50 protein-coding genes, 3 tRNA genes and 1 pseudogene (2 of these 54 cut by a window edge) are annotated in these 56,915 nt (G+C 71.4%); 21 read left to right on the forward strand and 33 right to left on the reverse strand.

Annotated elements, in window-relative coordinates:
• The 3 genes from K318_RS0102650 to K318_RS0102660 form a co-directional block, all read right to left on the reverse strand.
• A protein-coding gene (locus K318_RS0102650) for a hypothetical protein (protein ID WP_029088325.1) crosses the window boundary here: on the reverse strand, nucleotides 1-317 show its start. It extends 514 nt beyond the left edge of the window; 317 of the gene's 831 nt are visible here — the first part of the coding sequence; it begins with the start codon at nucleotides 315-317; its stop codon lies beyond the left edge, outside the window.
• A 277-nt stretch (nucleotides 318-594) separates the two neighbouring features.
• Nucleotides 595-1,497: a helix-turn-helix domain-containing protein gene (locus K318_RS0102655; RefSeq protein ID WP_156913743.1), complete on the reverse strand. Its 903-nt coding sequence runs from the start codon at nucleotides 1,495-1,497 to the stop codon at nucleotides 595-597.
• A gap of 11 nt (nucleotides 1,498-1,508) precedes the next feature.
• Entirely contained in the window at nucleotides 1,509-1,958 is a 450-nt protein-coding gene (locus K318_RS0102660) for an HD domain-containing protein (RefSeq protein WP_029088327.1), read from the reverse strand.
• Nucleotides 1,959-2,367: 409 nt separating this feature from the next.
• Between K318_RS0102660 and K318_RS0102665 the strand changes: the two genes are divergently transcribed.
• The 3 genes from K318_RS0102665 to K318_RS0102675 all read left to right on the forward strand — a co-directional run bounded on the left by K318_RS0102665 (nucleotide 2,368) and on the right by K318_RS0102675 (nucleotide 5,182).
• Nucleotides 2,368-3,063, forward strand: a complete 696-nt coding sequence (locus K318_RS0102665; RefSeq protein WP_035280203.1) for a LysE family translocator — start codon at nucleotides 2,368-2,370, stop codon at nucleotides 3,061-3,063.
• Between the two features lie 194 nt (nucleotides 3,064-3,257).
• Nucleotides 3,258-3,833: a hypothetical protein gene (locus K318_RS0102670; RefSeq protein ID WP_156913744.1), complete on the forward strand. Its 576-nt coding sequence runs from the start codon at nucleotides 3,258-3,260 to the stop codon at nucleotides 3,831-3,833.
• A 179-nt stretch (nucleotides 3,834-4,012) separates the two neighbouring features.
• A complete protein-coding gene (locus tag K318_RS0102675; RefSeq protein ID WP_029088330.1) occupies nucleotides 4,013-5,182 on the forward strand; it encodes an alcohol dehydrogenase catalytic domain-containing protein in 1,170 nt (389 codons plus the stop codon).
• 53 nt (nucleotides 5,183-5,235) lie between these two features.
• On the opposite strand, the gene K318_RS25400 is transcribed toward K318_RS0102675, so the two are convergent.
• On the reverse strand, nucleotides 5,236-6,162 hold the full coding sequence (locus K318_RS25400; protein WP_245579737.1) for a lysophospholipid acyltransferase family protein: 927 nt from the start codon (nucleotides 6,160-6,162) through the stop codon (nucleotides 5,236-5,238).
• Nucleotides 6,163-6,372: 210 nt separating this feature from the next.
• On the opposite strand from K318_RS25400, the gene K318_RS0102685 reads away from it, so the two are divergent.
• The 4 genes from K318_RS0102685 to K318_RS0102700 all read left to right on the forward strand — a co-directional run bounded on the left by K318_RS0102685 (nucleotide 6,373) and on the right by K318_RS0102700 (nucleotide 13,177).
• Complete coding sequence (locus K318_RS0102685; RefSeq protein ID WP_029088331.1) at nucleotides 6,373-7,560, forward strand: MFS transporter; 1,188 nt, start codon at nucleotides 6,373-6,375, stop codon at nucleotides 7,558-7,560.
• 240 nt (nucleotides 7,561-7,800) lie between these two features.
• The gene (locus K318_RS18895) at nucleotides 7,801-9,195 is read left to right on the forward strand and encodes an MFS transporter (protein WP_084499529.1); all 1,395 of its coding nucleotides are present in this window, start codon (nucleotides 7,801-7,803) and stop codon (nucleotides 9,193-9,195) included.
• 389 nt (nucleotides 9,196-9,584) lie between these two features.
• Nucleotides 9,585-11,393, forward strand: coding sequence for a thiamine pyrophosphate-dependent enzyme (locus tag K318_RS0102695; protein ID WP_029088332.1), 1,809 nt, complete (start codon nucleotides 9,585-9,587; stop codon nucleotides 11,391-11,393).
• 152 nt (nucleotides 11,394-11,545) lie between these two features.
• A complete protein-coding gene (locus K318_RS0102700; protein WP_029088333.1) occupies nucleotides 11,546-13,177 on the forward strand; it encodes an amidohydrolase in 1,632 nt (543 codons plus the stop codon).
• Between the two features lie 37 nt (nucleotides 13,178-13,214).
• On the opposite strand, the gene K318_RS0102705 is transcribed toward K318_RS0102700, so the two are convergent.
• From K318_RS0102705 to K318_RS0102715, 3 genes are all read right to left on the reverse strand, one after another.
• Nucleotides 13,215-14,036 carry a GOLPH3/VPS74 family protein gene (locus K318_RS0102705; RefSeq protein ID WP_029088334.1) on the reverse strand — a complete coding sequence of 274 codons (822 nt, stop codon included), beginning with the start codon at nucleotides 14,034-14,036 and terminating at the stop codon, nucleotides 13,215-13,217.
• 217 nt (nucleotides 14,037-14,253) lie between these two features.
• Nucleotides 14,254-15,483, reverse strand: coding sequence for a cation:proton antiporter (locus K318_RS0102710; protein ID WP_029088335.1), 1,230 nt, complete (start codon nucleotides 15,481-15,483; stop codon nucleotides 14,254-14,256).
• Between the two features lie 50 nt (nucleotides 15,484-15,533).
• Nucleotides 15,534-16,883: an aspartate aminotransferase family protein gene (locus K318_RS0102715; protein ID WP_029088336.1), complete on the reverse strand. Its 1,350-nt coding sequence runs from the start codon at nucleotides 16,881-16,883 to the stop codon at nucleotides 15,534-15,536.
• Nucleotides 16,884-17,094: 211 nt separating this feature from the next.
• On the opposite strand from K318_RS0102715, the gene K318_RS0102720 reads away from it, so the two are divergent.
• Nucleotides 17,095-17,724, forward strand: coding sequence for an IMPACT family protein (locus tag K318_RS0102720; protein WP_029088337.1), 630 nt, complete (start codon nucleotides 17,095-17,097; stop codon nucleotides 17,722-17,724).
• Nucleotides 17,725-17,744: 20 nt separating this feature from the next.
• On the opposite strand, the gene ybaK is transcribed toward K318_RS0102720, so the two are convergent.
• Entirely contained in the window at nucleotides 17,745-18,242 is a 498-nt protein-coding gene (gene ybaK, locus K318_RS0102725) for a Cys-tRNA(Pro) deacylase (RefSeq protein ID WP_029088338.1), read from the reverse strand.
• Between the two features lie 255 nt (nucleotides 18,243-18,497).
• A complete protein-coding gene (locus K318_RS0102730; RefSeq protein ID WP_029088339.1) occupies nucleotides 18,498-18,857 on the reverse strand; it encodes a metallopeptidase family protein in 360 nt (119 codons plus the stop codon).
• Nucleotides 18,858-18,981: 124 nt separating this feature from the next.
• On the opposite strand from K318_RS0102730, the gene K318_RS0102735 reads away from it, so the two are divergent.
• From K318_RS0102735 to mgtE, 5 genes are all read left to right on the forward strand, one after another.
• Nucleotides 18,982-19,054, forward strand: a tRNA-Glu gene (locus tag K318_RS0102735).
• A gap of 43 nt (nucleotides 19,055-19,097) precedes the next feature.
• Nucleotides 19,098-19,171, forward strand: a tRNA-Asp gene (locus tag K318_RS0102740).
• A gap of 86 nt (nucleotides 19,172-19,257) precedes the next feature.
• Nucleotides 19,258-19,330 (forward strand) — tRNA-Phe (locus tag K318_RS0102745).
• 404 nt (nucleotides 19,331-19,734) lie between these two features.
• Nucleotides 19,735-21,138 carry a hypothetical protein gene (locus tag K318_RS0102755; RefSeq protein WP_029088340.1) on the forward strand — a complete coding sequence of 468 codons (1,404 nt, stop codon included), beginning with the start codon at nucleotides 19,735-19,737 and terminating at the stop codon, nucleotides 21,136-21,138.
• A gap of 701 nt (nucleotides 21,139-21,839) precedes the next feature.
• Nucleotides 21,840-23,198 carry a magnesium transporter gene (gene mgtE / locus K318_RS0102760; protein WP_029088341.1) on the forward strand — a complete coding sequence of 453 codons (1,359 nt, stop codon included), beginning with the start codon at nucleotides 21,840-21,842 and terminating at the stop codon, nucleotides 23,196-23,198.
• A 6-nt stretch (nucleotides 23,199-23,204) separates the two neighbouring features.
• Here mgtE and K318_RS0102765 read toward each other — a convergent pair whose 3' ends face one another.
• The gene (locus tag K318_RS0102765) at nucleotides 23,205-24,023 is read right to left on the reverse strand and encodes a DUF8083 family protein (RefSeq protein ID WP_029088342.1); all 819 of its coding nucleotides are present in this window, start codon (nucleotides 24,021-24,023) and stop codon (nucleotides 23,205-23,207) included.
• A gap of 216 nt (nucleotides 24,024-24,239) precedes the next feature.
• Between K318_RS0102765 and K318_RS0102770 the strand changes: the two genes are divergently transcribed.
• Entirely contained in the window at nucleotides 24,240-24,458 is a 219-nt protein-coding gene (locus tag K318_RS0102770) for a DUF3073 domain-containing protein (protein ID WP_029088343.1), read from the forward strand.
• A 132-nt stretch (nucleotides 24,459-24,590) separates the two neighbouring features.
• On the opposite strand, the gene purM is transcribed toward K318_RS0102770, so the two are convergent.
• From purM to K318_RS0102850, 16 genes and pseudogenes are all read right to left on the reverse strand, one after another.
• Entirely contained in the window at nucleotides 24,591-25,712 is a 1,122-nt protein-coding gene (gene purM, locus K318_RS0102775; RefSeq protein ID WP_029088344.1) for a phosphoribosylformylglycinamidine cyclo-ligase, read from the reverse strand.
• A 2-nt stretch (nucleotides 25,713-25,714) separates the two neighbouring features.
• Nucleotides 25,715-27,250 (reverse strand): amidophosphoribosyltransferase, encoded by a 1,536-nt coding sequence (gene purF / locus K318_RS18900; protein ID WP_035280478.1) that lies wholly within the window; start codon nucleotides 27,248-27,250, stop codon nucleotides 25,715-25,717.
• Nucleotides 27,251-27,263: 13 nt separating this feature from the next.
• Nucleotides 27,264-27,794 carry an MFS transporter gene (locus K318_RS25405; protein WP_051297377.1) on the reverse strand — a complete coding sequence of 177 codons (531 nt, stop codon included), beginning with the start codon at nucleotides 27,792-27,794 and terminating at the stop codon, nucleotides 27,264-27,266.
• Between the two features lie 279 nt (nucleotides 27,795-28,073).
• Nucleotides 28,074-28,409: pseudogene (locus K318_RS25790) on the reverse strand (helix-turn-helix domain-containing protein); the annotation flags it as partial.
• A 49-nt stretch (nucleotides 28,410-28,458) separates the two neighbouring features.
• Nucleotides 28,459-29,901, reverse strand: coding sequence for an aldehyde dehydrogenase family protein (locus tag K318_RS0102795; protein WP_029088346.1), 1,443 nt, complete (start codon nucleotides 29,899-29,901; stop codon nucleotides 28,459-28,461).
• 91 nt (nucleotides 29,902-29,992) lie between these two features.
• Nucleotides 29,993-30,391, reverse strand: a complete 399-nt coding sequence (locus tag K318_RS0102800; RefSeq protein WP_029088347.1) for a sterol carrier family protein — start codon at nucleotides 30,389-30,391, stop codon at nucleotides 29,993-29,995.
• Between the two features lie 76 nt (nucleotides 30,392-30,467).
• Entirely contained in the window at nucleotides 30,468-31,652 is a 1,185-nt protein-coding gene (locus tag K318_RS18910) for an asparaginase (RefSeq protein WP_245579739.1), read from the reverse strand.
• Nucleotides 31,649-32,113: a DUF3151 domain-containing protein gene (locus K318_RS0102810; protein ID WP_029088348.1), complete on the reverse strand. Its 465-nt coding sequence runs from the start codon at nucleotides 32,111-32,113 to the stop codon at nucleotides 31,649-31,651. The genes K318_RS18910 and K318_RS0102810 overlap by 4 nt, the downstream gene beginning before the upstream one ends.
• A 133-nt stretch (nucleotides 32,114-32,246) precedes the next feature.
• A complete protein-coding gene (locus tag K318_RS0102815) occupies nucleotides 32,247-33,356 on the reverse strand; it encodes a hypothetical protein (RefSeq protein ID WP_029088349.1) in 1,110 nt (369 codons plus the stop codon).
• Between the two features lie 230 nt (nucleotides 33,357-33,586).
• Nucleotides 33,587-34,672, reverse strand: a complete 1,086-nt coding sequence (locus tag K318_RS0102820; protein WP_035280206.1) for a glycosyltransferase family 2 protein — start codon at nucleotides 34,670-34,672, stop codon at nucleotides 33,587-33,589.
• A complete protein-coding gene (locus tag K318_RS0102825; protein ID WP_029088351.1) occupies nucleotides 34,669-35,454 on the reverse strand; it encodes an ABC transporter ATP-binding protein in 786 nt (261 codons plus the stop codon). Before K318_RS0102825 ends, K318_RS0102820 begins: the two co-directional genes overlap by 4 nt.
• Complete coding sequence (locus K318_RS0102830; RefSeq protein WP_245579740.1) at nucleotides 35,438-36,292, reverse strand: ABC transporter permease; 855 nt, start codon at nucleotides 36,290-36,292, stop codon at nucleotides 35,438-35,440. The genes K318_RS0102825 and K318_RS0102830 overlap by 17 nt, the downstream gene beginning before the upstream one ends.
• 136 nt (nucleotides 36,293-36,428) lie before the next feature.
• Nucleotides 36,429-37,763, reverse strand: coding sequence for a hypothetical protein (locus K318_RS0102835; RefSeq protein WP_029088353.1), 1,335 nt, complete (start codon nucleotides 37,761-37,763; stop codon nucleotides 36,429-36,431).
• Nucleotides 37,764-37,863: 100 nt separating this feature from the next.
• Nucleotides 37,864-39,192: a protein kinase domain-containing protein gene (locus tag K318_RS0102840; protein WP_029088354.1), complete on the reverse strand. Its 1,329-nt coding sequence runs from the start codon at nucleotides 39,190-39,192 to the stop codon at nucleotides 37,864-37,866.
• Nucleotides 39,189-39,914: an RNA polymerase sigma factor gene (locus K318_RS23360; protein ID WP_084499531.1), complete on the reverse strand. Its 726-nt coding sequence runs from the start codon at nucleotides 39,912-39,914 to the stop codon at nucleotides 39,189-39,191. The genes K318_RS0102840 and K318_RS23360 overlap by 4 nt, the downstream gene beginning before the upstream one ends.
• A gap of 244 nt (nucleotides 39,915-40,158) precedes the next feature.
• Nucleotides 40,159-40,812: a hypothetical protein gene (locus K318_RS0102850; RefSeq protein ID WP_029088355.1), complete on the reverse strand. Its 654-nt coding sequence runs from the start codon at nucleotides 40,810-40,812 to the stop codon at nucleotides 40,159-40,161.
• Nucleotides 40,813-41,062: 250 nt separating this feature from the next.
• Here K318_RS0102850 and purD point away from each other — a divergent pair, with 250 nt between their 5' ends.
• Nucleotides 41,063-43,291, forward strand: a complete 2,229-nt coding sequence (gene purD / locus K318_RS23365; protein ID WP_029088356.1) for a phosphoribosylamine--glycine ligase — start codon at nucleotides 41,063-41,065, stop codon at nucleotides 43,289-43,291.
• A 340-nt stretch (nucleotides 43,292-43,631) separates the two neighbouring features.
• Here the strand turns inward: purD and K318_RS0102860 are convergent, their stop codons facing one another.
• The 4 genes from K318_RS0102860 to K318_RS0102875 form a co-directional block, all read right to left on the reverse strand.
• The gene (locus tag K318_RS0102860; RefSeq protein WP_029088357.1) at nucleotides 43,632-44,036 is read right to left on the reverse strand and encodes a type II toxin-antitoxin system VapC family toxin; all 405 of its coding nucleotides are present in this window, start codon (nucleotides 44,034-44,036) and stop codon (nucleotides 43,632-43,634) included.
• Nucleotides 44,033-44,314 carry a type II toxin-antitoxin system VapB family antitoxin gene (locus tag K318_RS18930; RefSeq protein WP_035280208.1) on the reverse strand — a complete coding sequence of 94 codons (282 nt, stop codon included), beginning with the start codon at nucleotides 44,312-44,314 and terminating at the stop codon, nucleotides 44,033-44,035. Before K318_RS18930 ends, K318_RS0102860 begins: the two co-directional genes overlap by 4 nt.
• Before the next feature lie 198 nt (nucleotides 44,315-44,512).
• The gene (locus K318_RS23370; RefSeq protein WP_156913745.1) at nucleotides 44,513-45,571 is read right to left on the reverse strand and encodes an aspartate/glutamate racemase family protein; all 1,059 of its coding nucleotides are present in this window, start codon (nucleotides 45,569-45,571) and stop codon (nucleotides 44,513-44,515) included.
• A gap of 136 nt (nucleotides 45,572-45,707) precedes the next feature.
• The gene (locus tag K318_RS0102875) at nucleotides 45,708-47,174 is read right to left on the reverse strand and encodes a TRAP transporter large permease subunit (protein WP_029088359.1); all 1,467 of its coding nucleotides are present in this window, start codon (nucleotides 47,172-47,174) and stop codon (nucleotides 45,708-45,710) included.
• A 269-nt stretch (nucleotides 47,175-47,443) separates the two neighbouring features.
• Here K318_RS0102875 and purS point away from each other — a divergent pair, with 269 nt between their 5' ends.
• The 4 genes from purS (at nucleotide 47,444) to K318_RS18945 (ending at nucleotide 50,636) form a co-directional block, all read left to right on the forward strand.
• Complete coding sequence (purS, locus tag K318_RS0102880) at nucleotides 47,444-47,710, forward strand: phosphoribosylformylglycinamidine synthase subunit PurS (RefSeq protein ID WP_029088360.1); 267 nt, start codon at nucleotides 47,444-47,446, stop codon at nucleotides 47,708-47,710.
• A 35-nt stretch (nucleotides 47,711-47,745) separates the two neighbouring features.
• The gene (gene purQ, locus K318_RS0102885) at nucleotides 47,746-48,486 is read left to right on the forward strand and encodes a phosphoribosylformylglycinamidine synthase subunit PurQ (protein ID WP_051297531.1); all 741 of its coding nucleotides are present in this window, start codon (nucleotides 47,746-47,748) and stop codon (nucleotides 48,484-48,486) included.
• A gap of 314 nt (nucleotides 48,487-48,800) precedes the next feature.
• A complete protein-coding gene (locus tag K318_RS24930) occupies nucleotides 48,801-49,346 on the forward strand; it encodes a VanZ family protein (protein WP_051297381.1) in 546 nt (181 codons plus the stop codon).
• 84 nt (nucleotides 49,347-49,430) lie between these two features.
• Nucleotides 49,431-50,636 (forward strand): DUF6882 domain-containing protein, encoded by a 1,206-nt coding sequence (locus K318_RS18945; RefSeq protein WP_035280210.1) that lies wholly within the window; start codon nucleotides 49,431-49,433, stop codon nucleotides 50,634-50,636.
• 115 nt (nucleotides 50,637-50,751) lie between these two features.
• Here K318_RS18945 and K318_RS0102900 read toward each other — a convergent pair whose 3' ends face one another.
• Nucleotides 50,752-51,387: a phosphatase PAP2 family protein gene (locus K318_RS0102900; protein ID WP_035280212.1), complete on the reverse strand. Its 636-nt coding sequence runs from the start codon at nucleotides 51,385-51,387 to the stop codon at nucleotides 50,752-50,754.
• A gap of 95 nt (nucleotides 51,388-51,482) precedes the next feature.
• Nucleotides 51,483-52,436 carry an oxygen-dependent tRNA uridine(34) hydroxylase TrhO gene (gene trhO / locus K318_RS18950; protein WP_084499537.1) on the reverse strand — a complete coding sequence of 318 codons (954 nt, stop codon included), beginning with the start codon at nucleotides 52,434-52,436 and terminating at the stop codon, nucleotides 51,483-51,485.
• A 136-nt stretch (nucleotides 52,437-52,572) separates the two neighbouring features.
• Between trhO and purL the strand changes: the two genes are divergently transcribed.
• A complete protein-coding gene (gene purL / locus K318_RS18955; RefSeq protein WP_051297382.1) occupies nucleotides 52,573-54,954 on the forward strand; it encodes a phosphoribosylformylglycinamidine synthase subunit PurL in 2,382 nt (793 codons plus the stop codon).
• A gap of 107 nt (nucleotides 54,955-55,061) precedes the next feature.
• Here purL and K318_RS0102915 read toward each other — a convergent pair whose 3' ends face one another.
• Nucleotides 55,062-56,330, reverse strand: a complete 1,269-nt coding sequence (locus K318_RS0102915; protein ID WP_035280214.1) for an MFS transporter — start codon at nucleotides 56,328-56,330, stop codon at nucleotides 55,062-55,064.
• A 307-nt stretch (nucleotides 56,331-56,637) separates the two neighbouring features.
• Here K318_RS0102915 and K318_RS0102920 point away from each other — a divergent pair, with 307 nt between their 5' ends.
• A protein-coding gene (locus K318_RS0102920) for a UDP-glucose dehydrogenase family protein (RefSeq protein ID WP_029088364.1) crosses the window boundary here: on the forward strand, nucleotides 56,638-56,915 show its 5' portion. 1,033 nt of this gene lie beyond the right edge of the window; 278 of the gene's 1,311 nt are visible here — the first part of the coding sequence; it begins with the start codon at nucleotides 56,638-56,640; the stop codon falls past the right edge of the window.

Below are 56,915 nucleotides of genomic sequence, written 5' to 3' on the forward strand. Positions count from 1 at the left end.
AACTCGTCGAAGCCCAGGCCGGAGAGCAGGGTCGTGGTCGTGTCGACGAGGGTGTTGGTGATCGGGGTGAGGAGCGGCTGCAGGAGGGCTCCGCCCGGCAGCGAGCCGACGATGTCGCTGAGGCCCTGGCGCAGCTGCGCCAGGTCGTAGTTGCCCGCGCAGTCGGCAGAGACGGCGACGTCGAATGCGTCGCCCGGGTCCACGGAGGCGGAGGCCATCGGCACGGACACGGCGGCGGCGAGGACCGGGACGGACCAGGCAGCGCCCTTGGCGACGCTGCGGCGGGACAGACCGGTGGTGGTGAGCTCGTCAGACATAGGTCTCCTCAATCGGCGATGGTGAGTCGTACAGCGTGTGGAGAATCTCCCCAGCTTTCTGCCAGGAGTTCTCCAACCGCCGTCGAATCTATGCTCACCTTCCGCCGCACGGGAGCTGTGCACCCAAACTCTTCGTTCATCGAGCCAAGCCTGCGCGGATTGTGCGTTATTGCGGCTCGCCGATGTCACATTCTCGATGCGCGAGACGGCTCCGCGCCCGCGCCCCGGTTCTCGCGCACCCCCGGCGCCGCCCTCATGCCCACGCGGTGCTGCGAGCTCAGCTCCCCCGCTCCTTCCGGAGCCGGCGCGGTCCCGTCCCGTAGACATCGCTCAGCGCGCGGCGCATGCTCATGGTGGTGCCGAAGCCCGAGCGCTCCGCGATCGCCTCGATGCTCAGCACATCGAAGCGGCTGTCCACGAGCAGGTTCCTGGCCGCCCGGGCCCGCTGCCGGCGGATCTCGCTCGCGACCGTCGTGCCCGCCTCGGAGAACACCGCCTGCACCTGGCGGAGCGAGGACTGCACCTGCTCGGCCACGAGCGCAGGCGTCAGCTGCCGGTCGGTGCACTGCTGGGCGATGATCGCCATCGCCCTGTCCCGCAGCACTGCCTGCGGAGACCCGGCCGCGCGGAAGCTCCCGAGGCGGTTGAGCAGTATCGCCCCTCCCATCTCCACGAGGAGCTGACCAATCGCATAGCTCTCGATGGCGGTGGGCGAGACCTCCACGGCGAGGACCGAGGCTGCGAACGACTCCGCGGACTCCTCCAACAGGGCGGCACTCGCGTGCAGCTCCGCGCGCTGCGGCAGCTCCGGCACGAAGGACTCCATGACGTCCCGGGGCAGGCCCAGCACCAGCAGCTCCCAGCTGCCCAGCAGATGCACCGGGCCCTCCGCGCCCGGCGGCACCACGAGCAGCCGCGCCTCGACGGGAGAGCCCTCGCGATATCCGGCATGGCTGATGAGGCCGCCCGACATGAATGCGAGCTCGAACATCCTGTCCGTCTGCGGGTTCGGCCGGCCCACGAGCTCCACGGCGCTCCCGCGCGCACCCATCACGCTGATCTCGCCGAAGCGGCGCTCCCGGTACACGAGGCCCGCTCTGCCCCGCTGCCGGCGCACACCCTCGGTGAGCAGGCCCAGACCGCAGCCGGAGACCTCGTCCCGCACCTCGTCTCTTCGCACCGCGGGCCGCCTCAGTCCTCGCCGAGGATGAGCTGCCAGGAGCGCGCGTACTTCCGACGCAGCCGCTCACGGGTGGCCTCGTCGAGCAGCGCCGCACGCTCCGGCGAGGTGTTGTCGATGAGGTCCGCGACCTTGACGATCCGCGCGATGTCGCTGTCCCGCAGGCGCGCGAAATAGGCCTCGAGGGCGACGCCGGGACGATGGCTCAGCCGGTCCACAGCATCGACGACGTGCTCGGGGAAGCCCGCCTCGCGCAGCGCGCCCAGCGTGGCGCCCGTGTCCTCGACCGTGTCGTGCAGCCAGGCGGCGGCCACCGCCTCCTCGCGGATGGCCTCCGGCGCGATGATCGCCGCGCGCGCCGCGACCCGGCGGGGATGGTCGATGTACTCGGCACCCGCCTTGTCCTTCTGGCCCGTGTGCGCCGTCCGGGCGAAGGCCTCGGCCCTGTGCGCCATCGTCATGGGTCTCCACCGCCTCTCCGTGCGCACCTGCCCTGCAGGACAGGTGTTTCAGCTCCCTCGGGGCAGGTGTTTCCGCTCCCTCGGGGCAGGTGTTTCCGCTCCCTCGGGGCAGGTGTTTCCGCTCCCTCGGGGCAGGCCGCTCACCTGCGATTTCCATGGTATGCGCCGATGCCCGTGCTGCGGCAAACCTATCAGCGCGCAGCAGCCGTCTGCCTGATGAGCACCCGCGGGCACCTACTGTGTGCCCGCGGGCCGGACACACGCATGACAGAACACCCTCCGCCGTCTAGGATCGCCGGGGCCCGACTCGGTTCGCCTCGGCGATCACCCTGTCACTCTGCACTCCCGCACCTGCGCGCTCCCCGCGCCCGGCCTCCCTCCTGCCCGCCTGCTCCCGAGAGGACCCGCCGTGACCGAACAGCTGCTCGCCTTCGCGCTGGCGACCGTCGTCATCCTCATCGTCCCCGGCCCGGATCTCATGCTCATGCTGAAGAACGCAGCGAAGGCCGGGCGCTCCGGTGCGCTCTGGACCGCGACCGGCATCATGGTGGGCAACACCGTCGTCGCGACGGCCGCGGCGCTGGGAGTCACGGCACTGCTGCTGAACTTCTCCGGCGTGTTCACCGCCGTGAAGATCGCCGGCGGCGTCTACCTCCTGTTCCTGGGCGTCCAGGCGTTCCGCTCGTACCTGCGGCTGCGGCGCGAGGCGAAGGCCCGTGCCGCCGAGGCCGCAGCCGGCACCGCAGCGGACGGCACCGAGCCGGCCACCAGCGCCATCGAGCTGGTCAGCGCGGTGACGCCCACCTCCTCGCGCGGGCGGAGCTTCCGCCAGGGCCTCCTGTCCAACCTGCTCAACCCCAAGCTCGCGGCGTTCTACCTCTCCCTGTTCCCCCAGTTCGAGCTCAGCCCGCTCGGGCCGGTCTCCGGTCACCTCGTCCTCGCGGGCGTGTTCGTGGCGATCGCGCTCGTCTGGTACGTCCTCCTCGTCGCCTTCCTCGCATGCCTGGGCAGCGTGTTCCAGCGGCCTGCGGTCGCGCGCCGGACCGAGGCGGTGGCGGGTGCGAGCCTCGTGGGCATCGGCGGGTTCCTGCTCGCCGGAGGGTGAGACCGGCAGGCACCCGCGGCAACGAGGTCCTGCCCGCGCGCCGACTCCGGCTGACCGATGCGCGCTCCCCAGCGGCGTCCTCTCCGCGACGGCGGGCAGCTGATCCGGGGACAGCCGATCCGGCTGCCGCGACGTTGCGGATCGACCACATGCGCACTCTGCCGCGCTGAGGCGCCGTCTGCGATCCTGGGGACATGTCGCACCCCGCTGCACGCCCCGTCCCGCTCCCCGGTAAGCGCATGCGCGCCGTCGGGATGCTGCTCTTCTGGCTGGGCGGTGCGCTGCTCCTCGCAGTGCTTGCCGTGGGCGTACTCGTCGCCGTCCTCAACTTCCGCGGGTTGGGAGAGACCGCCGATCAGGCGGTGCGCATCGACGGCTCAGCCCAGGTGCACGCCGAGGCCGGCGACACGCTGCTCTACTACTTCCCCGGGGACGAGGCGGACAGCCGCTGCGAGGTCGAGGGGCCCGATCCGCAGAGCCTCCGCACGCACCTGAGCTCCTCCTTCACTTTCGAGGGCACGCAGTACCGCTCGCAGGGCGGCTTCCATGCGGGCGCCTCGGGCACCTACACCGTGACGTGCACGTCCGCGACGGGAGCGCCCGTCCAGGACGCGCTCGTGGCCCCGCCCGTCGATGCGCAGGGGATCGTGTTCGGCGTGTTCGGCACACTTGCCGCGGTGTTCGGCGGCCTCTTCTTCGGCGCCGTCTGGCTCGTGGGGCTCATCCTCTGGATCGTCGGCCGCAGCAGGCTCAGGCGCGCAGGCGGGTGACGGGTCAGTGCGGCGTCCGCGCACACGGCGCACACACCCGGGCGCGCCGGGCAGGAGCCCTATGATGGGCCCAGCGACCGCATCTGCCGTGGTCCCGCACGGCCTGAGATGACAGACGTCCCGACCAGCGCCGCGGCCGCGCCGCCGGCCCCATTCCGCCTCGCACAAGGAGCAGCGCCATGCAGATCACCGGAGCAGTGCTGACAGAGATCGGGCGGCCCCGGCCCTACGCGAAGTCCGCGCCCCTCGAACTGCAGACCCTCGAGCTCGACGCACCCGGCCCCGACGAGGTCCTCATCCGCGTCCGCGCCGCCGGCCTCTGCCACTCCGACCTCTCCGTCGTGGACGGCAACCGCCCGCGGCCCGTCCCGATGCTCCTGGGACACGAGGCCTCGGGCATCGTCGAGGAGGTGGGCGAGAACGTCTCCGACCTCGAACCCGGCCAGCAGGTCTCGACCGTCTTCCTCCCCCGCTGCGGCGAGTGCGCCGCCTGCCTCACGGACGGCAAGCTCCCCTGCACCCCAGGCTCCGCCGTCAACAATGCGGGCACGCTGGTGGGCGGGCACATCCGGCTGCACCCGGCCTCGGACTCAGACTCAGACACGACCACCGGCTCACCTGCCCCGGGGGCTGCCACCGCCTCGGGCGCGGTCATGCACCACCACCTCGGCGTGTCCGGCTTCGCCACGCATGCCGTGCTCCACCGCAGCTCGGTGGTGCCGGTGGGCGAGGACGTGCCGCCGGAGATCGCCGCCGTCCTGGGCTGCGCCGTGCTCACCGGCGGCGGCGCGGTCATCAACGCGGGGAAGCCGGAGGACGGCGACGACGTCATGGTCGTGGGCCTCGGCGGCGTGGGCATGGCCGCGCTCATCACGGCCGTCTCCCTGGGGAAGGGCCGGGTCATCGGCGTGGATGCGAATCCTGACAAGCTGGCCCGCGCCGCGGAGCTGGGCGCGGACGCGGTCTTCACGCCGGAGGAGGTCGCAGCACAGGAGGTGAAGGCCCCCGTCGTCGTGGAGGCCGCCGGCCACCCGCGCGCCTTCGAGACCGCATTCCGGGCCACCGCGGTGGGCGGCACCACAGTCACGGTGGGCCTGCCCGCACCGGACGCCCGATCGACGATCACCCCGCTCACCCTCACCGCCGAGGCCCGCACCGTGATCGGCTCCTACCTGGGCTCCGCGGTGCCCAGCCGCGACATTCCCGTCTACGAGAGCCTGTGGCGCGAGGGCCGGCTGCCCGTCGAGGAGCTCATCTCCGAGCGCATCGGGATCGAGGACATCAACGGCGCACTGGACTCCCTGGCCGAGGGCCGCGCGGTCCGGCAGGTCATCCTCTTCGAGGACTGAGCGGGTCTCGCGCCCGCCCGGCAGCACACCGCTGAGGACCGGGAACCGGGGCCTCAGCGGCGCCGGCGGCTCCTGTGGGCCTCGCGCTCGGCCTCGGCCTCGGCGACGAGTGCGCGGATGGCGTCCATGATCTGCTCGGTGAGCTCGCGCCGCTGCCGTCCGGCGGGATGCTGGCGCGCAGGGGCCGGGATCGCCTTGCCGAAGGTGATCGAGAAGCTCTTGGGCTGCGGGAACCGGGCGTCGACGGGCATGACGTCCTCCGTGCCCACGAGACCCACCGGCACGATCGTCGCACCCGTGCGGATCGCGAGCTCAGCGGCACCGGTCTTGCCCTCGCCGATCTCACCGTTGCGGCTGCGCGTGCCCTCGGGGTAGATGCCGAACACGCCGCCGGCCCGGAGGATCTCCTCGCCCGTCTCCAGCGCCTTCACCGCCGCGGCCGTGGATCCGCGTTCCACGGGAAACGCCCCGACCGAACGCATGAAGCCGCCCACCAGCCGGTTGCCGAGGTTCTTCCCGTCGAAGTACTCGGCCTTCGCCATGAAGCTCACGCGCCGGGGCGACAGGGCCGAAAGGTAGATCGAGTCCGCGAACGAGCGGTGATTGCTCGCGATGATGACGGGACCGGTCTTCGGCACGTTCATCGCCCCCGTAATCACCGGGCGGTGCGCCGCCCTGATCGAGCCGCGGAAGACCGAACGCGCGGTGCGGTACTTGAAGGAGCTCTCCTCCTCCACGGCGAGCTCGGCAGCCGTGGGGGCCGCGGCCTCCCTGCCGCCTGCCGTCTCGGCGGCTTCCCCACCGCCGTGTTCCCCACCGGAGGTGTCCTCACCAGCGGGCGCTTCCGCCGAGGCCGCGGCGGGTTCCCCCGCCTCGCCACCGGACGCTCCAGCGGGAACCGTCCGATGCTCAGCCTCGGTGCTGTCGTCCCGGCTGGTCTCCGGCTGCGCGCCGTGCTGTGACTCGGTCTCTTCGCTCATATCGTCTTAGGCGGTCCTCACTGGGTGATCCTCACACGCGCGAGCCTGCGCGCGGGCGTCCGACATGGATCATGGTAACCACCTGAACGCTCCCTCCGCGGATTCCGCCTCTCGCGTGAGACCTGTCACGGCGCCCGCCCGGGGCTGTCCGCACGGCCCTCCCGCGCCCTAGACTCATAGCCCTCCCGTCGCCTTCCGTGAGGATCCGCCATGTCCCGTGCCCGCTCCACGCCCCTGGCGATCACGGCTCTGGCCGCCGGAGGCTTCGCGGTGGGAACCACCGAGTTCGCCTCCATGAGCCTCCTGCCGTGGATCGCCGAGGACCTCGGCATCACGAACCCGCAGGCGGGCTGGGGCGTGAGCGCCTACGCGATCGGCGTGGTGGCCGGGGCGCCCCTGCTCACCGCACTCACCTCGCGCATGGACCGCAAGCGTCTGCTGCTCCTGTGTGCGGCGATCTTCACCCTCGGCAACCTCCTCACGATGGCCGCCCTCAACCTGCCCACGCTCCTGCTCGCCCGGTTCCTCACCGGCCTGCCGCACGGCGTGACCCTCGGCATCGCCGCGGTCGTCGCCGCGAGCCTCGTCCCGCCCGCGAAGTCCGGGACCGCCATCGCCCGCACGATGCTGGGCCTCACGATCGCCAACATCGTGGGCGTGCCCGCGGCGACCTGGATGGGGACGCACTTCGGCTGGCGCTCGGCATACCTCGTCATCTCCGTCATCGGACTGATCACGATGATCGGACTCCTGTATTTTCTGCCTGCGGTGCCGTCGAAGCAGGGCGCCTCGGCACGGCTGGAGCTGAAGTCGATGGCGCGTCCGCAGATCTGGCTGCCGCTGCTCGCCGGAGCGATCGGCTTCGGCGGGGCGTTCGCGTTCTACACCTACATCACGCCCACCATGATCGAGGTCACCGGCATCTCGCCCGGCCTCCTGCCGTGGGTCCTCGTGCTCTACGGGTGCGGCATGACGGCGGGCTCGCTCATCGCCGGCCCCTGCATCGACCGCTCGATCGACCGGTCCGCGCTCATCGGCGTCTTCTCGATGGCCGTGCTCCTCACCGTCATGGCGATCTTCATGCACCTCTGGTACATTGTGCTGCCGGTGATGTTCCTCAACGCCATCGCGATGAGCCTGTTCACCACCGGCCTGCAGGCGCGCCTGCTCCGGGAGGCCGCTGAGGCCCCGAACATGTCCGCGGCCATGAACCATGCGGCGTTCAACTTCGCCAACGCGCTGGGCGCCTTCCTGGGCGGACTCGTCATCACCGCCGGCTGGGGCTACCGCGCACCCTCGGCCGCCGGCGTGCTCCTGGCGCTCGCGGGCACCGCCGTGCTGCTGGTGGCGATCGGCCTGGGCCGCGGGCGCCGCCGCTCCGTCGTCGAGGTGGGCTGAAGGGGCTGCTGCCGGCGCTGATGCACCTGGCGCTGTTGCCGCGGCTGACGCTCCTCCACGTATGTGCTGGCTGCGCCTTCTCCCGCGCGGACGCGCAGAACGCACATACGTGGGCACGGGCCTTCCCTGCAGGTTTCCTTCTGTTCAGCCCTTCTCCTCGGTCCGAATGAGGTCTACAGTCGGAGCGGGTCGGCACGGCCGCGCCCGCACACCGATGTCGTCCGCACGGAGCTCCCACTCATGAGCGATCCGCACAGCTCACCCGCCCCGCACCCACGGCCGGACCCCGGGTCCGGTGCCGACCGCGCTTCGAACCCTTCCCCTGCCGGGCTCGAGGCCGGTGCCGCCCGAGGCCTCACGGCGGCAGAGGCGCGCAAGGTCACCATCGGCGCCCTCGTCGGCACGGCGATGGAATGGTACGACTTCTTCCTCTTCAGTGCCGCCGCGGCGCTGGTCTTCAACGTCCAGTACTTCACGAACGAGAATGCGGCGGCTGCCGCGATGGCCTCGTTCGCGACGTTCGGCGTGGGGCTCGTCGCGCGGCCGCTGGGCGGCATGTTCTTCGGCCGCATGGGCGACCGGATCGGCCGCAGGCGGACCCTCATGGTGACCATCGTTGGCATCGGGATCGTCACCGGGCTCATCGGCATGCTGCCCACGTATGCGGCGATCGGCATCGCCGCGCCCGTCCTGCTCGTGCTGCTCCGCGTGGTGCAGGGGCTGTTCGTGGGCGGCGAGTGGGCCGGGGCGATGACCATCGTCGTGGAGAACGCCCCGCTCGAGCACCGCGCCCGCTACGCCGCGATCCCGCAGATCGGCTCGCCCATCGGCACCATCCTCTCCTCCGGCGGGTTCTTCCTCGCCGCCCTCTTCTTCTCGCAGGACAGCTTCGACTCCTTCGGCTGGCGCATCCCCTTCCTCGCGGCCGTCCCCATGCTCCTGCTGGCGATCTGGATCCGGAGCCGGCTCGACGAGTCGCCCGTCTTCCAGGAGCTCATGGAGTCCGATGAGATCGTCAAGGCCCCCGTCTCGACGACCCTGCGCGAGTCCTGGAAGCACATCATCGTCGGCATGGCCGCTGCCCTCCTGGGCGTGGGCGCCTTCTACCTCGTGACGACGTTCGTGGTCTGGTACGGCGTCAACGTGCTGGGCCACTCCGATCAGGTGATGCTGCTCGGCACCCTCTTCGCCGCTGCGGTGGAGATCCCGGTGCTCATCATCGGCGGCAGGCTGGGAGGCCGCTTCGGGGCCAGCCGGGTGGTGCTGTGGGGCGGCGTCGCCTCGGCCGTCCTCGCCTTCCCGGCCTTCCTGCTCATCGACAGCGGCAGCGCCGTGCTCGTCATCGCAGGCATGACGGTCGCAGTCTCAGCGCTGTCCTTCCCCTATGCCGCCTCCGGGACGGTGCTCACCGGCCTCTTCCCCGCCAGCACGCGGTTCACCGGCGTGGCCTTCGCGCAGAACACCGCCGGGATGCTCAGCGGCTTCGTCCCGCTGCTGACCACTGCGATGGTGGCGGCCGCGGGCAGCCACTGGTGGCCGGCGGCGACCCTCCTCGTCGCGGTCTCGGCCTTCACAGCGGTCGCAGGGATCCTCGCGCCGCGGATGAGCCAGGACCTGCCCGGCTTCCGGCACTGATGCGGCAGGCGGCGCTCTTCTGCTGCGGCTGATGCGCCTGCGCTCGCTTGCGGAGGCCGACGCACCTGCGCTGGCTGGCGCTCCTCCACGTATGTGCTGGCTGCGCCTTCCCCCGCGCGGACGCGCACTCAGCACATACGTGAGCGCGGACCTTCCTGGAAGGTATGTGCGAACTGCGCCTCGACCCGTCAAGATGCGCAGAATACACATACGTGGAGCGGCAGACGCGCAGAGAGGGCAGCACATACGCGAAGCAGCGCAGCGAGCAGATGCGCAGAATACACATACGTGGAGCGGCAGACGCGCAGAGACCTCAGAGACCAGCAGCGTCCGTCCCGGTGCGCAGACCGCCCCTCCCCCGTGTCCGCACCGCGTGATAGGTGTGGGATATGAGCGCAGTCACACCCGCAGACACGAGCACCGGGGCTCGCCGGTCGGCCGGCCATCTCATCGTCCGCCAGCTCGAGGCACAGGGGGTGGAGCGGGTCTACTGCGTGCCGGGTGAGTCCTACCTGGACGTGCTCGACGGCCTCCACGACTCCCCCGTCCGCACCGTCGTGTGCCGGCAGGAGGGAGGTGCGGGCTGGATGGCGCTGGCCGAGGCCCGCCTCACCGGCCGGCCCGGCGTCGCCATGGTCACCCGCGGGCCGGGGGCGGCGAACGCGATGATCGCGGTGCACACCGCCTATCAGGACAGGACGCCGCTCGTCCTGTTCTCCGGGCTCATCCCCACGGAGCAGCGCGGCCGCGAGGCGTTCCAGGAGTTCGACATCGCGGCGTGGTTCGGCTCCACCGCCAAGAAGGTGCTCATCGTCGACGACCCGGACTCGGCCGCGCGGATCGTCGCAGACGCCTTCCACACCGCGGCCTCGGGCAGGCCCGGCCCCGTCGTCGTGGGCCTGCCGGAGGAGCGCCTGCTCGAGCTCACGGCCTCTCCCGTGGCACCGCCTCGGCCGGTGGCGGCACCGGCTCCCTCACCTGCCGACATCGCCGAGGTCGAGGCCGCCATCGCCGCCGCCTCCCGTCCCGTCGTCGTGGTGGGAGGCGAGGGCTGGACGCCCGAGGCCGGTGCGGCGCTGGCCGCCTGGGCACGGTCGCACGGCGCGGGCATCGTCGCGGACTTCCGCGCCCATGACATCGTGGACCATCGCAGCGAGACCTTCCTCGGCCCGCTGGGGTATTCGAGCTTCGCCGGCACCCGCGAGGCCTTCGACGCCGCCGATCTGCAGCTCTACCTGGGCGGCGTGCGCTCGGACGTCATGAGCGCCTCGTACACGATCGGCACCGCGCCCGCGCGCACCGTGGTGGTGGGCCCGGACCCGGATGCGCACGGGCACTTCGGGCCGCTGGACGCACTCATCACGGCGGACGTGAACGACTTCGTCGCAGCGCTGGCGGTGGGGCTGGAGCAGGGTTCCAGTGCTGAAGCGTCTGTGCCCGCGAGCACGGGTGGATCCGCAGAGGCAGGTACGACGGCGAGTTCAGCTGGGTCCGCGGGTGCGGCGGGCTCGGCCGGACCCGCAGCAGGTTCCGTACCTGAGGCGGTGTCAGCCGGGTCCCCGGGCTCCGCCTCGGACGCGTGGTTCGCCCCCTTCCGCGCCCGCTACGAGGAATGGCGGACCACGGTGACGGGCGGCGAGCGCAGCCCGGAGTTCCTCGACCGCGACCGCGCCTACCGGGAGGCCGCGGACGTGCTGCCGGAGGAGTTCGTCCTCGCCTACGGGGCGGGCAACTACTCCGCATGGGCGCTGCGGTACTGGCCGCTCACGGCCGGCTGCCGGGTGCTGGCGCCCAAGAACGGCGCAATGGGCATGGGCACGCCCGCCGCGGTCGCCGCCGCACTGGCACGGCCCGAGGTCCCGGTCATCGCACTGGCCGGCGACGGCTGCTTCATGATGAACGGGCAGGAGTTCGCCACCGCGGTGCACGAGGGCGCGAACATCACGGTGATCGTCGACGACAATTCCGTCTACGGCACCATCGTGGGCCACCAGGAGCGGGAGTATCCGGGCAGGCCGTCCGGAACGAGCATGACGAACCCGGACTTCGCCGCCTGGGCCGAGGCCTGCGGCGGCCGAGGCTTCTCCGTGGCGACCGCGGAGGACTTCGCACCGGCTCTGACAGAGGCCCTCGCACACCCGGGACCGGCTCTGCTGCACATTCGGACGGACCCGGACGTGCGGCTACCGCGGGTGTGAGGCATATCCGCTCGCCCAGTGCCCGCATACTCCGTTTCGCACCACGCCACGGCCGGGTGTCAAAGGGAATATCCGGGCCCGAACTGCGCGCCGCGCACGCTTCGCGGACCGCTCCCCTGTGACCGCAGCCACGCCCATGAGAGAGTGAGCGCATGATGCTCGATCTCATCCTCGACAACGCTCGCATCCGCACCTTCGACGAGGACAGGCCCGCAGCCCGCACGATGGGCGTGTGGAACGGCCGGATCGTGGGCTTCGACGAGGACGTCCGCGGCCTCAACGCGAAGCGCCGCCTCAATCTGGGCGATGCCGCGGTGCTGCCCGGCTTCAACGATGTGCACTGCCACACCGCCTGGTACGGGCTCACCCTCGCGAGCGTCGACTGCACAGCGCTGCCGGGCGGCCTGCCGGAGGTGTACGCGAAGCTCGAGGCGGCCTCGGCGGCGGTGCCCTCCGGGGAGTGGATCAACGCGACGGGCTACGGCCACCGGGACTACGGCGGCGAATACCCGGACCTCGCCGTCCTCGACCGCATCACGGGTGACCGTCCGCTCTTCCTGCGCCAGCAGTCCGGGCACGCGGCGATCGTCAACACCGCGGCGATGCGCCTGGCCGGCATCCTCGAGCCGGGCTTCCAGGACCCGCCGGGCGGGCACGTGGTCCGCGACCAGGACGGACGCCCCACCGGCCTCGTCGAGGAGACCGCCCAGGCCCTCGTGCAGGACCTCATCCGGCCGTACTCGCTCGAGACGCTCGTGGGCGCCCTCGACCTCGCGACCGCCCAGTACGCGCGGGAGGGGATCACGAGCTTCGGCGAATGCGGTGTCTTCGCCGGCTGGATCGGCCACTCCCCCATCGAAGTCCACGCCTACCAGCTCGCACGCGAGCAGGGGCTGCTCCGCGCCCGCGCACAGCTCATGCCGATGGCCGACGGGCTCCACGCGATCACGGCGCACAGCACGGACGGCTACGGGATCGGGCTGGACACGGGTGTGCGGACGGGGTTCGGCGACGAGCGGCTGAGCTTCGGACCCGTGAAGATCTTCATGGACGGGGCCATGAGCGGGGAGACCGCGGCGATGCGGGAGAACTACGCGGGCACCGACACCGCCGGCTACCTCCAGGACGATCCCGAGGTGCTCCGCCGGCTCACGCTCGAGGCCTATCGCTCGGGCTGGTCGGTGGCGGTGCACGCGATCGGCGATCTGGCCGTCGACCATGCCGTCGCCAACATCGTCGAGGCGATCGACACCTATGGTCAGCGCACACTGCCCAACCGCATCGAACACGCCGCGATGGTCCACGACGAGCATCTGCCCACCCTTGCGAGGTACGGCATCGCGGTGACGCCGCAGGCCGCATTCGCCCGCGACATCGGCGACGGGATGAACCGCTCCCTGGGCGAGGATCGCCGGCGGCTGCTCTACCGCGGGCGATCGTTCGTCGATGCCGGCATCATGCTGCCCGGCTCCTCGGACCGCCCGTGCGCGGACGGCACGGCGCTGCGCGGCATCCAGGCGTTCGTGGACCGCGCGACCGGGGGCGGGGATGTCATGGGCTCGGCAGCGGAGTGCCTGACGGCGGAGCAGGCGGTCGCCGCGTACACGAAGACCGCCGCCGAGGCCTCGGGCCACTCCTCCTTCAAGGGCACCCTCACGGCCGGGAAGGTCGCGGACCTGGTCGTCCTCGCCGATGATCCCGTCACCGCCGATCCCGCGCGCATCGGCGACATCGACGTGCTGGCGACCGCCGTGGGCGGGGAGTTCACGCACTGGGCCCTGTGACCTCGCAGGGAGTTGGGGAGGGCGCCTCGTCTTCGGCTCAGTTCGAGGCGGCGGCTCCTGCGGCGGCGCTGGCGGCCACCGCCGCGCCGATCGCCGCCTGCACCCCCGCGATCGCGGAGGCGACGGCCTTCCCGCCGGCAGCCGCCTCGGCGGGAAGCGCCTCCGCGATCTCCGCGATCCGCTTCTTCACCTGCCCGCGCCGCAGCCCGGCCGTCTCGATCTCGTCCCGGAGCACGCGCGGTGCCGCACCGAGGCTGTCGAGGATGCTGAGGATGAGGGCGTCGCCGGGAGCCGTTCCAGAGCCGCCTGCTCCGGCGCCGCCCGCGCCTCCGATGCCCGCACCGCTGGTGTCAGCACCACCGGGGCCCTGGCCTCCGCGGTCCGGATCTCCCCCGCCTCTCAGCGCGGCGAGCAGCCGGGCACGGGTGTCCGCCTCCGGCTGCGGGTTCAGGGTGGGGTGCTTCTCGGGCACGAGGCCGAGCATGCGCTTCTCCACGACGTCCACGATCCCCTGCCGCACCAGGCCCTCGACGATCGCCTGCCGCGGATTGAACCACGAGGCCGTCACGAGCGTGCTCACCGGTGTCGGCTTGCGCCCGGACAGCGCCTCGAGCCCGAATGCCAGCGGAGGCGCCTGGGCGCGCAGGGCCTCTCCCGCCGAGGCGCTGCCCGCCTCCGCCGCGAGGCTCACCTTCGCACTCCCCTGCCCCCACCGGCCGGGCTCCACGTCCACGCATCCGGCCAGCGTGAGGTCCGCCAGCAGCCCCGCCGCCAGCCCGTAGTCGCGGTAGGAGACCCACGGCTCGGTGCCGCCCTCGTCCGTCGTGAGGAGCAGGAACAGGTCTTCGCAGATGAGCATCGCGGTTCACATCCTCCCGGCAGCGACCGACGCCGGTCGCGCCGGTCACTCGACAGCCTCTCATGTGAGGCGGCCGGACGGCACCCCTGCCGCACACTGCGGCAGGGGTGCGACCGCTTCGCGTGGGAGGAGGCAGCCGGCGCAGGTATGGGCCTCGCGGCGGCAGGGTACGACCGATTCGCACCGGAGGAGGCTGCCCGTGCCGCTCCTCCCGCCCTCAGCCGCGGTGCCGGGCCCCATCCCCCTCCGCTGCGCCCCCGCGCACCAGCAGCCCCGCGAGCAGGGGGAAGACGAGCACTGTGAGGGCTCCGCCCGTGACCATGACGGAGGCGGTGACCGTGCTGATGAGGTCCGAGGACGCAGCGATCTGGGTGACCGCCACGATGATGGGCAGGCCCGTCGCGGAATAGAGGCCCAGCGCCGCCTGCTCGCGCACGTCCGTGAGCCCCGAGTGCGTGTGCGTGAACCTCTCCCGGCAGAACACCACGAGCCCGCGCACCACGGCGATGACCGCCACGAAGCCCAGGAGCATGGGCCACTCGCTCAGCACCGCGCCCAGGTCGATGCCCATCCCGCTCGTGACGAAGAAGACGGGGATGAGGAGGCTGAAGCCCACGACCTCCACCTTGTGTGCGATCTCCGCACCGTGGTCCGGGGCGAGCGCGCCGAAGAGCACGTTGAGCAGGAGGCCTGCGGCGAAGGCGCCCAGGGCGACGTCCAGGTCGAGGACCGCGGTGAGCAGCATGAGGGTGACGAGGACGAAGACCGTCAGGCGCAGGGTCGTCTGCATCGTCGTGTTCGAGGCGCCCACCACCGCACGGCCCAGGAGCGGGACGCGCCGGAGGAAGCGCGCGGGCATCGCCACCGTCACCACGGCGGCAGCGGCGAAGACGATGAGGACGAGCGCCGCCTGCCAGGTGCCGCGGCTGGACAGCAGCAGCGACATCGCGACGATGGGCAGCAGCTCACCCCAGGCGCCGTGGATCATGGTCGCCCGTCCCAGCGGCGAGCCCATCGCACCGGAGTCCTTGAGGATGGGCAGGAGCGTGCCCAGCGCCGTGGAGGTCGATGCGATGCCCAGCACGATCGCCACCCGCACCTCGCCCTGGGTGAGCAGGAGGCCCGCGGCCGTACCGAGCAGCGCGCAGATCACCCAGGTGAGCGCCGCGTGCCTCCCCTGCCGTCCGCGCATGTCCGCGGTGCTGACCTCGAAGCCGGCGAGGAGGAACAGGAAGCCCATGCCCAGCTCGCGCAGGAAGGCCACGGCCTCGGTCTGCTCCGCGAGCCCCAGCGCGTGCGGGCCCACGAGCACCCCGAAGGCGAGCAGCCACACCACATCCGGCACATGCCGGCGGACGATGAGGGCGCAGACGGGCGCGGCGGAGGCCGCGAGGACGATCCACCACACGGAGAGCAGGTTGTCGATGAGGAGGTGGCCTTCGTCCATGGGAAGAAGGCTACCGCCCGGTCCGGCCCGGCTCAGCCGGGCCGGACGCCTCAGACCTCCGTCAGCACACGCTCGTACACGTCGAGGCCGGCGTTGAGCTCCTCGGCGGTGATGTTGAGCGGCGGCACGATGTGGAGGCGGTTGAAGTTGACGAACGGGAGGATGCCGCCGGCCTTGAGCCTGCCCACCACCTCGTTCATCTCCGGGGAGGCGCCGCCGTAGGGTGCCAGCTCTTCGCGGGTCTCCTTGTCCTTCACCAGGTCGATCGCCCAGAACATGCCGGTGCCGCGCACCTCGCCCACGATCGACGACTTCTCCGCGATGGCGCACAGACGCGGCCCCACGACCTCCTCGCCCAGCTTCGCGGCGTTCTCCACCATGCCCTCGTCCTCCATCGCGCTGATGGTCGCGACCGCCGAGGCGCAGGCCAGCGGGTGCCCCGAGTACGTGAGCCCGCCGGGGTAGGCGACGTCCGCGAAGGAGTCGTAGATCGCATCGCTGATCGCCACGCCGCCCAGCGGGATGTAGCCGGAGTTCACGCCCTTGGCGAAGGTCACGAGGTCGGGGACCACATCGAAGTGCTGGAAGGAGAACCACCGGCCGGACCGACCGAACCCGGCCATGACCTCGTCCGCGATGTAGACGATGCCGAACTCGTCGGCGAGCGCCCGCACACCCTGCATGTACTCCTTGGGCGGGATCATGATGCCCGCGGTGCCGGGGATCGACTCGAGGATGATCGCGGCGATGGTCTCCGGCCCCTCGAGCTCGATGGTGCGGCGGAGGTGCTTCAGGGCGCGCTCGGTCTCCTCGGCCTCGGTGGTCGCGTCGAACTCCGAGCGGTAGAGGAACGGACCGAAGAAGTGGACCACTCCGGCATCGCCGAAGTCGTTGCGGAAGCGGCGCGGATCGCCGGTGATGTTGATCGCCTGCTCGGTGCCGCCGTGGTAGCTGCGGTAGCGGGAGAGGACCTTGCGCCGCCCGGTGTGCAGGCGCGCCATGCGGACGGCGTGCTCGACCGCATCGGCGCCGCCGTTGGTGAAGAAGATGTGGTTGAGGCTCTCCGGCAGGCGCTCGGAGATGAGGCGGGCGGCCTCGGAGCGCTGGTCGTTGGCGTGCGCCGGGTTGATGGTGCACAGCACATCGGCCTGGTCCTTGATGGCCTGGACCACCTTGGGGTGCTGGTGGCCGATGTTCGTATTCACGAGCTGCGAGGAGAAGTCGAGGAAGGGACGTCCCTCGCCGTCGTAGACGTACGAGCCCTCGGCACGGGAGACCACCATGGGCGTGATCTGCTTCTGCGCCGACCACGAGTGGAACACGTGCGCACGGTCCAGGTCGTAGGCGCGCTGCGACTCCGCGCGCAGCTGCTCGAGCTCTTCCTCGTTGAATTCCAGCACTGCGATTTCCTTTCTGGTCTGCGGCATGGTGCACTGCGACGGATGCCCTGACGGGACTCCGGCGCGCTGTCGCCTGCGCACAGGGGTTCTGGGATGGCCCCAGGATAGGCCCGCCCCTGAGGCGAAAGCACATCTCCGACACGATCCGGGACGGCCCGGGATTCCGCGAGGTGCGCTCTCTGCCGGCGGGGCGGGCGGATAGGCTCGGAGGATGGCCCCGACGCAGCAGTACCGGACGCTCCTGGAACCCGCGGAGGCGGAGATCGAGATCAAGCACTCCCGCTTCCTCGGCCTCATCGCCCCGGTCGCCGCCGAGGAGGAGGCGCGGGCGCTCATCGCCGAGCGGCGCTCGGCCCACCCCAAGGCCCGTCATCACTGCACGGCCTTCGTCCTCGGTCCGGATGCGCGCACGCGCCGCTTCAGCGACGACGGCGAACCGGCCGGCACGGCGGGCGCTCCCATCCTCGATGTGCTCACGGGCCGGGAGCTCACGTATGCCCTGTGCGTCGTGACGCGGTATTTCGGCGGCACCCTGCTGGGCGCGGGCGGGCTGGTGCGCGCGTACGGCGAGGCGGCCTCGGCGGCGGCGAATGCGGCCCGGACGGTGACGTTCGCCGAACGCACACCTCTGCGCATGACGGTCGACTACGCGCTGGCCGCCGCCCTCGAGCGCGCGGCGCGGGCGGCCGGCTGGGGCGCCGAGGCCGAGTACGGGGCAGAGGTGGACCTCACCCTCCTCGTGCCCTCGGACGAGTTGGATGCGGGCCTGCGCACCGTCGCGGATGTGAGCGCGGGCAGCGCCGGGGCCACCGCCGGCGAGAGCGTATGGGTGCCGACCTGAGCCGTGCCGGGCCCCGCCCCTCAGTCGAGGTTGGCGATCCTCGCGACGGTGGCGTTCGTGATCATGACGAGGTCCGTGGGGCGCAGCTCGATCTCGAGGCCGCGGCGGCCGGCGGAGACGAAGACGGTGGAGTGCTCGAGCGCGGACTCGTCGATGCAGAGGGGAAGCGAGGCCCGCTGGCCCACGGGGCTGATGCCGCCGGTGACGTAGCCGGTGCGGCGCTCGGCCTCGGCGATGCCCGCGAGCACCGCCTTCTTGCCGCCCGCAGCCGAGGCGAGGGCCTTGAGGTCCAGCTGCCCCGAGACGGGCACGAGCGCATTGACCGGAGCTGAGTCGACGAGGATGTGAAGGGTCTTGAGGACACGCGGCGGTTCGATGCCCAGCTTCTCACAGGCTTCACTGCCGTACCGGCGGGCAGCGGGATCGTGCTCGAACTCGTGCACGGAGAATTCTACGCCTGCGAGGCTGAGCACCCGGATTGCCGGAGTGGCTGCAGCGACCTTGGTTTGACGGGACATGATGCCGACACGATACGAGATTCCCCGACGACGCGCGAAATCTGCGACCCGGCCCGTCACGGACGCAGGCATGCCCCGGGGCCGCGCGCACCCGGGCGCTCCCGCCCTCACCAGCACTCAAGGGCTCCTGTGCTCTCACCGGCCACGCGCGGTGAGCTCCCTCACGCAGAGGTGCGGCTCGTGTGCGCGCCCGGCGATGCGCACGCGGCCGCGCGCCGGCGCAGACGGAAGGCGAGCCGCATCGTCGGCACCGCCTCACCCCCAGCCGAGCTCGTGGAGCCGATCCTCCTCGATCCCGTAGTGATGGGCGATCTCGTGGACGATGGTCACGAGGATCTCCTCCCGCAGGTGCTCGCGATCCTCGGCGTAGGCGATGAGCGGGTGCTTGAAGAGCGTGATCGTGTCGGGCGGGACGAAGCTGAAGGCACCGGAATCGCGCTCTGTGAGCGGCACGCCGTCGTAGATGCCCAGCAGCTCCGGGGTCTCCGGCGGCGGATCGTCCTGCACGAAGAAGGCGACGTTGTCCGCGTATTCGAGCACGCCGGCGGGCACGTCCTCCAGGGCCTCGTCCACGAGGAGGTCGAACTCCGCGTCGCTGATCTCACCGTGCTCCATGCCATGAAGTCTACTGAGGAGCCGGAGGCCGGTGAGGAGGATCACGCGGGGAGGCTTTGCGTTCCGCAGAACCGCTGGGCTAAGCTTACGGAGGTCGAAAGCCGTCCCGGCGGCGGACTGCTGGGCCCCCATCGTCTAGTGGCCTAGGACACCGCCCTTTCACGGCGGCGACACGGGTTCGAATCCCGTTGGGGGTGCGTGTACGATGGGTGCTCGCACTCGTCAGGCACAACAGAATATGGCCCTGTGGCGCAGTTGGTTAGCGCGCCGCCCTGTCACGGCGGAGGTCGCGGGTTCGAGTCCCGTCAGGGTCGCGGAGCATGGAAGGTCTTCCTCGGAAGCCCTTCCGCCCCTCACGGGGAGGCTCACGCGCTGGAGAGAGTCCAGCACAAATGAATATGGCTCTGTAGCTCAGTTGGTAGAGCGTTCGACTGAAAATCGAAAGGTCACCGGATCGACGCCGGTCGGAGCCACGCACAGATTCCCCCGGGATGCCGGGGGTTTCTCGTGTCGCACGGAAGATCCTGGCATCCCGTCCGTGCAGCGAACCACAACACTGTGGCGCAGTTGGTTAGCGCGCCGCCCTGTCACGGCGGAGGTCGCGGGTTCGAGTCCCGTCAGGGTCGCAGCGGAGATGCCGCATCGAGAGGCGCCCCGTTCTTCCGCGGAAGAACGGGGCGCCTCGTGCATTCACGTCTCGTTCCGGTCACGGCATCGGCACACTTCCGTCATCCTTGAGAACACAATGACCAGAGGCACGACAGCCTCCCCCGGTCGATCTATCCTCGAAGCACAGCGGACCACCTCCACCGGGACGCAGCTCCAGCCCGGCCGAGCGCCGCACCGGCACGGTCCGCCGTCGCGGAAGGGCAGAGCGATGGGAACCCTCAGCAGACTTGCACTCACCACCACAGCGGCCCTCGCACTCGTGGTGTCCGGCTTCGGCACGGTCCACGCGGCACCGGACTCCGCAGATCAGGTCCCGGCGCAGGTCGCCGCTCCGACGGACGAGTCCGAGGAGACCACTCCGCCGGAGGGGGATCCCGCCCCGGAACCGGATCCCGGCACGCCCCCGGCCGAGGACGGCACGGGAGACGAGCAGACGCCCGGCGAGGAGACCTCGGCCCCGGAATCGCCCTCGGACGAGCCGTCGTCGGAGGAACCCACCGAGGAGGCGCACGACCCCGTCGTCAGCCTTGCGACGACAGAGATCACGGTCGAGGATCTCAGCGCCCACGGACTCACCTACAGCGGCTCCGGCTTCGAGCCGCACGCGAGCCTCGTCGCCACGGCCGCCTACCGGGACTCCGGCACCCTCTACCTGGAGGAGATCACCGCGGACGCGAACGGCGAGATCTCGGGGATCGTCCTCCCCGAAGGCGTCGAGCCCGTCCCCGGCGAGGCGGTGCTCTCGATCCTCGAGAGCGGCGAGGGCCCCAGCGTCCTCGCCGAGGCGCCCTTCACCATCGTGGACGAGGAACCTCCGGACGAGCCGGTCGTGAGCCTCGCGAAATCGGAGGTCACCGCGACCGAGCTCGCCTCCGAGGGGCTTGCATTCAGCGGTTCCGGCTTCGAGCCGGACACCGGTGTCGTGGCGCTGGCCGCCTATGCCGATTCGCAGGCCCACATCTACCTCGAAGAGCTGACCACTGATTCCGAGGGGCGGCTCTCCGGTGTCATCGACCCGCCCTACGGCGAGATGGCTCCGGGCACGGCGGTGCTCTCGATCCTCGAGAGCGGTGAGGGTCCCAGCGTCCTCGCCGAGGCCCGCTTCACGATCGTCGATGACGGCACGACCCCCGACCCGGGCCTCGAACCCGCCCTCACGGTGTCGCCCGAGTCGATCTCCGCCCAGGCCTTCACGGATGCGGAGAACGGGGGCGTGACCCTCACCGTCACCGCCTGCCGCCCCGGGGACGAGGCGCACTTCCTGGTCACCCCGGACGATGAGGAGATCGTCGCATTCGAGGACGTGCAGACGCTCGACGCCGAGGGCAGCGCCTCCGTTCGGGTCTACGGTCTCGACGCCGACCGCCCCGAGGCGTACGTGGGCTCCTATGACGTCACCGTCACCTGCACCGGTCTCGCCTCCGTCGACGGCAGCTTCACCGTGACCGGCACAGGCGGTGGGAGCGGCGGCTCCGACGGCGGCACCTCCATCCCCCGGACGGGCACGGAGCTCACCGGGCTCGTGATCGGTGCGGGCCTGCTGGTCGTCGGCGGTGCGACCCTCCTGCTCACCGCCCGTCGCCAGCAGGTGAAGAGCTCCGGCACCCGCTGAGCCGCAGGCGACCGCTCCGGCCGGCGGTCGTCCTGCATTCACTGAGGCGCCCGCCTGATCGCACGGTCAGGCGGGCGCCTCGGTGCGGACCCGGCTCACCGGCAGGAGCGGGCGACCAGCCGAGCGGCACTGGCGGAGACCGCGCGCTCCTGCTAGCATCCGGCAGGGCCGGGAGGATCCGCCTCCCGCCGCAGTCGGAAGCGAGGTGAGTGAGCCGTGAACAGTGACAGTTCCAGTCGCAAGCCGGACACCACCGTCGCGTCCATGAACCCGGCCTGAGCGGCACCCCTCGGTCCCAGCAGCGCTCAGCTTCCCGCACGGGCGGCCCGCTCTCCCCTCTGCCCCACGTCACTCCATGTCACGGGGCCGCGGACTGCGGGCAGGCGTTCGAGCCTCCCCCGGCTCGTCTCCGCGCACACGCACGCTGCGGGCTCCCATTCCGCTGAGCAGCACCCGGTTCCCGGTGACCGCCCGAACTCAGGTCAGTCTCCTGTGGACAGCGCCCGCGCCCACGGAACGCACGGGCCGCAGCGGGCACCCGCTCACCACCTCGACGGAGAAGCGTCCGGCATCCCGCCCACGGCCCCCGGGGCCGCCCACGGGTGCACCGCCGAGCAGCTGTGACTGCGCACCGCCGTGCACCTCGAAACCGCGCCGAGGCCGCTCACCGAGCACCGGCCTCGGCGGGAGAAGAGGAAGCCATGACCGTCGAGAACATCCCCAGCGTCGAGGAGACCGCCTCGGACCTCATCCGCACCATCGACGACGGCGATCTCGCCTCGCTCGCGAGCACCGTCGCCGCCCTGCCCACCGGCCGGATCGTCGAGCTCGCCGGGCGTCTGAGCGAACGCGAGCTCGCCCTCATGTTCCGCCCGCTGACCAAGGACCGGGCGCTCGAGGTGTTCGAGGCCCTCTCCCCCGCCCTGCAGAGCGATCTGGTGGACGGACTGCAGGATTCGCAGGTGGCCGCGCTGTTCGCCGAGCTCGACCCGGACGACCGGGCCTGGCTCTTCGACGAGCTGCCGGCCTCGGTCGCCTCGCGCCTGCTGCGGGGCCTGCCGCCGCGCGACCGCCAGCTCACCGCCGAGGTGCTGGGCTACCCCCAGGGCTCCGTGGGCCGCCGCATGAGCCCCGAGTACGTGTCCGTCCGCCCGGACCGGACCGCGGACTGCGCGCTGCGGCGGGTCCGGGAGAAGGGGCGGGAAGCTGAGACCGTCTACACCCTGCCCGTGGTCGACGACCATCGGAGGCTCGTGGGGGTCATCAGCCTGCGCGATCTGTTCGAGGCCGAGCCCGGCACCGTCGTCGCGGACCTCATGCAGGAGCCGCATGCGGCGCAGGCCGCCTCGGACGCCGAGGAGGCCGCCCGCCGGTGCACGGAGCTCGGGCTTCTCGCGCTCCCGATCGTGGACAGCGAATCGCGCTTGGTGGGCATCCTCACGGTGGACGATGCAGTGCGCATCCTCCGCGACGCGGAGAAGGAGGACTCCGCGCGTCAGGGCGGCGTGGAGCCGCTGAGCCGCCCGTACCTCTCCACCCCGGCACTCAGCCTCATGCGCTCGCGGGTGGTGTGGCTGCTGGTCCTCGCGGTGGGCGCGACGCTCACGGTACGGGTGCTCTCCGCCTTCGAGGCCACGCTGGAGCAGGTGACGGTGCTCGCGCTGTTCGTGCCCCTGCTCATCGGCACCGGCGGGAACACCGGAAACCAGGCCGCGACCACGGTGACGCGGGCGATCGCGGTGAACGAGGTGCGCCCGCGCGATGCCCTCAGGGTCCTCGCCCGGGAGGCGAGGGTCGGCGGGAGCCTGGGAATCCTGCTGGGGACCCTCGGCTTCACGATCACGGCGGTCGTGTTCGATCCGCAGATCGGTGCGGTCATCGGCCTCACCCTGCTGGCCGTCTGCACCGCCGCCGCGACCGTGGGCGGGCTCATGCCGCTGGCGGCCCGGGCGATCGGCGCCGACCCTGCGGTCTTCTCCAACCCGTTCATCAGCACCTTCGTCGATGCCGCCGGCCTGGTCATCTACTTCGCCATCGCCCGGGCGGTGCTGGGGATCTGAAGAGCCTCAGTTCGAGCGGGCGAGCAGCCTCAGTGCCTCGAGCTGGTGGATGTACTTCGCGAAGATCTCCCCCGCCTCGTCGTCCGCGTCCGCGGCCAGCGCTGCGATGCAGTCGGCGACGAGCTTCCGCATGGTCCCGTGCCAGTGCAGCTCCGAGACCCCGCCCAGGTCGAGCTCGAGAACCGCATTCACGTCGAAGCCGTCGAGCCATTCGCTGAACTCGCCCACCACCGCCGAGGCCCCGGACGGCAGCGCCTTCTCCGCGAGCATGTCGCGCGCCCAGTCCACCCTCGCCGAGCTCTTCACGAGGTCGGCGCGGACCCGGACGCGCAGGCTGCCGTCCTCGCGCTCGTCCTCGAGGACGGCGTCATCGTCCTCGTCGAAGGCCAGCCACCACTGGAAGGGCACCGTCCACGCCGAGACCTGGGAGAACACGCGGTCGCCGCGCTCCTCCCGCAGCCAGGACATGCGGTTGATCGCGGCCTCGCGGCGCACTCCGCGCGGGACGAGCGGATCCAGCAGCGCAGCCGGGACGTTCTCCTCCAGCTCCTGCAGCGCACCCCAGGAGAGCACCTCCTGCTGCACCGGCCAGGCACGGTCGATCCCGTCCGTCGTCTCCGAACCGGGCAGATAGACGCGCGTGGCCGGAGTCGGCTGCGGCACCGGGGAGGGAGGCAGCACCAGAAGCCGCCGGTCGGCATCCTGGTGGAGGCCGTCCCGCACGGTGTCGTCATTGGGGGACACCGGATCGGCCTCCCACGCCGGATGCGCGAACACCGGTTCGAACACGCGCAGGTAGACCTCGTAGGGACGTGAGAATGACATGGCCACCACTGTATCGGCACGTTCCCGCCGGACTCCGCCTCCATGCCGCATCGCACCCTCCGCGTGTCCCCACCTGTGCGTCCGCGCACGCAGGTCCGTGCGCCGGGGGCAGAATGGCCCCCCAGGACGTTCCCGGGTAGAATCCCCCAGAGTACGTTTACAGTCGGACCAGGGACCTCATCCCACCCTGGATGAGCAACGGAGGGGGTCAGGCCAGTGGGTCGCGGTCGTGCGAAGGCGAAGCAGATCAAGGTCGCTCGGAAGCTCAAATACTACAGCCCGGACACCGATCTGAGCGCGCTTCAGAAGGAGCTCGGCGGAGAGTCTGCGGACGCGGGCAGCTACGGTTCGGACGATTTCGAGGACGACTACTCCGATTACGCGGAGAAGTACAACGATTTCGACGACGAGGACGACGACGCAGCCTCACGCTGACCCCGCGTCAGCTGCCTGACGGAGCGCGGACGGCCTCGCCGGCCACGAACACGGGCACAGGCAGAGCACAGGTGCACTGCGGAAGGGCCGGAACCACGTGGTTCCGGCCCTTCCGCATTCCGCCCGCAGCGCTCAGATCAGCAGCGCGGCTCCCGCGTCCACGCCCTTGGCCCCCTGCACATAGGCCTCCTCGCGCGTGTGCGCACCGTCGTCGGCGCGCACCTCGCCCAGCACCCAGGAGCCGGGGTAGGCGCGCAGCACCTCGTCCGCGCGGTCCTCGGCCACCGCGAGCACCATGCCCACACCCAGGTTCCACGTGCGCTCGCGGTCGAGCAGGGGCACCCCGCCCAGATCGCCGAGCACGCCGAACACCGGCGGGATCTCCCAGGAGTCGCGGCGCATCACGCCCACCGTCCCCCGCGGCAGCACGCGCGCCACATTGGCACTCAGCCCCCCGCCGGTCACGTGCGAGATCGAATGCACCGCACCGGGCAGCTCCTCCAGCAGCGCCAGCAGCGGCCCCGCGTACACGCGGGTGGGGGTGAGCACCTCCTCGCCCAGCGTCCGGCCGAACTCCGGCACCTCGCGGTCGAGGGACCAGCCCGCGTCCGCGATGATCCGGCGCACGAGCGAATAGCCGTTCGAGTGCAGACCGGAGGCCGGCAGGCCCACGAGCACGTCCCCGACGGCCACGCGATCCGCGCCCAGCACCTGATCCGCCTCGACCACGCCGGTGGCCGCTCCGGCCACGTCGTACTCCTCGGGGTCCAGGAGGCCGGGGTGCTCGGCGGTCTCGCCGCCCACCAGGGCCACACCCGCGCTCCGGCAGGCCTCGGCGACGCCGCGCACGATCGCGGCGATGCGCTCGGGCACCACCTTCCCGCAGGCGATGTAGTCGGTCATGAAGAGGGGCTTCGCGCCCAGCACGACGATGTCGTCGACGACCATGCCCACGAGGTCGTGGCCGATCGTGTCGTGGATGTCGAGGGCCTGGGCCAGCGCCACCTTGGTCCCCACCCCGTCGGTGGAGGTGGCCAGCTGCGGCCGCCGGTAGTCCTTGAGCGCCGAGGCGTCGAACAGGCCGGCGAAACCGCCGACCCCGCCCACCACCTCGGGCGTGTGGGTGGCGGCGACCGCCGCTTTCATCAGCTCGACGGCCCTGTCGCCGGACTCCACGTCGACGCCCGCCGAGGCGTACGTGGTCCCCTGCGCGGCCTGCTGCGCCGCGCCCTGTCCAGCCGTGTTCGCGGCCATCTTCAGCACCCCCTGCGAGTGAGTTCGAATCCCGGATTCTCGACGGGGATCGGATACTCCCCGGAGAAGCACGCCGTGCACAGCGTCGGAGCGGGCTGCCGCGTGGCCTCGATCATGCCCTCGAGGGAGATGTAGCCGAGGCTGTCCGCGCCCAGCGACTTCGCGACCTCCTCGACGGAGAGGCCGTTGGCGATGAGCTCCGCCCGCGTCGCGAAGTCGATGCCGTAGAAGCAGGGCCACTTCACCGGCGGCGAGGAGATGCGCACGTGCACCTCCGCCGCGCCCGCCTCGCGCAGCATGCGGATGACGGCGCGCTGGGTGTTGCCGCGCACGATCGAGTCGTCGATGATGACGAGCCGCTTGCCCTCGATGTTCTCGCGCACCGGGTTGAGCTTGAGCCGGATGCCGAGCTGGCGCAGGGACTGCGTGGGCTGGATGAAGGTACGGCCCACATAGGCGTTCTTCATGAGGCCCTGGCCGAAGGGGATGCCGGACTCCTCCGCATAGCCCACCGCCGCGGGCACCCCCGATTCCGGGGTGGCGATGACGAGATCGGCGTCGACGGGGTGCTCGCGCGCGAGCTGCCTGCCCATGTCCGCCCGGGAGGTGTGCACGGTGCGTCCGGCCAGCACGCTGTCCGGACGGGCCACGTAGACGTACTCGAACACGCAGTGTGCGGGGTTCTGCTCCGCGAAGCGGTGGGAGCGGAGGCCGTCCTCGTCGATCGCGATGAGCTCCCCGGGCTCCACCTCGCGCACGAAGCTCGCACCCACGATGTCCAGCGCCGCCGTCTCGGAGGCGACGACCCAGCCGCGCTCCAGGCGGCCGAGGGCCAGCGGGCGCACGCCGTAGCGGTCGCGGGCGGCGTAGAGGGTGCCCTCGTCCATGAAGACGAGGCTGAAGGCGCCCTCCAGCTGCGGGAGGAGGTCGAGTGCCGAGTCCAGGAGGGTCTCGCCCTGCGCCGAGGCGAACAGCTCGGTGATGAGCGAGGTGTCGGAGGAGGAATCGCGGACAGCGCGCGTGCGATGGGGCTTCTGAGTCGCCTCGGCGACGGTGCGCTGGTGGTGGTCGCGATAGGAGTCCGCGAGGTTCTCGAGCGTCTCCGCATTGGTGAGGTTGCCGTTGTGGGCGAGCGCCAGCGTGCCGAAGGGCGTGGGGCCGAGCGTGGGCTGCGCGTTCTCCCAGGCCGAGGCGCCGGTCGTCGCATAGCGCGTGTGGCCGACCGCGATGTGCCCGGGAAGAGTCTGCAGGTCCGACTCGCGGAAGATGCGGGAGACGAGGCCCATATCGCGGTAGACGAGGATCTGCTCGCCGTTGCTCGCGGCGATCCCGGCGGACTCCTGCCCGCGGTGCTGCAGCGCGTAGAGCGCGAAGTAGGTGAGCTTGGCGACCTCTTCGCCCGGCGCCCAGACGCCGAAGACGCCGCACTCCTCGCCGGGGGCCGACTCGAGCGGCTCTGCGGCCGCGGCGGCGTCGGGCGCGGGCGAGTCACCGGGGAGGGGAGCGTGAGGGCTGCGGTCCGTACGGGACAGGTTCACTGCGGGCACGAGGTCATTGTTCCACATCGCGCGGCGCGGTCGCGGCGGAGTCCGCGGTGCCGCCAGGGGCGCTGTCAGCGCCTCCGGCCGAGGGGCCTCCCGAGGGAGCGCGCGGGTGCTCGCCGGCGGAGGTGCGAGTCGCCTCGGCGGGGGCGGCTTCGACGGCGGGGGCGGAGTCGGGCTGGCCGGTGGGCTCCGCCTCGGCGGCGGCCTCTGTCTCCTGCGCTGCGGTGCGGCGACGGGCCACGTACTCCGCCTGCACCGTGTAGGTCCGCGCGCGCTTGGCGTTGCGGCGGTCCGCGATGAGCGCGACCGTGCCCCCGAGGGCCGCGCCGAGGACGCCGAGGATCATCATGAGGATGCCGAGGGCGGCGCCGCGCGAGTACTCCGCCGTGAGCTGCGAGGTGTCCGCCGGGAGGAGGACGAGCACGCCCGCGACGAGGAAGCCCACGAGCACACCCGCCGCGATGAACATCGAGTACTTGGGGCTGCGGCGGACCTCGACCTCGAGCCGGTCCGTCATCCTGTCCCTGTTGTCTTCCATGCTCTCCTGCTGACTCCTGCTCCGCCGGGGTGCTGCAATGCCGGACCAGTCTAGTGGGTGGGCGCGGCGAAGGCTCTCAGGTCGGGTCGGGGGCCTGCAGCGAGGGCGGACTGCGAGAGGGAGCGGCACGGGTGAGAGCAGGGCCGAGCCGGGCGGAAGGGGCTCCTCAGCCGAAAGCCGACGGCGCTCTTCTGGCCAGAGGGGCTCGTCGAGTTCGTCCTCGAGCTCCATGAGCTCACGCGCCGCACGCACGCGCTCTGCACGCAGCTCACGCCGGAACTCGATGACCGCCTCCCTGCGCAGCCGAGTGTGCGAGCCTACGGCGTGCGAAGGCAGGCGCCCCGATCTGATGTGCTTCATGAGGGTCGGCCTGGAGATGCCGAGCATATCGGCGGCAGTGGTCGTCGTCACGATCTCCGGAACCCTGCCGATCGTAATCCCCTCACCGGCAGCAACCGACTCGAGGACCGCCTCGATGAGCGACGCGACCTCGGCAGGCAGCTCAGACCTGCGGAGAGTCCAGTCATCCTGAGTTCGCAGGGTCCTGCTCAGCAATCGACCGGTCAGCTCCGGCGTTTCCGAACCGAATGTGATGTCACGGGTGCGCGCGGACACGGCCTCCCCGCCCGCCCCGGCTCCGGCCCCAGAGAGCTGCGCCCTGAGCTCAGAGCTTCATGACGACCGTCTTCGTCTGCGTGTACTCGTCGAAGGCCTCGATCGACTTCTCACGCCCGTAGCCGGATTTCTTGAACCCGCCGAACGGCAGCTCCACTCCCCCGCCCGCGCCGTAGGTGTTGACGAAGACCTGGCCGGCCTCGATCCCGGCGGCCATGCGGTGGGCCCGGGGCAGGCTCTGCGTCCACACGGCCGAGACGAGGCCGTAGTCCGTGCCGTTGGCGAGCGCGAGCGCCTGCTCGTCCGACTCGAACGAGGTCACCGCGACGACGGGGCCGAACACCTCCTCCTGGAAGATCCGCTGCTCCGGCGTGACGGCGTCGACGAGGGTGGGGGCGATGAAGGCGCCGTCCGCGAGCTCCGACGGCAGGTCCTCGGGGCGCGACCCGCCCGTCACCACCTGTCCGCTGCCGAGCTCATCGAGGAAGCCCTGCACGCGCTCCTGCTGCTTCGCGGACACGAGCGGCCCCAGACCGGGATCGTCGAGTCCGCGCCCCATCGTGAGCGCCCGCATCGCGCCGGCCGTCTTCTCCACGACCTCGTCGTGGACGTCCGCGTGGACGAGGAGGCGGGAGCCTGCCGAGCACGTCTGGCCCGCGTTCTGCACGATCGAGCGGACGAGGCTGGGCAGCGCCGCATCGACGTCCGCATCCGCGAACACGACGTTGGCGGACTTGCCGCCCAGCTCCAGGACCGTGGGGATGACCCGTTCGGCGGCGGCGTGGGCGATGACCGAGCCCGTCACGGTCGAGCCCACGAAGCCGAGGTGCGCCACACCGGGGTGGTTCGCGAGCGCCGCGCCGGCCTCGGCGCCGAAGCCCGTGACGACGTTGAACGCCCCGCGGGGGAATCCCGCCTCCGCGATGAGCTCCGCGAGGCGGACGGTGGAGCGCGGCGTCTCGTCCGCAGGCTTCGCGACGGCGCAGTTGCCGGTGGCCAGAGAGGTCGCAGCGGCCCGGCCCACGAGCTGCAGGGGGTAGTTCCACGCGACGATGTGGCCGGTCACGCCGTAGGGCTCGCGGCGCGTGTACACGTGCATGTCCTCACCCAGCGGAATCTGGTGGCCGTAGTAGGCCTCGATGGTGTGTCCGTAGAACTCGAAGTAGCGCGCGCAGACGTCCACATCCGCATATGCCTGCGTGAGCGGCTTTCCGGTGTCCTCGGACTCGAGGCGGGCGAGGTGCTCGCGGTCTCTGCGGATGAGCGCGGCGGTGCCGACGAGGAGCTTCGCGCGCTGTTCCGGTGAGGACCTCCGCCATTCGCGCTGCGCCTGCGCCGCCGCGGCGACCGCCCTGTCCACCTCGTCCGCACCCGCGCGGGAGACCTCGCCGAGGGAGCGCGCGGTGGCGGGGTCGATGTTGGGGTAGGTGCTCACGGAGGGGACGTGCCTGCCGCCGATGAACGATGTGGTCTGGGAGGTCTGCGCAGTCATGGCGCCATTCAACACCAGTCGCGGGTGAGGGGGAACACGCCTCCTGCGTTCTGGGATGGGGTGCCGCCGGCAGGGGCAACCGGGCCAGAGCTCAGCTCAGCGGGTGTCCCTCCGCGGTGAAGAGCGGCACGAGGCCCGAGAGGTCCGAGCGCGTGCCCGAGGCCTCGATGCGGTTGCCGGCGACGGCCTCGGCGTAGTCCAGCCGCCCCGTCACGATCCCGAGCCACACCTCGGGCGAGGTCTCCACCGTATTGGGCGGCGTGCCGCGCGTATGGGCGGGGCCGGCGACGGCCTGCGTCACCCCGAACGGGGGCACGCGCACCTCGACGCTGCCGCCCTCGTGCCGCACCGCGAGCTCCTCGAGCGTGAAGCGCACGGCCGTCGCGAGCGTACGCCGGTCGACCGGCGCCCCCGCGTTCTGCACGGCCGTGCACCAGACCTGCAGAGCGTGGATGCCCGCCGCGGGGTCCGTCCTGCGCTTCCGGCTCATCGTGTGCTCCTCATGTCGATCCTCTCCGTTCCTCTGTGCTCTCGCCCGCGGAGCTCCTGCCCGCGGACCCGCACGCTCACCGCGCCCAGCCCCCCGGGACGCCCAGCGGCTTCGCGCCCAGCGGCTTCGCGCCCAGCACATCCAGCGCCTCGACCAGCCCCGCGCCCGGATGCACCGCACCCGCCCGCACGGTCGCGCCGCCCTCACCGCTGCCGCCGGTCACGGCGGGCACGACGGCGACCAGGGCCTCGGCGGCGGCCTGCGGATCCACCGCGCCAGCCGCAGCCAGCAGATTCAGTCCCGCGAGCTCGGCGGGCCGGTCCGAGCCGTCGAGGCACTTGAGCGCGAGCGACCAGCCCTCCGGTGTCGCGAGGACGAGCACGCCCTCCGCCCCGCCCTTGGCGAAGATGCCCAGCCGCTCGATCACGACCGTGTTGCTGCGGCCCTCGCCCTGGATGCCCCAGGGATGCGCGAGCACGCCGTCCATGAGCGTGCGCGTCTCCGGGGACTCGCCCCGGGCGAAGCGGCCGATCGCCCGGGCCAGGCCCGTGAGCGGCAGCGCGTGCACGGGGGCGCCGCAGCCGTCGGTGCCCACCGCGGCCGAGGGCGCGCCCGCGAACTCCTCCACCACGCGCGCGACCTCCCGCTGCACCGGATGGTCCGGCGCGAGGTAGTCCTCCGTCGTGTGCCCGCCGGCCACCGCCGCCATGAGGAAGGCCGCGTGCTTGCCCGAGCAGTTGAAGTGCAGGCGGGAGAGCTCGTGCCCGGCCTCGCGCCGCGCGAACCGCGTGGCTCCGTGCGCCGGGGGCGAGGCGGGGCAGCGCAGCGCGCTCTCGTCCAGGCCCGCCGAGGCCAGCATCGCCTCGACCGTGTCGATGTGCCGCTGCTCGGAGCGGTGGGAGGCTGTCGCGAGCGCCGCCGAGGCGCCCTCCACCCGTGCGCCCGCCCGCAGGCTCGCAACCGCCTGGAGCGGCTTGAGCGCGGAGCGGACGAAGACCGGCGCCTCGACCGCACCCAGGCGGCACACGACGGTCCCGTCCGGGTCCATGAGCACGGCAGCGCCGAGGTGGCGGGACTCGACGAAGCCCGAACGCTCAACCACGGCGAGCTCGACGGCCTGCTGTGCCGTGAGGGTCTGCGCTGCCGTGAAGGTCTGCGCCGCGCGTGGCAGCTGCGCGGCGCCCGGCCCTGCGGTATGCGCCCGTGCGCCGTTCACCTGCGCGCCGTTCACCTCCGTACCGTTCACCTGCGCGCCGGTCACCCGTGCGCCGCGGCGATCGCGTCCATCGCCGCGGGGTCGGAGTCCGAGAGGAACTTCGTGACCCGCTGGGCCTCCTCGGCCTCGCCGATCGCACCGGCCGCACGCCCGAGCGCATACAGCGCCCGCAGGAATCCGCGGTTCACGGTGTGCTCCCAGGGGATGGGCCCCACCCCGCGCCAGCCGGCGGCCCGCAGGGCATCGAGCCCGCGGTGGTAGCCGACACGCGCATAGGCGTAGGAGTCGACATAGCGGCCCTCCACGAACGCCTCATCGGCGAGCTCGGCCCAGGCGAGGCTCGAGGCTGGCAGGGCGGCCGCCAGGTCGAGGGGCTCCTCCCCCTCCTCCAGCCGCCGCAGCGCCTCCACGTCCGGGTGGTCGTCCGGCAGGTACGTGGGCTGCGGGCCCAGCTGCGAGGGATCGAGGCTGCCGATGTGCGAGGGATTGCCCAGGTTCTGTGCCATGCGCCCCACTGTATCGCCGGGGTGCGCCCCGGCGGCGACTTGCACCCCCGTCGCCACCCCTTATGCCGCTGAACGCCCCGTCATGAGTGAACGTCCAGCGGCATAAGGGGTGGCGAGTTGGTGCAGGATGCGCTCAGTCTCCCGAATTCGAGGGCTGGACCGCGAAGGGGTTCTCGGCGAACGCGCCGAAGACCCCGTGTTCGGCGAACTCCTGCAGCTGCGCCTCCGATTCGACGCCGGCGGCCCACACCTCGATCCCGGCGTCCGTCCACGCGCCGATGGCCTCGGCGCTCAGCCCCTCCGCGTCCGCGGGCAGGGCGACCATCGTGAAGCCGGCCTCGGCGAGTGCGGCCGGGTCGGCACCCGAGTCTGCGGCTCCCCCCTCCGCACCGGCCTGACCCGCACCTGCGCTGTCAGCGTCTGCACCGGGGTCCGCGGTATCCGCACCGACGCCTGCGGAGCCCGCGCTGCCTCCCAGCGCGCCCGTGAACAGCACGGGGGCGCCCGCGGCCGAGGCGATTCCGGCCAGCGCGGGATCCGCCGTCCGGACGATGACCGCATCGAGCCGCTCACGCTCCTCGGCCGCGCTCAGCACGGCGTCGAGCTCGCTCTCCGTGTCCACCTCCGGCATGAACACAGTGCTGAGAGCATGGTCCTCATAGACATCGGCCCATGTCACCGGGGTACCGGAGCGTCCGCCGTCCTCCGGGGAGGGGATGGAACCGGCTGCGAACTCCTCGGAGTTCAGCTCGGCATAGGGCCGTTCGAAGCCCGGTGCCGCCGAGGCCGCAGTGTCCTCCCCATCAGCCCCGGCAGCTCCATCAGCCCCGCCCTCATCCTGCGGCGAGGAGCCCAGCACCACGGTGCCGTCGGCGAGCTCCTGCAGCTCCACGGCGGGGAGGTAGCCGAACTTCACGTCCTCGCCCACCGCCTCTGCCGAGTTCGCGGGGTACACGGCGCTGCCGCCGTCCGTCGCCGCGACGACCGGCGAGTTCAGTCCGGCGACCGTGAGCCGCTCCTCCGGCCGAAGGAGGCTCCATGCGATGAGCCCCAGCACGCACAGGCCCACCACGGCGAGGGCGATGAAGGGAGCGCTGGTGCGCTGGCCCTTCCTCGCCTCGGCGGCGGCAGTGCGCTCCTCCCAGCGCTTCTGCCGGGCGGGGTCCTCGAAAGCCGCAGGGGCCGGTCCGCGCCTGCGTGAGCGCTCGAGGTTCTCCGGCGTGAGATCGGACAGATCCTCCATCCGCGGTCCCCTGCCGGAACCTCCCCGCTTCCTCTTCGCCACCTGTCATCCGCTCCTGTCCGCTTGCGCTCATCGTTCCGTTCGCGCGACACCCGTCTGCCCCGCGCCGCACATCACAGCGCGCTGTCCAGGACGATCCTCGCACCGCACCGCCGGGCTGCACAGGCCGACCGCACCCGCTCCTGCCTGCTCCGCCTTCGGCCCGGCCTCGGCCGCATACGCGCCGGCTGTCACCTGCTCCGATCGCGACTGGCCGCAGCCCCCGCCACCAGGCCGCGCAGGAAGCCCGCGCCCCAGGCCAGGTGCATGGTCGGCAGGACGGCGGAGAACCAGACGCGCTCGCGCAGGCCGGCGTCCTTCGCCCTCCACGCAGTGGCGACGATGCCTGCCACATAAGCGGTGCTCGGCACGTGCACGAGGCGCGTGAAGCGGCGCACCCAGCGCGGCCAGCGGCGGGTCGTCCCCGTGAGCTGCAGGACCGTCTCCGCGACCGCCGCGCCCACGCCGAGCACGAGCACCGGCGGGGCGAAATAGCGCAGGGAGTTCTTGGCGCCGTGGCGGCGGACGATCTCCGCGCGCCACACCCCGGTCGCGTAGAACTGCCGGGCCAGACGCGACCAGGTGTCACGCGGCCAGTAGGTCACGGTGAGCCCCGGCTCGAAGCGGATGACGCCGCCGGCCTCGCGGATGCGCAGGTTGAGCTCCCAGTCCTGGCCGCGGCGCAGGGTCTCGTCGAAGCCGCCCAGCACCTCGAACACCTCCCGGCGGAAGACGCCCAGATAGGCCGATTCGGCCTCTTGCGCCCGGTCGCCCGAGTGGTAGGCCGGTCCGCCCAGGCCCACCGGCGACATGTACGCCCGGGCCACGGCGCGCTGGAAGGCCCCGCGCCCGGCGGCCCGCATGAGCCCGCCCAGATTGGCCGCGCCCGTCCGGCGCAGCGCCTCGACGCCTGCCGCGGTGTAGTTCTCGGAGAGCTCCGAGTGCGCGTCCACCCGGATGATGACGGGATGGGAAGTGCGGGCGATCGCGAGGTTGAGTCCCACCGGTGTGTCCCCGGCGGGGTTGTCGACCGCGATGATCCGCTCGTCCTCGAGCGCGAGCTCCCGCACCGTCTCCGTGGTCCCGTCGGTGGAGGGGCCCAGGGCCAGCACGATCTCCTGCTCGCCTGCGTACTCCTGCGCGAGGATCCCGCGGACGGCGTCGGCCACGTGCCCGGCCTCGTTGAGCACCGGCATGATGTACGAGACGCCGGGGGCCTCGGGAAGCGCGGGAAGCGCCTCGGGAGCGAGGCTCCGGCGCACGGGGTGCCGGCTCATTTGAACTTCTCGTATTCCGCGACGACGTCCTTGGTCTCGCCGTCCGCGCGCAGCACGCCCTTCTCGATCCAGATGGTGCGGTTGCACGTGTCCCGGATGGAGCGCATGGAGTGCGAGACGAGGAAGACGGTGCCCGCGCGCTCGCGGATGCCGCGGATGCGGGCCTCGCTCTTGCGCTGGAACGCCTTGTCGCCCACGCTCAGCGCCTCGTCGACGATGAGGATGTCGTGCTCCTTGGCTGTCGCGATGCCGAACTTCAGGCGTGCGGACATGCCCGAGGAGTACGTGCGCATCGGCATGTCGATGAAGTCCTGCAGGCCGGTGAACTCGACGATCTCGTCGTAGCGGCCCTCGATCTCCTCCCGGCTGAGCCCCATCGCGAGGCCGCCGAGGATGATGTTCTGACTGCCGGAGAGGTCCGGGATGAGTGCGGCGCCGATGCCCAGGAGGTTGGGGCGGGTGCGCGCGTAGACGGCCCCGGCGCTGGCCGGCGTGAGGCCGGTGATGGTGCGCATGAGGGTGGATTTGCCCGAGCCGTTGGTCCCGATCACGCCGATCGACTCGTTCTCGTAGGCGATGAAGCTCACGCCCTTGAGCGCGTGGACCTTCTTCATGGAGCGCCTGCGCTGCATGAATCCTGAGACGCTGCCCTTGTCCACGCGCTTGCCGGTGGCGAGCACGCTGTACTCCACATGGACGTCGTCGCAGACGACCACGGGCTGGCCGTGCGGCTGCGAGGATGCGCCCGCGTCCGGCGTCGCGCCGTCAGTTCTCTCGGCCATACCGCTCCTCAGCCTTCCAGAAGAACACGATGCCCACCGCGAGCATCACGACGGCCCAGAGCGAGAACCGCCACCAGTAGTCCAGGGGCACCGCATAGCCGTCGAGGATGAGTCCGCGGGTGATGGCGAGCACCTCGTAGAGGGGGTGCCAGTCGAAGATCGGGGTGAGCATGGGGTGGTCCGCGAGGATCTTGGCCGGGTCGTAGAACACCCCGGCGGTGTAGAAGATCATCCGGGAGATGAAGGGGGTGAGCTGCGACAGGTCCCGCATGTGGACCGTGAGCCGGGCGAAGATGAGGGCCACGCCCTGGTTGAACATCCAGAACAGGACCATGAGCGGAAGGAGCAGCAGCCAGTCCCAGGTGGGCACGGAGCCCCAGAGGATCGCGATGCCCAGCATCATGAGCAGCGGCGGGACGAAGTTCAGGAGGTTCTCCAGCACCTTCGCGACCGGCAGCACCATGCGCGGGAACGGCAGGGACTGGACGAGGGCGGTGTTGTGGATGATCGACTTGGCGCCGGCATTCATCGAGGAGTTGAAGAACTCCAGGAGGAACACGCCCACCACCACATAGGGCACGAAGTTCTCCGGGCGCATGCCCGCGAGCACGAAACCGAACACCGTGCCGTAGATGAGCGCGGAGAACGTGGGCCGCAGCAGCACCCACAGCATCCCCAGCCGGTTGCGCTCGTTCTCGCTCCGGATCCGGAAGCGCGCGAGCGAGAGCGTGAAGTCCAGGCGCCTGAGCACCTGACCCAGATAGGCCCCCAGGGGTGGGCGCGCCCCCACGCGTTCGAGGCCGTGGGAGGCCGCCACCTGCGACAGATTCTCAGACACAGCGTTCTTTCGACGAGGGGTGCGGACTGTCAGAGTCTAGCGAAGGGCCCGCACCGCACCCTCTCAGCACACGCGAGGGTGGTGTGGAACTGGCCTCATCTACCGCGGTCCTCATCGGCCGTGAGCGGGGGGACGCTCAGGAGTCCGTGTCGGTGAAGCCCGCAGAGCCGCCTGCGCCCGAGGCGTCCTCGCCTCCGGCGGGAGCGCTCGCGGCCCCCTCGGTCGGCTCGGCCTCCGCCGAGGCCTCTGCCGAGGGATCCGCCGCCGCGCCGTCGCCCGTGAGCGGGAACGAGATCGCCAGCTCTTCGGTGGAGAACTCGGCTGTCTCCTCGGTCAGGGAGTATGGGTCCGACAGTCCTGTCCGGACGTCGCCGCTCAGGCTCACTGCTACGTCGGTCGTATCGATGGGCACTGAGGCAAAGGTCGTGACCTCGTCATCGGCGGAGAATCCCGGGAACGAGCCTGACTGATAATTGGACTCGTCCTCTGTCACAGTGCCGTCCACGTCCACGGACAGCTTCACGGCGAGTTCCTCGATACCGAATGCGCCTGAACCGCCACCGGCCTCGGCCTCGTAGTTCCAGTCGACGGCGAGCCATGCCTCGCCCGGCGCCGCCCAGCCGCCGTCCTGCGTCCACGCGGTCAGAGACGCCGAGGCGACCTGGAGATCATAGGAGACCGTCCCCTCCCCGTCCTCGCTGCCGTTGTACAACACCGTAAACTCACTGTCGTCCACAGGGAAGGTGTGGTGGGGCTCCTGGGTGGTGACGGGGCGGTAGTACGCGGCCGCGACGTCGTCCTCCTGCCGCTCTCCCGTGAGCACGTCGACGTACTGGTCGTGCCCCTCGGAGGAGACCACGAAGTGGGTGGAGCCGTCCTCCGGCGCGGAGACGAGGATGCGGTGGTCGGCCTGGCTGCCGAGCGGCTGGAGGTGGTTCTGCGCTCCCCCGGCCCGGATGGAGAGCTCGCTCGTGGTGCCGCTCTCGTGCTCGCCGCCGTACAGGTCCTCCTGGTCCCCGTGCGGCGTGAAGGTGAGGTCGACCACCCTCAGCTCCTCGCCCTCGGCGGCGATGTAGTCCAGCGGCTCCCCGGTCTCCTCGTCCGTCACCGCCTCGCGCTCGATCTCCTCGGCCGGCACCGCGCTCACGGCCTGGACCTCGTTGACCGTGAGGGTGCCCGTGGGTGTGATGATCTCACCGCGCTCCGGGCGCAGCGTGTCCGTGACCGTGACGTTCTGCGAGATGTCCTCGTAGAGGAACCCCTGCTCCACCTGCTCGCCCACGACCTCGGGGGCCGCGGACTCCTCGGCGAACTCGGCCTCGCCCTCGCCTCCGCCGCAGGCGCTCAGCGCCAGGGCGGACAGCGCGGCGGCGCCGAGGCCCAGGCGGGTCCGCGCCGCCCGGCGTCCCCGCGGAACCGCGCCGTGCGCGCGCGACGGCTCGGACGCCGGTGTCATCGTCATCTGCGACATGGGTGTCTCCTCTGCTTGTGTGCTTCCCGTCATCTGCGCCTCGTCTGTGCGCTGTTCACCCGTGAGTCGTGGCGCGGAGCCGATCGGTTGCATCCGATCGTCATTCGACGACACGGAAGGCTCGCCGCACCTCGAGATCGCTGCCGTCCGGCGCCTCCGCCCGCAGGACCAGCTCCGCCGAGCCCGGCGTCGTGGCGGTGACGGTGACCTCGGACTGATCTGCGACATAGCGCCTGCTCGGCAGGGTCCAGGCCCAGGAGTCCGCGCCCTCGACCTCTGCCGTGAAGACGGCGGGCTCCCCCACGGGCACCTCTTCGGGTCCGGTGATCGAGACGGAGGCCCCGTCCGCCTGCGCGGGCGGCGATTCCGCATCTCCGAAGGCCCAGCGGCCCAGGAGCACCCCGCCCACGAGCGAGGCGAGCAGGGCGGTCACCGCCGCAGTCCGCCGGATCCGCCTGCCCCACAGCCGCGCCCTCTGCTGCCGAGGCGTGAGCGGCCCCTGCGCGCCCGCCTCACCGCCGCGGCCATCCCCTTCGGCGGCCGCGGGCAGGTGGCCGCCCTGGCCGGTGCCGCCCTGGCCGGACGCGCCGCCGCCCGCACCGTGCGCATCCGCGAAGCCGCTCACCGCCTCGGGCGCGGGCGGGGCGAGCGCCTGCTCCACCTCCCGCAGCCACGCTTCGGCATCGGGCTGGCGGCGCTGCGGCCGCGTCGCCGTCCCGCGCTTGAGCACTTTCGCCAGGGCCGGGGGCGCACCTCCGTCCGCCAGCCATGCGAGCAGCGCGGACATCGCCCAGATGTCCGCGCGGATGTCCACGACGCCGGGGCCCTCCTGTTCGGGCGGGCGGAAGCCGTCGGTGCCGCCGGAGACCGTGAGGCCCGAGTTCACCGCGAGGTCCTTGCACATGCCGAGATCGGCGAGCAGCAGGCGCTCGTCGTCCCCGATCACGGCGGAGCCCGCGGCGGCCTCCTCGCCGAGCTGGCCCGGGGCCCGGGTGGACAGCAGCAGGTTGCCCGGGCTGAGATCACGGTGGACGAGGCGCTGACGGTGCACCGCGTCCACGGCGGCGGCCAGCGGACGGGCGAAGGCGAGCAGGTCATCGGGCGAGGCACGCCAGCCCTGCCCGCGCAGCCACTCGACGCGGTCGCGGAGGGTGCCCCTGTCCGCGTGCTCGAGCACGAGGTACGGCTGGTGCCGCTCGGATTCGCCGATGTCGTAGACGGACACCACATGAGCGCCGCCCACCCGGCGCAGGCTGCGGCCCTCCGCGATGAAGCGCTGGCGGATCTCGAGGTTGAGGCTGTGGTTCTCCGCGAGGATCTTGATCGCGACGACATCGTCGAGGCGTTCGTCCACTGCCCGGTGGACGGTGGCGTAGGAGCCCACCCCGATCGGCTGCTCCAGCCGGTAGTGGGCCAGCCGTGCGCTCACCCGGCTGCCTTGTCACAGCTCCGGGCCGGGGCTGCGCCCTCGCCGTCAGGCTCGTCCCTGAGCGCGCCGGCGACCATCGCCCGCCCGCGGCTCACCTGCGACTTCACCGTCCCGACGTTGCGGTCGAGCTGAGTTGCGATCTCCGCGTACGACAGCCCCTCCAGATCGCGCAGCACCACGGGCTCCCGGTAGAGCTCCGGCAGACCGTCGAGGGCACGGCGGACGGTGGCGCGGGTGGCGATGAGCGAACTCATCCGCACGGACGGGGCCTCCTCCTCGACCAGTGGGGCCGTGTCGCGCTGGCGGCGCAGGTGATCGGTGACCCTCCGCTGCACGATGGTGTGCACCCAGCTCGTGAACCTGCCGCCGCCGCGGTAGGCCCCGATCGACTGCACCACGGAGATCAGCGAGTCCTGCGCGACATCGTCCACCGCGCTCCGGTCCAGGAGCACTGCTCCCGCGAACCGATGCACCACCCCGGAGGCGTCGAGTGTCTCCACAAGGAGCTCGAGAGCCGCCCGGTCGGCGGCGGCGTGCGCGGCGAGGGCATCCAGGGCGTCTGCCGCCCGACCGCTCTCCACGAGGGACCGCGCGATGCGAGAGGCCGCGGCACGGCTCCCGTCCTGCAGCGCGCGGCTCAGCGCGTGCGGACCGTCAGGGTCTGATGCTGCTTCCTGCACATGCACCGCTGCGGACGCAGAAGACCGTTCATGAGCCGCCATGCGGGGAAGTCTACCGATATCCGCAGGTGGGTGCAGGAACCCGGCGGGTCCGAGGTGTCAGCGCGGCACCTCGAACCCGCCGGAAGCCTCAGGCCTCATGCGTCGCAGGGCAGGGGCAGGCACGCGGACACGAGCACCCCGGGCCTCTGCCCCGCCATCAGGACCGCGCCGAGCGAGGCGACCGCGAGGACGACGACGCCCGCACCGCTCGGGTGGCGATGAGTCCCTGCGGCGGTGATGCGGCTCAGTATGCGATCCAGTTGCCGTTGGCGTCGAGCGTGTAGCCGTCGACGGCCCCCATGACGCCGAGAGTGCCATCTGCCATGACGGATACGTTCGCCTCGGCGAATTCGTCGGTCCCGTCGGAGGACTCCTCATCGAGGATCGGGAACACGACCTCCACGCCCTCGTCCGGATCGCTCGCCGAGGTCGCACAGCGGTCGACGACGATCGCCGTCACCATGTCCTCGGAGATGTAGGTGCCGTGCTCGGGCGCATCCGGGTCGAATGCCGCCCCAGCGACGACGGAGGAGAATCCCAGCCGTTCGCCGAGGCTCTCCGCAGAGGAATTACCGTCCAGGGGAGCGCTGAGGACCTCAAGGGCATCATCGGCGTAGTCGATCCTGAGCTCGAGGGCGCAGTATTCGACCCCGGCGAGCTCACGCGCCTGTGCTCGATAGCCCTCGACGAGGAGACGATCCGACACCCCCTCGCCCACGGCCTCGCGGAGGTCCTCGGGAAGGGCGATGCGCAGCTTCGTGTCCGGTTCGACCCCCTCCACCTGGAACTCATAGGCGGTGCCGCCCCCGCATGCCGACAGCGCAATCGCCGCGGTTCCGCTGATCAGCGCCGCCCAGAGCGCGCGGCGACCATTGCGGCGGATGTTCGTTCCGTTCATGTCTTCTCGTCCTTTCGGTGCCGGTGGTGTCTCACCAGTGAGTCGCGGCCCGCGGCTCCGCGGTTGCATCGGTCTCGGAACTTCTTCAGACGCCGGTCCGCACGGGGCCGTACGCCGACGAGGCAGAGGTGCCCGCCGGCCTCGGAGATCCCGGTGCGAGGGTCGAGGCCGCAGGCCGCGCGGAACGGTCCCCCGTCCGCCGACCGAGCAGCGCCACCCCACGTCCGCGGCCCCGGTTAGGCTGGGAGCCGTGAAGGTACTCGTCATCGGCCCAGGCGCCCGCGAACACGCCCTTGTCTCCGCCCTCTCCCGCGATGACGGCGTCGAAGCCGTCATCGCAGCCCCTGGCAACCCCGGCATCGACCTCCTGTGCGAGACCCGCCCCGTCGACCAGACGGATCCCGAGGCGTGCGTCGCCCTCGCCCGGGAGCTCGACGTCAGCCTCGTGGTGATCGGGCCCGAGGCCCCGCTCGTCGCCGGTGTCGCGGATGCGCTGCGCGCCGCCTCGTTCCCGGTGTTCGGCCCCGGGCAGGAGGCCGCGACGCTGGAGGGCTCCAAGGCCTATGCCAAGGAGGTCATGGAGGCCGCAGGCGTGCCCACCGCGGCAGCCGTCGCCGCGACCACTCCCGCCGAGGCCCGCGCGGCCCTCGAGCGCTTCGGGGCTCCGCACGTCGTCAAGGCGGACGGTCTGGCCGCGGGCAAGGGCGTCGTCGTCACGGACGACTTCGACGAGGCCGTCGCCCACGCGGAGTCCTGCCTGTCCGCCTCCGACCGCGTGGTCATCGAGGAGTACCTCGACGGCCCCGAGGTCTCGCTCTTCGCGGTCTGCGACGGCACCGTCGCCGTGCCCCTGTCGCCAGCCCAGGACTTCAAGCGGATCGGCGACGGCGACACCGGCCCCAACACCGGCGGCATGGGCGCCTACTCGCCGCTGCCGTGGGCGCCTGCGGGCATGGTCGACGAGATCGTCTCCCGCGTGGCCCAGCCGGTCGTCGACGAGCTCGCCCGCCGCGGCAGCCCCTTCGCGGGCCTGCTCTACTGCGGCCTGGCGCTCACCTCGCGCGGCCTGCGGGTCATCGAGTTCAACGTGCGGTTCGGCGATCCGGAGACGCAGTCCGTCCTCGCGCGCCTGCGCACACCGCTCGCCGGCCTCCTGCTCGCCGCGGCCCAGGGCACGCTCGCGGAGCAGCCGCCCCTCGACTGGGACCCCCGCTCCGCCGTGACGGTGGTGCTGGCCGCGGCGAACTACCCCGAGGCCCCGCAGAAGGGCGATCCGATCGCCGGTCTCGAGGAGGCGCTCGCGCTCGAGGGCGTGGACGTCCTCCACGCCGGCACGAAGCTGTCGTCCGAGGGCGAGTTCCTCACCGACGGCGGGCGCGTGCTCTCGGTCGTGGCGCTCGGCGAGGGCCTGGCCGAGGCGCGGGCGAAGGCCTATGAGGCCGCCTCCCTCATCAGTTGGGACGGCATGCAGCTGCGCTCCGACATCGCGCTCCGGGCCGAGCGCGGCGAGATCGAGGTGCCCGAGGCGAGCGCGGGGGCGAGCTCCGCAGGGACGAACGCGGCAGCGGCGGTGGCCCGCGCCTCGGCGGAGGCGCCCGCGTTGCCGGGCTGGAAGCATGCCTATTCCGGCAAGGTGCGCGATCTCTACATCCGCGCGGGCGCGGTGGATCTGGCGAGTGCGGACGAGGTGCTCATGGTCGCCTCGGACCGCATCAGCGCCTACGACTGGGTGCTGTCCACGGAGATCCCGGACAAGGGCAAGGTGCTCACCGGTCTGTCCGTGTGGTGGTTCGACCAGCTCAGCGACCTCGTGGGCAGCCATGTGGTGAGCGTGGACGTGCCCGCGGAGGTCGCGGGCCGCGCGCTCATCTGCAGGCGGCTGGACATGTTCGAGGTGGAGTGCGTGGCGCGCGGCTTCCTCACCGGCTCCGGTCTCGCCGACTACCGTCGCACCGGTGCCGTCTGCGGCAATGAACTGCCCGCCGGGCTGGGCGAGGGCAGCCGTCTGGAGCCGGCGATCTTCACTCCGGCGACCAAGGCCGCGGTGGGCGATCACGACGAGAACATCGACTTCGGCCGCACCGTCGAGCTCTTGGGCCAGGAGGACGCCGAGGCGCTGCGCGACCTCACCCTGCGGGTCTACGAGCGTGCCCGTGAGCTCGCGGGCGAGCGCGGGATCGTCCTCGCCGACACCAAGTTCGAGTTCGGCCGGGACGCCTCCGGCGCCATCGTGCTGGGAGACGAGGTGCTCACCCCGGACTCCTCGCGGTTCTGGGATGCGGCGACGTTCGTCCCCGGCGAGGCCGCGGAGAGCTTCGACAAGCAGTTCGTGCGCGACTGGCTGACGTCCCCGGAGTCCGGCTGGGACAAGTCAGGGACGGTGCCTCCGCCGGAGCTGCCCGCCGAGGTCGTGGAGCGCACCCGTGCCCGCTACCTCGAGGCGTTCGAGCGGATCACCGGGCAGCCGTTCCCGGGCTGAGCGGGGTTCCCGCACCGGAGCGCGTGCGCATTCCCAAATGGGGAGGCCGCGCCTCCCGGGCTGAGCGGCCGCGTTCCGGCAGAACCCGCGCCCCGCTCGAGGAGCCGGCAGTCCCGGGCTGAGAAGCTGCCGGACAGGGCTGGGAACCTCTGAGGCCGACCTCACGCGTGAACACACGGAGCCGATCTGCCAGCCGGAGCCGCAGACTTCCGGCGCCGGTCCGCTTCCCGGCCAGGCTGCCTTCCCACTGGGGAAACAGTGCATGCAGGTGACCCTTGCGTGCACTGCTCCCCAGCCGGAATCGTCACCGGGGCGCGTCGTCCTGTGTGCTCCCGCACATTCACACCGCGGAGCGCACATCCGTACGCGCGAAGTCGTCTCCCTTGAACAGCAGCGGCTCATCGCGTTCCACGGCGAGCGCATAGGAGAAGCAGTCCCCGAAGTTCAGCTGCGCCGGGTGCCCCATGCCCTTGCCGTAGTCCCGGTACGCCTGCCGGGCGATGCGCGCCTGCGCGGCTGTGACGGGTGCTAGCTGAATCCGACCAGCATCCATGAGGTTCTCCGCCATGCGAATGAGCGCCGAGGCCCTGCGTCTTTCCAGCACGATGCCGAACTCGAGATAGGCGGCGGCTGACATCGCATTGCCCTCGCCGCTCGCATCAAAAGCGAAAAGCCGTTGCTCGAACGCCGGACCTTCAGGCTCCCTGTCGATGATCGCCACCATCGCTGAGGTATCGATGATCATGCCGGGAGACCGTCCTCATCATAGAGAAAATCCGTGCTCAGCGGCCCACCGGTCTCCGCGAGGATCTTCCGCATCTCCTCGAGCGTCTCATCGAAGCGCCGCCATCGCTCCGCACGCTCGGCCTCCTCCGCCGCATCCCGCTCCGCCTCTGCGCGCTCGATGTCCGCGAGGTACTTCTCCAGCGCCTCCTCGATCACGCCGGTCTGCGTCTTCCCCGTCTTCGCAGCGGCCGCGCGCGCCAATGCGTGGACTCGCGGGTTCTTGATGTTGAGGCTCATGTGCACCTCCCTTCTCCGAGTTCCAGGCACCGAGTTCCAGGCTCCTGGTCTCCGCCTTCCGATGTCCTTCGAGCCCATCATTTTACACCTTTACACCACAGGATTACACCCTTCTACCCTGTTCTGTGAGAACGGCCGTTCCGGGCAATTCCCCGTTCTCAGGAGACCCACCCCATCAGCTCCCGAAGACCTGACCGATCACCGGCCGAGGCGGAAGGCATCGCCCTGCGGGACCCCCGCCAGCTCCCGGCACAGGGTGAGCGCGTCGAACACGGGCAGGCCCACCGCCCGGGCGAGCGTCTCCGCGTACGGCGGCAGGTTGGTGCACTCGAGCAGGATCGCCCGCACCTCCGGATGCTCTTCCACCAGCGCACGCCCGACGTCCACCACCTCCGCACACACGGCCTCCGGGGACAGCGGCCGCGTCTGCTTGAGGATCGCGCCGCGAAACGCCGGCTTCCCCTGCATCCCCGCGACCACGGTGCCGGCAAAGGCCACAGCACCGGCACCAGCACCAGCACCGGCACCAGCACCAGCACCAGCACCAGCACCAGCACCAGCACCAGCACCAGCAGTGTGCCCTCTCCCGCTCCGCCTGGGCACGCTCCCCTCAGCGCCTCCGACGCCTCTCACCGAGCTTCCCGCTGCGGTCCCTGCCTCACCCGGCGGGACGGCGCCACACGCCGTGAAGTGCTCGCGCGTGAGCCGTGCGCTGTCGGCGGTGATCACGCCCACGAGCCCGTACTCCCGCTGCAGCGGTCCCAGCAGGCACAGCGCTGAGGCCGCGAAGGGCACCGCCACCCGCGCCGCAAGTTCCCGCTGGTGGCGGGCCATGAACCCGCAACTCGTGGTGATCGCAGCGACGCCGGCCTCCACGAGTGCAGCGGCATGTTCCGCGAACAGGTCCACGAGCCCGTCGTCCTGCCGGCCGATCACCCGCGCGACCGTGGCACCCGGCACCGTGCGGAAGAGCGCGGGCGCGTCGACGCTCACCCGGCGGCCGAGAGCTCCCGTCCGTCCGAACGTCTCCGGGCGGGCGAAACTCCCCACCCCCTCGAACGTCTCCGGGCAGCCGACGTCACCGGGTATCCGCGCGAACCCCGCATCGAGCACGAGGACGCCGAGGCACGCACCTCCGTCCTCGACTCCCGCAGGCCCCGCAGCCCCCACACCGCTCACCGCACCCGCTGCACCCTCCGCGCCTTCGGCGCCCTCCGTACCCTCGGCACCCACGGCCTCCACCCGCTCTCGTCTCATTCCGCGCTCATGTCTCATTCCACTGCGCTCAGCACCCGCTCGGACGAAGCAGAGGGAGACACGAGTCGAAAACGAGACGCGAGTCGAAAGCAGGGCGCCAGCGGAGGACGAGACGCGCGCGGAAAGAGGGGCATCCTCACACCAGCAGGGCGACGACGCCCACCGCAATGAGGAAGAGGGAATTGGGGAGCGCGAGCACCATGACCTTCACGGGGTCCACCTTGGTGCTGAGGCTGCCGCCCACGAGTCCCACCACCACGAAGGCAGTGAGGCCCACCGGCGGCAGGTTCTGCGCGGCCGCCGCGATATGGCTCATGCTCAGCGCGATGTTGAAGGGGTCCACCCCGGTCTGCTCGAGGATGGGCGAGAGGAAGGGCACGACGACCGTCTGAGCCGCCGTCTGCGAACCCGTGAGCATGCCCAGCACGAGGATGGCCCCCACTCCCACCGCGGTCACGGAGCCGCCCTGCATGCTCTGGGCGAGTTCGGCGACGGTGTCCACGAGGCCGGAGGCGTAGACCATCCCCACGAGGAAGCCCGCGCACAGCTGCAGGCGGACCGTCACGGTCACCTTCTTCAGGCCGTCGGCGAGCGTTGCGACCGGAGCGCGGCGGACCTCGGGGTACAGGAACGACAGCAGCGCCGCCACGCCGATCGCCATCACGACCGGATTCGCGAAACCGCTCAGGATCGGCACGCTCTCCAGCGCCGCGGTCAGGTGCGAGAGACCCGGGACCGCCGTGAAGACGTTGATCCCCCATCCCGTGTTGAGCAGGACGATCGCGAGCAGCACCAGCATCGGGACGAAGGTGTGCCCCTTGGTCCGCAGCAGCGTGCGCACCCGCGGAGGCGCAGCGGCGAGTGCAGCGCCCTCGCCGGTTCCGGCAGCGTCTGCATCGGAGACCGCGCCCGAGGCGCCCGCACCTGCCCGGAGTCCGGGGCCCGTTCCGCTGGCGGCGCCTGCCGCCTCGGCGGCCTTCCCCTTCCGCACGAAGCGGAAGGATTCGAGGATCGCGAACACCAGCGCGGCGCCCACCGTGAGGAAGGCGATGCGGATGACGGGGCCGGGATCCGTGCCCACGAGGGAGGATGAGAGCAGGATCGCCTGGCTGACCGGCGGCATGATCGAACCCAGCGAGGCGCCCACGAGGATGATCATGCCGATCTGCACGGGCCGCACCCCCATCGCCGCGAGCGAGTGGATGACGAGGAAGCCGATCACCGTCGCCGTCGCGATCGCATCGCCCAGCAGGGAACCGCCGATCACGAGGGTCACGAACGTCGCGGCGATGAGGCCGCGGGGCGAATCGCCGAACACCCTGCGCAGGAGCGCCATCGTCGAGTCGATGGTGCCCATCCGCACCTGGGTCTCGGCGTAGATCGCACCCAGCAGGCTCAGTGCGATCACCCAGGCCATCCTGTCGATGCCGTCCACCGCTCCCAGCAGGGCCTCGAGCGGTCCCACGCCGGCGAGCACCGCGATCGACAGCCCGCAGATGAGCAGGGCCGCCTCCACGCTGCCGCCGATCAGCGGAATGCGCTTGACGAGGATCACCCCGAACAGCAGGACCATCGGCACCACGATCACCGCAAGCTGCTCCACGGTGCACCCCTCTTCGCCTCCCCGTCGTGCGGGGACTTCCGTGCCGCTCCCGGCCGGTGCGACGTCTGCGGAAAGGGTACTGTGTCCCCGGACACCTCGTGAATGCGGTCCGGCTGCCGAACGCAGCACCGCACAGGCGTCCCAGCAGGCTGACGCACGCCCCTCCAGCCGCGCATCCCGCCCATCGGAGCATCAGCCCCGGCACCGTCTCGCGGCCGGTAGACTGGTCCGGCATTCCACCCTCCCCCTCTTTCAAGGAGTACGCGCGCATGGGACGGATCGTCGTCGAAGTCATGCCCAAGCCTGAGATCCTGGACCCGCAGGGCAAGGCGATCCGGTCCGGTCTCGAGCGCATGGGGCTCAGCGCCTTCGCGGACGTCCGCCAGGGCAAGCTCTTCCACCTCGACGTGGAGGGCCCGGTCACGGATGAGGCCCTGGCCGCCGCGCGCGAGGCCGCCGGCACCCTGCTCTCGAACCCCGTCATCGAGGACGTCATCGCCGTGCGCGAGGCGACCCCGGAGGAGGCCGCGCAGTGAGCGCCCGCACCGCCGTCGCCTCCGCGACTCCGCTTGTGGCCGACCTGGGCGCCGACGCCCCCATCCCGGGTGCCGATGCGCTCCGCGTGGGCGTCGTCCGGTTCCCCGGTTCGCTCGACGAACGCGATGCCCAGCGCGCCGTCACCCTCTCCGGCGCCCAGGCAGTCTCCCTGTGGCACGGCGACGATTCGCTGGGCGATGTGGACGCCGTCATCCTGCCCGGCGGGTTCTCCTACGGCGACTACCTGCGGTGCGGGGCGATCGCGAAGTTCGCGCCGGTGATGGAGAAGGTCGTCGACGCCGCGAACGGCGGCATGCCGGTGCTCGGCATCTGCAACGGCTTCCAGATCCTGTGCGAGTCCCACCTGCTGCCCGGCGCCCTCATCCGCAACAGCCACCAGCACTTCATCTGCCGCGATCAGGCTCTCACCGTCGAGAACGCCGACACCGCATGGACCCGCTCGTACACCGCCGGCGAGGAGATCATCATCCCGCTGAAGAACGGCGAGGGCGGGTACGTCGCGGACGAGGCGGTCCTGGACGAGCTCGAGGCCACCGGCCGCGTCGTGGCGCGGTATGCGGGCGTCAACCCCAACGGCTCACAGCGGAACATCGCCGGCATCGCCAATGAGCGCGGCAATGTCGTGGGGCTCATGCCGCACCCGGAGCATGCGGTCGAGGCCGGGTTCGGCCCGGACGCCGCCTCCGGCATGCGGGCGGGCGTGGACGGCCAGGGCTTCTTCACCTCGGTGCTCCGCTCGCTGCTCTCGCAGTGACGGAAGGCCCTCCGCCCGGCGCTCCTCCGCGGCCACCGGAACCGCCGCCGAGACCGTCCGCGCCACCTGCCGCGCCGGTCCCGCACAGCGCGCAGACGGCAGGCGGCGGGCCGGCAGCCGGGCACGCGCAGGCACGTCCGGCACACGCGGACCCTGTCCGAAGGGTCAGGGCGCAGGCCGCAGCACCTCCTCCCCGCCCCACCGGGGCGGCCTCGGCTCCGGCACAGGCCTCAGCGTCCGCCGACGCGGCCTCGGCCCCCGCTCGAGCCTCGGCGCACCTGCGGGTCTCGGCCCGCGAGGCAGCCGAACGCACCGTGCTCCGGTCACGCACGCGCCGGGACCGCCGGGCACGGCACCTGAAGCGCCTCCAGCGCCTCGCCGGCCTGGTGGTCCTCATCCCCGGGACCGTGCTGTGCGCGCTGCTGGTCCTGTTCCCCTCCGGTCAGGCGATCGGCCGGGCGAACCATCGGGTGTGGGAGATCTTCCAGGCGCTGTTCGGGTGGCTGCCATACGCCGAGGCCTTCACCGCCCACCGTCTCGAGATGGTGTGGAACATCGTCATGTTCGTGCCGCTGGGCCTCGGTCTGGCGCTGCTGCTCCCGCGCTGGTGGTGGGTCGCGGTCCTGCACTTCACCAGCGTGGGCATCGAGACGATCCAGCTGGTGCTCTACAGCTCGCGGCAGTCCTCGGCTGTCGACGTCGTCATGAACGCCACCGGCGGCATCATCGGCGTGGGCGCCGGGATCGCTCTCGACCGGTGGCGCAGGAGCCGCAGCGGGGCCGCTGCCTCCGCCTCGAACGCCGAGGGCTCCTCCGGGGGCCGTGCCTCCGCCTCGGGCGCCCATCCGCCTTCCGCCTAGACCGTGAACCCCCTCCCCGGCGCAGGCCCCTTCCACGACGCAAGCCGCCCCTGCCGACACGGGCGGCTCCACTACCCTGGGAGCATGAGCGATTCCCTGCAGAACCTGGTCGACCGCGCCGTCTTCCTCTCCACGGAGGTCCAGCACCACTTCGGCAGGCTGATCGCCGGGGCGGAGTTCGACATCGACTTCTCAGCAGCCCCGCGCCTGCGCTTCACTCCCGCTCCCGCGGCAGGCGGCACCGCACAGGCCGCGGGCAGCGGGACATCCAGGAAGTCCGGGGCAGGAAAGGGAGGGGGCTCCGGACAGGGTGCCGCCGCCTCGGACTCGCCTGCCCAGCGGGAGCTCACGCTCCGCCCGCACATGGTGGGCTCGGACGTCAGCCGCGCCCGCGAGGCCAACTGGCACTGGGGCTGGACGAACGACTCGGGCTTCCCCGAACCGGTCATCGCCCTCTCCCACCGCATCCGCGAGTACGGCGAGGCGCACGGCATCCCGGAGCTCACGGCCCCGGAGGTGCCGCTCGACTCGGAGGCGCTGCCCGCGCGGCTGACGCTCGCGGCCAAGGCCGTCACCGGCGCCTGGGCCCACTACCCCGCACAGGCCGGGGGCGGGACGACGGTGTGGGTGCTCATCGACGACGCGCAGCTGGCCCTGGGAGAGCCGGAGCTGCGGAAGACCGTCCGGGCGATCGCCGGAGGGATCACGGACAACGAGGTGGCCGACCACAGGGCCGCGCTCGAATCGTACTTCCGGCTGCGCGGACTGCGCTCGGCCCCTCTGCCGGACGGCGGCGTCCGCTTGCTGTGCGCCGACGGCAGCGCCGACATCACGTTCGACGAAGCGGGCAGGATCGCCTCGTGCCAGGCCAGCCCCGGCCTCGAAGGCGAGGCGGCGGAGCAGTTCGCCGCTGTCGAAGCGCCCGTCGCCGAGGCCGTGTTCGGCACCGTGACGGTTCCCGAGGCCGGTGCCGTGCCGGACGCTCCCGCAGCTGAGGCGGGGACGGCCGCGGCGGAGCGGGAGGTCGCGGCGGAGCGTGCGGTTGCTCAAGAACGTGCGGTTGCTCAGGAGCAGACAGCCGAAGTTGCGGAGCAGGCGGAGAAGGCCGAGGCCGTGCGGAGCGAGGCGCCCGCCGCCGAGACGGAGACCGCTGCTGTGGAGAACCCAGCGGCCGAGGAGGTCGTTCAGGAGCAGCCGGCTCAGCCCGGGCAGGCGGATGCAGAACAGGCCGGCGTCAAGGCGGAGCAGCCGGAGAAGAGGGGCTTCTTCAAGCGCCTGTTCGGCCGCTGAGAGATTTCGCCTCCAACGTCTGGGAGGTTTTTACGGTGCGGGCACCCTGCATGGTGCCCGCACCGTAAAAACCTCCCAAGGGCAGAGCCCCGGATCGTTCAGAGCCCCGAATCGCTCAGGACCCGCTGCCGCCGCTCTGCTCCGTGCGCTGCACGACGGGCAGCAGGAGCATGCCGCACAGGAGGGCGACGGCGGCTCCGAGTGCGGCGCCGGCCACGGTGTCCGTGAGCCAGTGCACCGCGAGGGCCGTGCGTGAGAACGCCATGAGTGCCGTCCAGAGAATCCCCGCGAGCAGCACCGGCACACGCGGGAACAGGAGCCAGAGGACCACCGCGACGGTCGCCGCGTTCGCGGTGTGTCCGGAGGGGAACGAACCGAAGTCGGAGGCCACCAGCATGTCCTCGGGCCGCGCCCGCGCCACGAGGTGCTTGACCGCCTGCACCGTGAGGGCGCTGGCGGCGAACGCCGTGAGCGCGAAGACCGCCGCCCGCCATCCGTGCCGCCACCACAGCAGCGCGGCGATGAGCAGGGGCACCGCGAAGACGCCGATGGGACCCGCGCCCACGTGGTCGAGCACATGTGAGAGCGTCAGCACCACGGACGTCTGCGCGGCGAGCACGGCATCGTGCCACCACAGATCCAGCGGCGTCCCGCCTGCGGGTGAGACGAGCACCCAGACGCCGAGGACGGCGACCACCGCCAGCAGCACGGACACGGCTGCGGCCAGGGGCCTCGCTCGTTCGCGTCTCACTCCGCGCTCCCGTCTCATTCCACTGCGCTCAGCGCCCGCTTCGACGAAGCACACTGAGACATGAACGGAGAAATGCACCCCCGGTTCCGGCGAGATCAGCCGGCCGCGGCGGGCGCTGGCTCCCGGGCGAACGCTGGCTCCCGGGCACCCGCCTCGGCAGCGGTCTCCCCGGCTCCGCACCCGCCGCAGTGCGGCCGCAGCCCCGCCGCGGTGCATGCCTCGCAGCGGAGGAACTGCGTGCGGCACTCCTCGTGCGCGCAGTTGACGAAGAGCGGAGTGCGCTCACCGCAGTGCACGCAGGAGCCCAGCGACTGCGCCCCTTCGCCGAACTCCATGTGCATGCGGTTGTCGAAGACGTAGAGCGAGCCCTCCCACAGCCCGGCGTTGCCGAATGCCTCGCCGTAGCGGACGATGCCGCCGTCGAGCTGATAGACCTCCTCGAAGCCGCGGCTCACCATGAGCGCGCTGAGCACCTCGCACCGGATGCCGCCCGTGCAGTAGGTGACGACGGCCTTGTCCTTGAGGTGGTCGTATCTGCCGGAGTCCAGTTCCGCGAGGAAGTCCCGCGTGGTCGCGGTGTCCGGGACCACGGCGTCCCGGAAGCGGCCGATCTCCGCCTCCATGGCATTGCGGCCGTCGAAGAGGACGACGTCCTCGCCGCGTTCGGCCACGAGCCGGTGCAGCGCTCCGGGCCCCAGATGCGTGCCGCCGCCGGCCACCCCGTCCTCCGTGACGACGAGCTCCTCGGGGGCGCCGAAGGAGACGAGCTCCGGCCGGACCTTCACGCTCAGGCGCGGGAAGTCGTCGCCGGTGCCGTTCGACCATTTGACGTCCGCGCCCCGGAACGGCGCATAGGACCTCGTCTCGCGCACGTACTGCTTGACGGCGCGGACGTCCCCGCCCACCGTGGCGTTGATCCCGTGCGCGGAGATGATGATCCGCCCCTTGAGCCCGTGCTCCCGGCACAGGGCGGTCTGCCAGAGCCGGACCGCCTCGGGATCCGCCAGCGGGGTGAAGACGTAGAAGAGCACGATCTTGGGAACGGACATGGGGACGATTCTACGGCGACGGCCCGGATACCATAGGTGCCAGCACACGAACCACCAGAACGCATGAGCGCACGCGTTTGAGCACGCATGAGTGCGAGCACCAGGACGCACCGCATCGAAAGGGCCTCCTACGACGATGACCACCACTCCGCAGCACTCCCCCACCGCTGACGCAGACCGCGAAGCAGACAAGCAGGTGAAGGAGACCGTCGAGTTCGCCGCCGCGAACCCGGACGTCGAGCAGCCCTATGCCGAGCTCGGCCTCAAGCACGACGAGTACCTGCGCATCCGCGAGGTGCTGGGCCGCCGCCCCACCTCGGCGGAGCTCGCCATGTACTCCGTCATGTGGTCCGAGCACTGCTCGTACAAGTCCTCCAAGGTGCACCTGCGGAAGTTCGGCGAGAACGTCACGGACGAGATGAAGCAGAACCTCCTCGTGGGCATCGGGGAGAACGCCGGCGTCGTGGACATCGGCGACGGCTGGGCGGTGACCTTCAAGGTCGAGAGCCACAACCACCCCAGCTATGTGGAGCCCTACCAGGGCGCGGCCACCGGCGTGGGCGGCATCGTGCGCGACATCATCTCGATGGGCGCCCGTCCCGTCGCCGTCATGGACCAGCTGCGCTTCGGCGCGATCGAGGAGCCGGACACCGCGCGCGTGGTCCACGGCGTGGTCTCCGGCATCGCCGGCTACGGCAACAGCCTGGGCCTGCCCAATGTGGGCGGCGAGACGGTCTTCGACGCCGTCTACCAGGGCAACCCGCTCGTCAACGCCCTCGCCGTGGGCGTCATGAAGCACGAGGACATCCGCCTGGCCAACGCCTCGGGCGCGGGCAACAAGGTCGTCCTGTTCGGCGCGCGGACCGGCGGCGACGGGATCGGCGGCGCCTCGATCCTCGCCTCGGAGTCCTTCGACGACGCCAAACCATCCAAGCGCCCCTCCGTCCAGGTGGGCGACCCCTTCGCGGAGAAGGTCCTCATCGAGTGCTGCCTGGAGCTGTTCGGCGCGGGCACCGTCGAGGGCATCCAGGACCTCGGGGCGGCGGGCATCAGCTGCGCCACCTCGGAGCTCGCCTCGAACGGCGACGGCGGCATGCACATCGCACTCGACGACGTGCTGCTGCGCGATCCCACGCTGACTCCCGAGGAGATCCTCATGTCGGAGTCGCAGGAGCGCATGATGGCCGTCGTCCGGCCGGAGAAGCTGGACGAGTTCCTGGCCATCGTGAACAGGTGGGAGGTCGAGACGAGCGTGCTGGGCGAGGTGACGGACACCGGCCGCCTCGTCATCGAATGGCACGGCGATGTGATCGTCGACGTGCCGCCCCGCTCCGTGGCCCATGACGGCCCCGTCTACGAACGGCCCATGGAGCGCGCCTCCTGGACGGACGCCACGCAGGCGGACACCGTCGAGGCCGCCGGGCTCGCCACGCCGCAGACGGCGGAGGAGCTGCGGCAGACGGTGCTCGACCTCGCCGCCTCGCCCAACCTCAGCTCGAAGAAGTGGATCACGCAGCAGTACGACCGCTACGTGCAGGGCAACACCGCCCTGGCCTTCCCCGACGACGCGGGCGTCATCCGCGTGGACGAGGAGACCGGTCGCGGCATCGCCCTGGCCACGGACGCCAACGGCCGCTACTGCTACCTCGACCCCGCGCAGGGTGCCAAGCTCGCACTCGCCGAGTCCTACCGCAATGTCGCCACGAGCGGCGCGCGCCCCCTCGCCGTCACCGACTGCCTCAACTTCGGCTCCCCCGAGGACCCGGAGATCATGTGGCAGTTCGCGCAGACGGTGGAAGGACTGTCCGAGGCGTGTGTGGACTTCGGGGTGCCGGTGACCGGCGGCAACGTCTCGATGTACAACCAGACCGGCGGCACCGCCATCCATCCCACCCCCGTCGTGGGCGTCATGGGCGTGTTCGACGACGTCACCAGGGCCACTCCCTCGGGCTGGCGCGAGGCGGGGCAGACGATCTACCTCCTGGGCACCACCGAGGCGGAGCTTGACGGCTCCGCGTGGGCCGGCACGGTGCACGGCCACCTGGGCGGCGTGCCGCCGCAGTACCGGCCCGAGGCGGAGAAGGAGCTCGCGGACATCCTCATCAACGCCTCCCGCGACGGCATGATCGACGCCGCGCACGATCTCTCCGAGGGCGGCCTCTCCCAGGCGCTCGTCGAGGGCTCGCTCCGCTGGGGAACGGGTGCGCGGATCTGGCTCACGGAGCTCCTGGAGCGCGACGGCATCGACGCGTTCACCGCGCTGTTCTCGGAGTCCACCGCGCGGGCGATCGTCGCGGTCCCCCGCAGCGAGGAGGTGCGCTTCTCCGACATGTGCACCGCGCGCGGCTTCCCGTTCGTGCGCATCGGCATGACGGACGCCGGCGAGGACGGGGCGCAGCTGGAGATCGTGGACCAGTTCGCGATCGGCCTCGACGAGCTGCGCGAGGCGCACGAAGGCACGATGCCCGCTCGCTTCGGCGGGGAATCGCTCGTGGACCGGGCGGCGGCCGAGGGCTGACCTGAGGCCTCGGCGCGGGCCTGTTCTGCACGCCGGCCCCTTCGGCTCTGCCGGAGGGGCCGGCTCTGTACGTACGGCGCACCCCGCCCCCTACGGCGCCCCGCCCCTCAGCGCCGCCGTGCCGCCCGCGCGAGCAGCTCCACGCCCGAGCCCACGAGCATCGCGCACGAGAACCAGATGGGTCCCGCGGCACCCAGCGGGGCGGCGAGCAGGCCCGCACCGGCGGGGAAGGCCACCTGTCCCAGCCGGTTGCCCATGAGCCTCGTCGCCAGCGCCGTGCCGCGCCACGATGCGGGCACGGCCTGCGTGACGAGCGACATCGAAAGCGGCTGCCCCAGGCCCAGGAAGAACCCGCCCAGCAGCATGAGCACCGCAGCCGCCCACAGGTGGTCCATGAGCAGCGGGGGAAGCGCGAGAGCGACACCGGCACCCAGAGCCGAGGCCGTCACGAGTGTGTTCCTGCTGAACCGGCGGGCCAGCGGCTCGAGCAGGACGCGCGAAGCGATCGAGGCGAGGCTGCGGGCGGCCAGCAGCAGGCCGATCGTCGCCGGCGCCACGCCCGCATGCTCTCCCACGAGGGGCAGATAGGCGGTGAGCAGATCGATCATCACGAGCAGCGCGAGGCTCGCGAAGATCTGCGAGCGCACCCCGGGCACACGCAGAACCGCTCGCGCGCTCGGCCGGCCCGGCGAGGCTGCGGTCTCCGCCGAGGCCGCATCGGCCTCAGGATCCGTCTCGGCCTCGGCCGCTTCCCCACCGTTCACAGCCCCGGGGGCCTCTGCTCCGCCCCCGCCTCGGGCCCTGCGCGACCGCACGGCAGCAGCAGCCGCGAGCAGCACCACCGCCAGCGCGGCAGACCCCGCCCCCATCCACAGTGCCAGCGCGATCTGCTCCGCGTGTGCGTGACCGCCCAGGACCGCCCCGGCCAGCAGGGGGCCGATGAGCTGCCCCACGGAGAACGCGGCGGTGAAGTAGCCGAAGCCCCGATCGAGGTGCTCCGGCGGGACGAAGCGGGCGATCGAGGTCTGTCCCGCGATGGTGAACAGCAGGTGCCCGAGCCCCAGGAGCACGCTGCCGATGAAGACGAGGGCGACGCTGGCGGTGCCCGCCATCAGCGCTCCGCCCGCCGCCAGCAGCAGCGCTCCCAGCGCCATGATGTGCCGGAGTCGGAGAGTGCGGTCGGCGAGCCTGCCCAGCGGCAGCGCGATGACGAGCGGCAGCAGCGCGTAGGCGGCGGTGACGAAGCCGATGAGCACGGGATCGGCGCCGAGGTCCAGCAGCTTGTAGGAGGTGACCGGCCGGAAGAGATTCAGTCCCGTCTGGGTGAGGACGGCCGCGAGAACCAGCGTCCAGAGTCCGGCCTTCGCCTCTCTCACCTGCTGCTCACCGCGTCTCCCCCGATCTCTCCGCCGGCTCGCTGCGAACCGTCGTCCCGAACGATGCTAGTCCCCTGCGCCCCCTGCGTGCGTCAGCCAGGTGCGCGCAGGCGGGCGCAACGATGGTCAGACACGGCGGCAGGCGGGCACGGCTGCAGGCACGCGCCCCCGGCGTTGCGCGCACCCGCCGGCGGGCCCCTTAGGATGGGTCCGAGATCGTCATCGGCGGATCGCGGCTCCCGCGGTCCGCCGATGCACTGCCGCCCGGGATCGCGTGTGCTGCCGGGGAGACTGCCAAGGAGTGAAGATGCGTCTGAGCGTGATCGGCTGCGGATACCTGGGAGCCGTGCACGCAGCGGCGATGGCCTCGATCGGCCACGAGGTGGTCGGGATCGACGTCGACGCGGAGAAGGTCGGCGCGCTCTCCCGCGGTGAGGCGCCGTTCTTCGAGCCCGGCCTGCAGGACATCCTCACCGAGGGCGTGGCCTCGGGACGCCTGAGCTTCACCACGGACATGTCCGAGGCCGCGGGCGCCGCAGTCCATTTCATCGGCGTGGGCACACCACAGCAGGCGGACGGCTACGC

The sequence above is a fragment of the Brevibacterium album DSM 18261 genome (assembly GCF_000426445.1).
In the GTDB taxonomy this organism is placed as follows: domain Bacteria; phylum Actinomycetota; class Actinomycetes; order Actinomycetales; family Brevibacteriaceae; genus Brevibacterium; species Brevibacterium album.

Coding starts and splice junctions, on each gene's coding strand:
- K318_RS0102700 (WP_029088333.1), top strand. CDS start 11,546: ATGATGCTCGATCTCATCCTCGACAACGCTCGCATCCGCACCTTCGAC.
- K318_RS0102835 (WP_029088353.1), bottom strand. CDS start 37,763: ATGTCGCAGATGACGATGACACCGGCGTCCGAGCCGTCGCGCGCGCAC.
- K318_RS0102755 (WP_029088340.1), top strand. CDS start 19,735: ATGGGAACCCTCAGCAGACTTGCACTCACCACCACAGCGGCCCTCGCA.
- K318_RS25400 (WP_245579737.1), bottom strand. CDS start 6,162: ATGAGCGAAGAGACCGAGTCACAGCACGGCGCGCAGCCGGAGACCAGC.
- K318_RS23370 (WP_156913745.1), bottom strand. CDS start 45,571: ATGAGACGAGAGCGGGTGGAGGCCGTGGGTGCCGAGGGTACGGAGGGC.
- K318_RS0102695 (WP_029088332.1), top strand. CDS start 9,585: ATGAGCGCAGTCACACCCGCAGACACGAGCACCGGGGCTCGCCGGTCG.
- K318_RS25405 (WP_051297377.1), bottom strand. CDS start 27,794: ATGGAAGACAACAGGGACAGGATGACGGACCGGCTCGAGGTCGAGGTC.
- ybaK (WP_029088338.1), bottom strand. CDS start 18,242: ATGTCCCGTCAAACCAAGGTCGCTGCAGCCACTCCGGCAATCCGGGTG.
- K318_RS0102815 (WP_029088349.1), bottom strand. CDS start 33,356: ATGGAGGATCTGTCCGATCTCACGCCGGAGAACCTCGAGCGCTCACGC.
- K318_RS0102810 (WP_029088348.1), bottom strand. CDS start 32,113: ATGGCACAGAACCTGGGCAATCCCTCGCACATCGGCAGCCTCGATCCC.
- K318_RS0102675 (WP_029088330.1), top strand. CDS start 4,013: ATGCAGATCACCGGAGCAGTGCTGACAGAGATCGGGCGGCCCCGGCCC.
- K318_RS23360 (WP_084499531.1), bottom strand. CDS start 39,914: ATGGCGGCTCATGAACGGTCTTCTGCGTCCGCAGCGGTGCATGTGCAG.
- K318_RS0102860 (WP_029088357.1), bottom strand. CDS start 44,036: ATGATCATCGATACCTCAGCGATGGTGGCGATCATCGACAGGGAGCCT.
- purS (WP_029088360.1), top strand. CDS start 47,444: ATGGGACGGATCGTCGTCGAAGTCATGCCCAAGCCTGAGATCCTGGAC.
- K318_RS0102720 (WP_029088337.1), top strand. CDS start 17,095: ATGGCCCCGACGCAGCAGTACCGGACGCTCCTGGAACCCGCGGAGGCG.
- K318_RS0102710 (WP_029088335.1), bottom strand. CDS start 15,483: ATGGACGAAGGCCACCTCCTCATCGACAACCTGCTCTCCGTGTGGTGG.
- K318_RS0102800 (WP_029088347.1), bottom strand. CDS start 30,391: ATGAGCCGGAAGCGCAGGACGGACCCCGCGGCGGGCATCCACGCTCTG.
- K318_RS0102795 (WP_029088346.1), bottom strand. CDS start 29,901: ATGACTGCGCAGACCTCCCAGACCACATCGTTCATCGGCGGCAGGCAC.
- K318_RS0102730 (WP_029088339.1), bottom strand. CDS start 18,857: ATGGAGCACGGTGAGATCAGCGACGCGGAGTTCGACCTCCTCGTGGAC.
- K318_RS18930 (WP_035280208.1), bottom strand. CDS start 44,314: ATGAGCCTCAACATCAAGAACCCGCGAGTCCACGCATTGGCGCGCGCG.
- K318_RS0102765 (WP_029088342.1), bottom strand. CDS start 24,023: ATGTCATTCTCACGTCCCTACGAGGTCTACCTGCGCGTGTTCGAACCG.
- K318_RS18895 (WP_084499529.1), top strand. CDS start 7,801: ATGAGCGATCCGCACAGCTCACCCGCCCCGCACCCACGGCCGGACCCC.
- K318_RS0102705 (WP_029088334.1), bottom strand. CDS start 14,036: ATGCTCATCTGCGAAGACCTGTTCCTGCTCCTCACGACGGACGAGGGC.
- K318_RS0102685 (WP_029088331.1), top strand. CDS start 6,373: ATGTCCCGTGCCCGCTCCACGCCCCTGGCGATCACGGCTCTGGCCGCC.
- K318_RS0102825 (WP_029088351.1), bottom strand. CDS start 35,454: ATGGCCGAGAGAACTGACGGCGCGACGCCGGACGCGGGCGCATCCTCG.
- trhO (WP_084499537.1), bottom strand. CDS start 52,436: ATGTCCGTTCCCAAGATCGTGCTCTTCTACGTCTTCACCCCGCTGGCG.
- K318_RS0102820 (WP_035280206.1), bottom strand. CDS start 34,672: ATGAGCCGGCACCCCGTGCGCCGGAGCCTCGCTCCCGAGGCGCTTCCC.
- K318_RS18945 (WP_035280210.1), top strand. CDS start 49,431: ATGAGCGATTCCCTGCAGAACCTGGTCGACCGCGCCGTCTTCCTCTCC.
- purL (WP_051297382.1), top strand. CDS start 52,573: ATGACCACCACTCCGCAGCACTCCCCCACCGCTGACGCAGACCGCGAA.
- K318_RS0102670 (WP_156913744.1), top strand. CDS start 3,258: ATGTCGCACCCCGCTGCACGCCCCGTCCCGCTCCCCGGTAAGCGCATG.
- mgtE (WP_029088341.1), top strand. CDS start 21,840: ATGACCGTCGAGAACATCCCCAGCGTCGAGGAGACCGCCTCGGACCTC.
- purM (WP_029088344.1), bottom strand. CDS start 25,712: ATGGCCGCGAACACGGCTGGACAGGGCGCGGCGCAGCAGGCCGCGCAG.
- K318_RS0102660 (WP_029088327.1), bottom strand. CDS start 1,958: ATGACGATGGCGCACAGGGCCGAGGCCTTCGCCCGGACGGCGCACACG.
- K318_RS0102850 (WP_029088355.1), bottom strand. CDS start 40,812: ATGAACGGAACGAACATCCGCCGCAATGGTCGCCGCGCGCTCTGGGCG.